The organism is Streptomyces sp. NPDC101152, assembly GCF_044768275.1.
GTDB lineage: Bacteria > Actinomycetota > Actinomycetes > Streptomycetales > Streptomycetaceae > Streptomyces.
The window spans coordinates 1-56,485 of record NZ_JBIWPO010000027.1 but is presented as its reverse complement, the minus strand read 5'-3'; the positions used below and the strand labels follow the sequence as shown (position 1 = coordinate 56,485).

The 56,485-nt window shown below is 71.3% G+C and carries 47 protein-coding genes and 1 pseudogene (1 of these 48 cut by a window edge); 21 read left to right on the top strand and 27 right to left on the bottom strand.

The window, feature by feature from the left end:
- Both ACIRVK_RS29130 and ACIRVK_RS29125 read left to right on the top strand, forming a co-directional pair.
- A protein-coding gene (locus ACIRVK_RS29130; RefSeq protein WP_404252180.1) for a trans-aconitate methyltransferase crosses the window boundary here: on the top strand, window positions 1-948 show its 3' portion. It extends 90 nt beyond the left edge of the window; only the last 948 of its 1,038 coding nucleotides appear in the window; the start codon falls outside the window, past its left edge; it ends in the stop codon at window positions 946-948.
- A pseudogene (locus ACIRVK_RS29125) lies at window positions 945-2,054 on the top strand (lysylphosphatidylglycerol synthase transmembrane domain-containing protein); the annotation flags it as partial. The gene ACIRVK_RS29130 and the pseudogene ACIRVK_RS29125, both read left to right, overlap by 4 nt.
- Window positions 2,055-2,176: 122 nt before the next feature.
- Here the strand turns inward: ACIRVK_RS29125 and ACIRVK_RS29120 are convergent.
- Window positions 2,177-2,941 (bottom strand): creatininase family protein, encoded by a 765-nt coding sequence (locus ACIRVK_RS29120; protein ID WP_404252178.1) that lies wholly within the window; start codon window positions 2,939-2,941, stop codon window positions 2,177-2,179.
- Between the two features lie 38 nt (window positions 2,942-2,979).
- On the opposite strand from ACIRVK_RS29120, the gene ribA reads away from it, so the two are divergent.
- The 4 genes from ribA to ACIRVK_RS29100 are packed head-to-tail and all read left to right on the top strand — an operon-like array spanning window position 2,980 to window position 6,992.
- Window positions 2,980-3,639 (top strand): GTP cyclohydrolase II, encoded by a 660-nt coding sequence (ribA, locus tag ACIRVK_RS29115; RefSeq protein WP_404252176.1) that lies wholly within the window; start codon window positions 2,980-2,982, stop codon window positions 3,637-3,639.
- Window positions 3,640-3,650: 11 nt separating this feature from the next.
- The gene (locus tag ACIRVK_RS29110) at window positions 3,651-4,790 is read left to right on the top strand and encodes an NAD(P)/FAD-dependent oxidoreductase (protein WP_404252174.1); all 1,140 of its coding nucleotides are present in this window, start codon (window positions 3,651-3,653) and stop codon (window positions 4,788-4,790) included.
- Window positions 4,787-5,845 carry a saccharopine dehydrogenase gene (locus ACIRVK_RS29105; protein WP_404252172.1) on the top strand — a complete coding sequence of 353 codons (1,059 nt, stop codon included), beginning with the start codon at window positions 4,787-4,789 and terminating at the stop codon, window positions 5,843-5,845. The genes ACIRVK_RS29110 and ACIRVK_RS29105 overlap by 4 nt, the downstream gene beginning before the upstream one ends.
- Window positions 5,838-6,992: a saccharopine dehydrogenase family protein gene (locus ACIRVK_RS29100; protein WP_404252170.1), complete on the top strand. Its 1,155-nt coding sequence runs from the start codon at window positions 5,838-5,840 to the stop codon at window positions 6,990-6,992. The genes ACIRVK_RS29105 and ACIRVK_RS29100 overlap by 8 nt, the downstream gene beginning before the upstream one ends.
- Window positions 6,993-6,998: 6 nt before the next feature.
- On the opposite strand, the gene ACIRVK_RS29095 is transcribed toward ACIRVK_RS29100, so the two are convergent.
- A complete protein-coding gene (locus ACIRVK_RS29095; protein ID WP_404252168.1) occupies window positions 6,999-8,228 on the bottom strand; it encodes a serine hydrolase domain-containing protein in 1,230 nt (409 codons plus the stop codon).
- 156 nt (window positions 8,229-8,384) lie between these two features.
- Here ACIRVK_RS29095 and ACIRVK_RS29090 point away from each other — a divergent pair, with 156 nt between their 5' ends.
- Complete coding sequence (locus ACIRVK_RS29090; protein WP_404252166.1) at window positions 8,385-8,819, top strand: PPOX class F420-dependent oxidoreductase; 435 nt, start codon at window positions 8,385-8,387, stop codon at window positions 8,817-8,819.
- A gap of 109 nt (window positions 8,820-8,928) precedes the next feature.
- On the top strand, window positions 8,929-9,339 hold the full coding sequence (locus ACIRVK_RS29085) for a VOC family protein (RefSeq protein ID WP_404252164.1): 411 nt from the start codon (window positions 8,929-8,931) through the stop codon (window positions 9,337-9,339).
- Window positions 9,340-9,410: 71 nt separating this feature from the next.
- On the opposite strand, the gene ACIRVK_RS29080 is transcribed toward ACIRVK_RS29085, so the two are convergent.
- Window positions 9,411-10,751 (bottom strand): MFS transporter, encoded by a 1,341-nt coding sequence (locus tag ACIRVK_RS29080; protein ID WP_404252162.1) that lies wholly within the window; start codon window positions 10,749-10,751, stop codon window positions 9,411-9,413.
- Window positions 10,752-10,965: 214 nt separating this feature from the next.
- On the bottom strand, window positions 10,966-11,631 hold the full coding sequence (locus tag ACIRVK_RS29075; RefSeq protein WP_404252160.1) for a TetR family transcriptional regulator: 666 nt from the start codon (window positions 11,629-11,631) through the stop codon (window positions 10,966-10,968).
- Between the two features lie 148 nt (window positions 11,632-11,779).
- Between ACIRVK_RS29075 and ACIRVK_RS29070 the strand changes: the two genes are divergently transcribed.
- Window positions 11,780-12,655: a shikimate dehydrogenase gene (locus tag ACIRVK_RS29070; protein WP_404252158.1), complete on the top strand. Its 876-nt coding sequence runs from the start codon at window positions 11,780-11,782 to the stop codon at window positions 12,653-12,655.
- 16 nt (window positions 12,656-12,671) lie between these two features.
- Window positions 12,672-14,468 carry a bifunctional sugar phosphate isomerase/epimerase/4-hydroxyphenylpyruvate dioxygenase family protein gene (locus ACIRVK_RS29065; RefSeq protein ID WP_404252156.1) on the top strand — a complete coding sequence of 599 codons (1,797 nt, stop codon included), beginning with the start codon at window positions 12,672-12,674 and terminating at the stop codon, window positions 14,466-14,468.
- Window positions 14,469-14,514: 46 nt separating this feature from the next.
- On the opposite strand, the gene ACIRVK_RS29060 is transcribed toward ACIRVK_RS29065, so the two are convergent.
- From ACIRVK_RS29060 to tkt, 7 genes are read right to left on the bottom strand one after another with little or no spacing between them, the layout of a single operon-like run.
- Entirely contained in the window at window positions 14,515-15,108 is a 594-nt protein-coding gene (locus ACIRVK_RS29060; RefSeq protein ID WP_404252154.1) for a histidine phosphatase family protein, read from the bottom strand.
- A 7-nt stretch (window positions 15,109-15,115) separates the two neighbouring features.
- Complete coding sequence (gene gnd, locus ACIRVK_RS29055) at window positions 15,116-15,991, bottom strand: phosphogluconate dehydrogenase (NAD(+)-dependent, decarboxylating) (protein WP_404252152.1); 876 nt, start codon at window positions 15,989-15,991, stop codon at window positions 15,116-15,118.
- Window position 15,992: 1 nt separating this feature from the next.
- Window positions 15,993-17,645, bottom strand: a complete 1,653-nt coding sequence (gene pgi / locus ACIRVK_RS29050) for a glucose-6-phosphate isomerase (RefSeq protein ID WP_404252150.1) — start codon at window positions 17,643-17,645, stop codon at window positions 15,993-15,995.
- Window positions 17,645-18,571, bottom strand: a complete 927-nt coding sequence (gene opcA, locus ACIRVK_RS29045; RefSeq protein WP_404252148.1) for a glucose-6-phosphate dehydrogenase assembly protein OpcA — start codon at window positions 18,569-18,571, stop codon at window positions 17,645-17,647. Before opcA ends, pgi begins: the two co-directional genes overlap by 1 nt.
- On the bottom strand, window positions 18,568-20,112 hold the full coding sequence (gene zwf / locus ACIRVK_RS29040; protein ID WP_404252146.1) for a glucose-6-phosphate dehydrogenase: 1,545 nt from the start codon (window positions 20,110-20,112) through the stop codon (window positions 18,568-18,570). Before zwf ends, opcA begins: the two co-directional genes overlap by 4 nt.
- Window positions 20,109-21,254, bottom strand: coding sequence for a transaldolase (tal, locus tag ACIRVK_RS29035; RefSeq protein ID WP_404252144.1), 1,146 nt, complete (start codon window positions 21,252-21,254; stop codon window positions 20,109-20,111). Before tal ends, zwf begins: the two co-directional genes overlap by 4 nt.
- Before the next feature lie 19 nt (window positions 21,255-21,273).
- Entirely contained in the window at window positions 21,274-23,367 is a 2,094-nt protein-coding gene (gene tkt / locus ACIRVK_RS29030; protein WP_404252142.1) for a transketolase, read from the bottom strand.
- Window positions 23,368-23,513: 146 nt separating this feature from the next.
- Between tkt and ACIRVK_RS29025 the strand changes: the two genes are divergently transcribed.
- Window positions 23,514-24,419 carry a helix-turn-helix domain-containing protein gene (locus ACIRVK_RS29025; protein WP_404252140.1) on the top strand — a complete coding sequence of 302 codons (906 nt, stop codon included), beginning with the start codon at window positions 23,514-23,516 and terminating at the stop codon, window positions 24,417-24,419.
- Between the two features lie 51 nt (window positions 24,420-24,470).
- On the opposite strand, the gene ACIRVK_RS29020 is transcribed toward ACIRVK_RS29025, so the two are convergent.
- From ACIRVK_RS29020 to ACIRVK_RS29010, 3 genes are all read right to left on the bottom strand, one after another.
- On the bottom strand, window positions 24,471-25,856 hold the full coding sequence (locus ACIRVK_RS29020) for a glycoside hydrolase family 16 protein (protein ID WP_404252138.1): 1,386 nt from the start codon (window positions 25,854-25,856) through the stop codon (window positions 24,471-24,473).
- 172 nt (window positions 25,857-26,028) lie between these two features.
- Window positions 26,029-26,784: an IclR family transcriptional regulator gene (locus tag ACIRVK_RS29015; RefSeq protein ID WP_404252136.1), complete on the bottom strand. Its 756-nt coding sequence runs from the start codon at window positions 26,782-26,784 to the stop codon at window positions 26,029-26,031.
- Window positions 26,785-26,828: 44 nt separating this feature from the next.
- The gene (locus ACIRVK_RS29010; RefSeq protein ID WP_404252282.1) at window positions 26,829-27,254 is read right to left on the bottom strand and encodes a MarR family winged helix-turn-helix transcriptional regulator; all 426 of its coding nucleotides are present in this window, start codon (window positions 27,252-27,254) and stop codon (window positions 26,829-26,831) included.
- A 209-nt stretch (window positions 27,255-27,463) separates the two neighbouring features.
- On the opposite strand from ACIRVK_RS29010, the gene ACIRVK_RS29005 reads away from it, so the two are divergent.
- The 4 genes from ACIRVK_RS29005 to ACIRVK_RS28990 are packed head-to-tail and all read left to right on the top strand — an operon-like array spanning window position 27,464 to window position 31,245.
- Entirely contained in the window at window positions 27,464-28,381 is a 918-nt protein-coding gene (locus ACIRVK_RS29005; protein ID WP_404252134.1) for an SDR family oxidoreductase, read from the top strand.
- A gap of 11 nt (window positions 28,382-28,392) precedes the next feature.
- The gene (locus ACIRVK_RS29000; protein WP_404252280.1) at window positions 28,393-29,268 is read left to right on the top strand and encodes an amidohydrolase family protein; all 876 of its coding nucleotides are present in this window, start codon (window positions 28,393-28,395) and stop codon (window positions 29,266-29,268) included.
- A 10-nt stretch (window positions 29,269-29,278) separates the two neighbouring features.
- Window positions 29,279-30,781: an o-succinylbenzoate--CoA ligase gene (gene menE, locus ACIRVK_RS28995; protein ID WP_404252132.1), complete on the top strand. Its 1,503-nt coding sequence runs from the start codon at window positions 29,279-29,281 to the stop codon at window positions 30,779-30,781.
- An 8-nt stretch (window positions 30,782-30,789) separates the two neighbouring features.
- Window positions 30,790-31,245, top strand: coding sequence for a MaoC family dehydratase (locus ACIRVK_RS28990; protein WP_404252130.1), 456 nt, complete (start codon window positions 30,790-30,792; stop codon window positions 31,243-31,245).
- Here ACIRVK_RS28990 and ACIRVK_RS28985 read toward each other — a convergent pair.
- From ACIRVK_RS28985 to ACIRVK_RS28945, 9 genes are all read right to left on the bottom strand, one after another.
- Complete coding sequence (locus ACIRVK_RS28985; protein ID WP_404252128.1) at window positions 31,236-32,069, bottom strand: PaaX family transcriptional regulator C-terminal domain-containing protein; 834 nt, start codon at window positions 32,067-32,069, stop codon at window positions 31,236-31,238. The genes ACIRVK_RS28990 and ACIRVK_RS28985 overlap by 10 nt on opposite strands.
- A 35-nt stretch (window positions 32,070-32,104) precedes the next feature.
- Window positions 32,105-33,775: a histidinol-phosphatase gene (locus tag ACIRVK_RS28980; protein WP_404252126.1), complete on the bottom strand. Its 1,671-nt coding sequence runs from the start codon at window positions 33,773-33,775 to the stop codon at window positions 32,105-32,107.
- Window positions 33,776-33,802: 27 nt separating this feature from the next.
- Window positions 33,803-35,644, bottom strand: coding sequence for a LamG-like jellyroll fold domain-containing protein (locus tag ACIRVK_RS28975; protein ID WP_404252124.1), 1,842 nt, complete (start codon window positions 35,642-35,644; stop codon window positions 33,803-33,805).
- 56 nt (window positions 35,645-35,700) lie between these two features.
- Window positions 35,701-38,649: a glycoside hydrolase family 2 TIM barrel-domain containing protein gene (locus ACIRVK_RS28970; RefSeq protein ID WP_404252122.1), complete on the bottom strand. Its 2,949-nt coding sequence runs from the start codon at window positions 38,647-38,649 to the stop codon at window positions 35,701-35,703.
- Window positions 38,646-39,587 carry an alkaline phosphatase family protein gene (locus tag ACIRVK_RS28965; RefSeq protein WP_404252120.1) on the bottom strand — a complete coding sequence of 314 codons (942 nt, stop codon included), beginning with the start codon at window positions 39,585-39,587 and terminating at the stop codon, window positions 38,646-38,648. Before ACIRVK_RS28965 ends, ACIRVK_RS28970 begins: the two co-directional genes overlap by 4 nt.
- Window positions 39,588-39,613: 26 nt before the next feature.
- Window positions 39,614-40,483, bottom strand: a complete 870-nt coding sequence (locus tag ACIRVK_RS28960; RefSeq protein WP_404252118.1) for a carbohydrate ABC transporter permease — start codon at window positions 40,481-40,483, stop codon at window positions 39,614-39,616.
- Window positions 40,480-41,364: a carbohydrate ABC transporter permease gene (locus ACIRVK_RS28955; RefSeq protein ID WP_404252278.1), complete on the bottom strand. Its 885-nt coding sequence runs from the start codon at window positions 41,362-41,364 to the stop codon at window positions 40,480-40,482. Before ACIRVK_RS28955 ends, ACIRVK_RS28960 begins: the two co-directional genes overlap by 4 nt.
- 124 nt (window positions 41,365-41,488) lie before the next feature.
- Complete coding sequence (locus ACIRVK_RS28950) at window positions 41,489-42,766, bottom strand: extracellular solute-binding protein (RefSeq protein ID WP_404252116.1); 1,278 nt, start codon at window positions 42,764-42,766, stop codon at window positions 41,489-41,491.
- A 65-nt stretch (window positions 42,767-42,831) separates the two neighbouring features.
- Window positions 42,832-43,851, bottom strand: coding sequence for a carbohydrate kinase family protein (locus ACIRVK_RS28945; protein ID WP_404252114.1), 1,020 nt, complete (start codon window positions 43,849-43,851; stop codon window positions 42,832-42,834).
- A gap of 128 nt (window positions 43,852-43,979) precedes the next feature.
- Between ACIRVK_RS28945 and ACIRVK_RS28940 the strand changes: the two genes are divergently transcribed.
- The 4 genes from ACIRVK_RS28940 to ACIRVK_RS28925 are packed head-to-tail and all read left to right on the top strand — an operon-like array spanning window position 43,980 to window position 50,424.
- On the top strand, window positions 43,980-44,744 hold the full coding sequence (locus ACIRVK_RS28940) for a DeoR/GlpR family DNA-binding transcription regulator (RefSeq protein WP_404252276.1): 765 nt from the start codon (window positions 43,980-43,982) through the stop codon (window positions 44,742-44,744).
- Window positions 44,741-46,078 (top strand): 6-phospho-beta-glucosidase, encoded by a 1,338-nt coding sequence (locus ACIRVK_RS28935; RefSeq protein WP_404252112.1) that lies wholly within the window; start codon window positions 44,741-44,743, stop codon window positions 46,076-46,078. Before ACIRVK_RS28940 ends, ACIRVK_RS28935 begins: the two co-directional genes overlap by 4 nt.
- A gap of 49 nt (window positions 46,079-46,127) precedes the next feature.
- Window positions 46,128-49,169, top strand: coding sequence for an alpha-mannosidase (locus ACIRVK_RS28930; RefSeq protein ID WP_404252110.1), 3,042 nt, complete (start codon window positions 46,128-46,130; stop codon window positions 49,167-49,169).
- Window positions 49,170-49,173: 4 nt separating this feature from the next.
- Window positions 49,174-50,424 carry an alpha-L-fucosidase gene (locus ACIRVK_RS28925; protein ID WP_404252108.1) on the top strand — a complete coding sequence of 417 codons (1,251 nt, stop codon included), beginning with the start codon at window positions 49,174-49,176 and terminating at the stop codon, window positions 50,422-50,424.
- A 7-nt stretch (window positions 50,425-50,431) separates the two neighbouring features.
- Here ACIRVK_RS28925 and ACIRVK_RS28920 read toward each other — a convergent pair whose 3' ends face one another.
- From ACIRVK_RS28920 to ACIRVK_RS28910, 3 genes are all read right to left on the bottom strand, one after another.
- A complete protein-coding gene (locus ACIRVK_RS28920) occupies window positions 50,432-51,130 on the bottom strand; it encodes a hypothetical protein (RefSeq protein WP_404252106.1) in 699 nt (232 codons plus the stop codon).
- A 111-nt stretch (window positions 51,131-51,241) separates the two neighbouring features.
- Window positions 51,242-52,930 (bottom strand): carbohydrate binding domain-containing protein, encoded by a 1,689-nt coding sequence (locus ACIRVK_RS28915; protein ID WP_404252104.1) that lies wholly within the window; start codon window positions 52,928-52,930, stop codon window positions 51,242-51,244.
- Between the two features lie 137 nt (window positions 52,931-53,067).
- The gene (locus ACIRVK_RS28910; protein WP_404252102.1) at window positions 53,068-54,192 is read right to left on the bottom strand and encodes an ATP-grasp domain-containing protein; all 1,125 of its coding nucleotides are present in this window, start codon (window positions 54,190-54,192) and stop codon (window positions 53,068-53,070) included.
- A gap of 286 nt (window positions 54,193-54,478) precedes the next feature.
- Between ACIRVK_RS28910 and ACIRVK_RS28905 the strand changes: the two genes are divergently transcribed.
- The gene (locus ACIRVK_RS28905; RefSeq protein ID WP_404252100.1) at window positions 54,479-55,339 is read left to right on the top strand and encodes a metallophosphoesterase family protein; all 861 of its coding nucleotides are present in this window, start codon (window positions 54,479-54,481) and stop codon (window positions 55,337-55,339) included.
- Window positions 55,336-56,022: a 4'-phosphopantetheinyl transferase gene (locus tag ACIRVK_RS28900; RefSeq protein WP_404252098.1), complete on the top strand. Its 687-nt coding sequence runs from the start codon at window positions 55,336-55,338 to the stop codon at window positions 56,020-56,022. Before ACIRVK_RS28905 ends, ACIRVK_RS28900 begins: the two co-directional genes overlap by 4 nt.
- Before the next feature lie 27 nt (window positions 56,023-56,049).
- Here the strand turns inward: ACIRVK_RS28900 and ACIRVK_RS28895 are convergent, their stop codons facing one another.
- Window positions 56,050-56,277 (bottom strand): hypothetical protein, encoded by a 228-nt coding sequence (locus ACIRVK_RS28895; RefSeq protein ID WP_404252096.1) that lies wholly within the window; start codon window positions 56,275-56,277, stop codon window positions 56,050-56,052.
- Window positions 56,278-56,485 lie beyond the last annotated feature (208 nt).

The following is a 56,485-nucleotide window of genomic DNA, read 5'->3' as shown; positions in this document are numbered from 1 at the left end:
CCGGAGGCGAGCGTGGGTGTCCAGGCCGATGCCACGGATTCCGTCATCCCCGGCGCCGGTCCCGTCGGCCGCCCCGGCGAGCGGGCCACCCTGCGGCTGCGGGAGGACGGCCCGGACGAGCCGCCGCGGTACGCGCCGGAGTGGCTGGAGCTGCGGGAGCCCGCCGACGCGGCCGCCCGCGCGCACGACCTGCTCGACCCGCTCCGGATCCGGCTCGCGAACCTGCCGGGCAAGGCGGGGCTGGTCATCCACGACCTCGGCTGCGGCACCGGCTCGATGGGCCGCTGGCTCGCCCCGCGCCTCGACGGCGCCCAGCACTGGGTCCTGCACGACCGCGACCCCTACCTGCTGCACTTCGCGGCCGTCGCCTCGCCGCGCTCGGGTGCCGACGGCAGCCGGGTCACCGTCGAGACACGCCGCGGCGACGTCGCCCGGCTCACCCCCGACGCCCTCGCCGGCGCCTCCCTGGTGACCGCCTCCGCACTTCTCGACGTCCTCAGCCGCGCGGAGATCGACACGCTGGCCGCCGCCTGCACGGGCGCCGGCTGCCCGGCGCTGCTGACCCTCTCGGTCGCCGGACGCGTCGAACTCACCGCGCCCGACCCGCTGGACGAGGAGATCATGGAGGCGTTCAACGCCCACCAGCGCCGCGACGGCATGCTCGGTCCGGACGCGATCACGGCGGCCTGCGAGGCCTTCTCGGAGCGGGGCGCCACGGTCCGGGTCAACCCGAGCCCCTGGCGGCTCGGCCCCGGCGAGGCCGCGCTGACGGCCCAGTGGCTGCGCGGCTGGGTCGGCGCCGCCGTCGAGGAGCGCCCCGCGCTGGCAGCGCGTGCGGACCGGTATCTGCGCGAGCGCCTGGCCGCCTGCGAGGCCGGCGAACTCCGCGTCACCGTGCACCACAGCGACCTGCTGGCGCTGTCCCGGCCGGTGGGCGGGGCGTCATGAGCGTGGAGACGGTACGAGCGCTCGTGGTGCGGGACGACCGGCGCGGTGACACGAAGACCGCGCGGGTGGACGTCGTCTCGGGCGCGCCGGTACCGGTGGTCGCCGTCGAGGTGTGGGAGGACGGCACGGACTGCCTCGCGGCGCGGGACACGGCGCTGTGGGCGCGGGCCGACGCGCTCGCCACCGCCCCGCCCGTCGGGCCCGCCGTCGCAAAGGAACGTATCGGCGTGATCGTCTCCTCGCCCCGGCGGGAGGCGACGCCCTGGTGGCGCGCCGCTCTGGCGCGGCTCAACTCGCCCGCGGTCCGCACCCACTTCGGGACCGTGGCCGGTGCCGTCATCCTCGGCGCGTTGCTGTGGCACCTCGGCACCGGCGTGCTGCTGCAGGGACTGCGGCGGATCGACGCGCCGACGCTGGCGCTCGCGCTGCTGATCGGCGTCGCCACCACCGTGCTCAGTGCCTGGCGTTGGGCGCTGGTCGCCCGCAGCCTCAGGATCGAGCTGCCGCTCGGCGCGGCCGTCGCCGACTACTACCGGGCGCTGTTCCTGAACGCAGCCCTGCCCGGCGGTGTCCTCGGGGACGTGCACCGCGCGGTGCGGCACGGCAAGAACGCCGGTGACCTCGGCCGCGGTGTGCGGTCCGTGGTGCTCGAACGGGTCGCCGGACAGGTCGCGTTGGCCGTCGTGGGCGGCGCGGTGCTGCTGACGATGCCGTCGCCGGTGCTGGCCCAGGCCCGCAGCTTCGCGCCGCTGGTCGCGCTCGCCGCGGTCGGCGCCTTCGCCGTCGTCGTCGCGCTGCGGATGAACCGGGCGCCCTCCCGGCGCGGCCGCGCCCTGCGCGCCACACTCGCGGAGGCGCGCGAGGGACTGCTCTCCCGCCGCAACGGCCCCGGCGTCGCGCTCTCCTCGCTCCTGATCCTCGCCGGTCACCTCGGCATGTTCGTGCTCGCCGCCCGCGTCGCCGGCTCCGGCGCCTCCGTCGCCGTCCTGCTGCCGCTCGCGGTGCTGGCCCTGCTCGCCATGGGACTGCCGCTCAACGTCGGCGGTTTCGGGCCCCGCGAGGGCGTCACCGCCTGGGCGTTCGGCGCGGCCGGCCTCGGCGCGAGCAACGGCGTGGCCGTCGCCGTGGTCTACGGCGTGCTCAGCTTCGTGGCCGCCCTGCCCGGCGCCGCCGTCCTCGTCGCCCGCTGGTACGAGGGCCTGCGCGCCGGGACCGGTGCCGGCGCCGACTACGCGCCGTCGTCCGCCGACGTGAGCAGCGAGAAATACGCGCCGAAGGAATCCGCGAGGCTCGCCAGCAGTTCCTTCCCCTTTTCCGCGGAACCGAGCGAAGGGCGTCCGATGACCCCCGATTCGGTATAGCCGGACATACCGAGGGTGAGCAGATGACGGCGATCGTCCGCGACGAAATCGGAGGTCTCGAAACCGGGCCGGAGGAATTCCGGGTGAGCGTGCAGAAGGATGGAGGTCTCGATTTCTCCCGCGTGCATGTCGGTCAGCAGCGAGGTGGTCACCCCCGCCCGCTGCCGCGCCGCCTCCCAGTCCTCGGCGGCCGGGAACAGCGCCATCCGCTCGCCGCGCGCGGAGGATTCCTGGACGACGTTGCCCAGCACGTAGTTACCCCCGTGGCCGTTGACGACCACCAGGACGTCGACGCCGGAGCGGCGCAGCGAGTCCGCAATGTCCCGTACCACCGCGTGAAGGGTCACCGAGGAGATGCTGACGGTCCCGGGCCAGGCCGCGTGCTCGTGCGAGCAGGAGATCGTCACCGGCGGGAGGAGGTGCACCGGGTACGCCGCGGCGATCTCCCGGGCCACGGCACAGGCGACCAGCGTGTCGGTCGCCAGCGGAAGGAACGGACCGTGCTGTTCGAAGCTGCCCACCGGAAGGACGGCGACCTGCGTTGAGACACCCGCCGCCCTGGTCCGTACCTCTTCCGTAGTGTCCGCCGGCACCAGCCCGTCCGCCGCCGTACGCGCGCCCGAACCACTCATTCCCTCACGGCCTTTCGTCTCTGTTTAGGAATCAGATCATGACAGATAAAATCGGCGTCCTCGGCAAGAAGTCCCCGCAGCGCACGGGTGTGGAACGGATCGTGAATGCACCGCTGCCCACGGTGTACGGGCAATTCCGGGCGGTGGGCTACATGGACCATGACCGCGGTGACGAACAAGTCGCCCTGGTCCACGGCGAGATCGGCACGGAAGACGTCCTCACGCGCCTGCATTCCGAGTGCCTGACCGGTGACGCGTTCGGCTCCCAGCACTGCGAGTGCGGCGACCAGCTGGCCTCCGCGCTGAAGGCCGTGGTCGCCGAAGGCAGCGGCATCGTCGTGTACTTGAGGGGGCACGAGGGCCGTGGCATCGGTCTGCTGGCCAAGCTGCGGGCGATGGCGCTGCAGGCGGAGGGCCTGGACACGGTCGAGGCCAACCTGGCGCTCGGCCTGCCGGTGGACGCCCGTGACTACGGCGTCGCCGCTGAGATGCTGCACGACCTGGGCGTGAACTCGGTCCGCCTGATGTCCAACAACCCGCGCAAGCGCGAGGCGTTGCTGCAGCACGGCATCAAGGTCGCCGAAACGGTCCCGCTGTTGATCCCGCCGTGCGAGTCCAACATCACCTACCTGCGCACCAAGCGGGAACGGCTCGACCATGTGCTGCCGCACCTGGACGCCGTGGCCCACCTGTCCTGATCGCGACCGGGATGCGGGCCAGTGCCGTGATCATCGGCGGTGGGGTGATGGGCACCAGCATCGCCTACCACCTCGCCGCCGCCGGTGTCCGTGACGTCGTCCTCGTCGAACGGGACGAACTCGCCTCCGGCTCCACCTCGAAGGCCGCGGGCGGGGTGCGGGCGCAGTTCTCCGACGAGCTCAACATCCAGCTCGGCGCGCGCAGCCTGGAGGCCTTCGGCCGCTTCCAGGAGGAGATCGGGTACGACATCGGGCTGCACCGGGTCGGCTACCTGTTCCTGCTGTCGACGCCGGACGAGGTCGCCTCCTTCGAGGCGGGCGTGCGGCTGCAGAACTCCCTGGGCGTGCCCAGCCGCCTGATCACCCCGGAGGAGGCACGCCAGCTGTCCCCGCTGATCAGCACCGACGGCCTGCTCGCCGCCGCCTTCTCGCCAACGGACGGGCACTGCACCCCCGAGGCCGTCGTCCACGGCTACGCCGCCGCCGCCCGTGACCTCGGCGCCCGGGTCCTGCGGCACACCGAGGTCACGGGCATCGATCTGCAGGGCACGAGCATCACCGCCGTCTCCACCACCCTCGGCCGCATCGCCACCGACACGGTGATCTGCGCGGCCGGCCCCTGGTCCCGGGCGGTCGGCGCGATGGCCGGGGTGCAGCTGCCGGTGGTGCCGCTGCGCCGCCAGATCGCCGTCACGGAACCCGTCGCGGGCCTACGGCCCGACCTGCCCATGACGATCGACTTCACCACCAGCCTCTACTTCCACGCCGAGGGGCCCGGTCTCCTCCTCGGCATGTCCGACCCCGACGAGCAGCCCGGGTTCGCCACCGACCCCCACGACCGCTGGATCCCCCGCCTCGCCGCCGCCATGCAGCAGCGCGCCCCGGCCCTGCTCGACCTGCGCCGCACCGGCACCTGGGCGGGCCTGTACGAGATCACCCCGGACCACAACGCCCTGATCGGCGAGGCGACTTCCGTCTCCCGCCTCCTCTACGCCACCGGCTTCTCCGGACATGGCTTCCTGCAGGGACCCGCGGTCGGCGAGGTGATCCGCGACCTGTACCTGGGCCGCGTACCCTTCGTGGACGTCAGCCCCTTGAGCGCCGACCGTTTCGCGGCCGACGCCCCCCGCCCGGAGGCCAACCTCGTATGACCGAGCTCCACCTGTGGCTGCGCCACGAGGACCGCACGACCGAACGCCGCACCCCGATCGTGCCGTCCGACGCCCGACGGCTTGTGGAGGCCGGAGTGACGCTGACGGTGGAGGGGTCCCCGCAGCGGATCTTCCCGATCGAGGAGTACGAGGCGGCGGGCTGCGCGGTCGCGGCCGCGGGGTCGTGGGTGTCGGCGCCCCAGGACGCGGTGATCCTGGGCCTCAAGGAACTCCCTGACGAGCCGGGCCAACTGACGCACCGCCACATCTTCTTCGGCCACGCCTACAAGCGGCAGCCCGGATCCGAGGCGTTGCTGCGCCGCTTCGCCACCGGCGGAGGCCGGCTGCTCGACCTCGAGTACCTGGTGGACGACAACGGCCGTCGCCTGGCCGCGTTCGGCTTCTGGGCCGGCTACCTCGGCGCCGCCCTCGCCGTCCTCCAGCACCGGGGCCGGCTCGTCGCGCCCCTCACCCCCACCTCCAAGGAGGAGCTGGACGACACGCTCCGACCCGCCGACCGGGACGAGGAGTTCACCGCCCTGGTGATCGGCGCGCTCGGCCGCAGCGGGCGGGGAGCGCGCGTCGCCCTCCACACGGCCGGGATCGAGCCGACCTGCTGGGACCTCGCCGAGACCGGCGACCTGGACCGCCCGGCGCTGCTCGCCCACGACGTCCTGGTGAACTGTGTCCTCGCCACCACCCCCGTCCCGCCCTTCGTGCGCGAACAGGACCTCGACGACCCGGCCCGGCGCCTGCGCACCCTCTGCGACGTCACCTGCGACGTCGGCTCGCCCCTGAACGTCCTGCCGGTCTACGACCGCACCACCGACTGGACGGACCCCGCCCGCCGCCTGCGCAAGGAACCCCCGCTCGACCTGATCGCCATCGACAACCTGCCCTCCCTGCTCCCGCGCGAGTCCAGCACCGACTTCTCCGCCGCGCTCGTCCTCCAGCTGCTGGAGTTCGGGGTCGGCGGGCCGTGGGGCCGCTGCCTGGACCGGTTCCATCAGGCCTGCCGCGAACTCGGCATCACCGAAGGGGAGTTCCATGGCTGAACGGGTTCCGGTGAGCGGTGCCGTCCACTGGATCGGCGCCGGGCTGTCCACGGGCAGCGGTCTGGCCCGGCTGTGCGAGAGCGCGGGCCGGGTACGGCTGTGGCACCGCACGGAACAACGCGCCGCCCAGGCCCTCGGCCGGCTGGGCCTCACCGGACGAGCCGAACCCCGCGCCTACACGCTCCCCGCGCTCACCGCCGAACTGGCGCCCGGCGACGTCGTCGTGTCGATGCTGCCCGCGCCGGAGCACGCCGGTCTCCTCGCCGCCTGTGTCGCGGGCGGCGCGCATTTCGCCTGCTCCAGCTACGTCTCCGGCGCCGTCCTGGAGCAGGTGCCCGAGGCCGCGAAGGCCGGCCTGGTCGTCCTCAGCGAGGCCGGGCTCGACCCCGGCATCGACCACCTCTTCGCGCACAGCCTCGTCGCCCGCGCCCGGGAGGCGATAGGCGACGGCACGGCGGCCTCGTACGCCTTCGCCTCGTACTGCGGCGGCGTCCCCGCCGTCCCGAACGACTTCCGGTACCGCTTCAGCTGGGCACCGGCCGGCGTGCTGAACGCCCTGCGCTCGCCCTCGCGGTACATCGAGGACGGGGCGGCGGTGACCGCCGGCCGGCCGTGGGAGGTCACCCGCCCGCACGTCCTGGAGGGCGAGGCCTTCGAGGTCTACCCGAACCGGGACAGCGTCCCCTTCGTCGAGCAGTACGAGCTGCCGGCCGCCTGGCGGGCGCGGTCCTTCGTGCGCGGCACGCTGCGGCTGGAGGGCTGGCTGCGGGCCTGGGAGGCGGTGTTCGAGGAGCTCAAGGGCGGGGACGACGCGCGGATCGCCGCGCTCGCACGGGAGTTGGCCGCCCGCTACCCGACCACGGACGCCGACCGGGACCGTGTCCTGCTCGCCGTGTCGCTGGACGTGCGGGACGAGGGCGGGCGCAACTGGTCGGGGAGGTATCTCCTGGATCTGGTCGGCGACGCGGAGGAGAGCGCGATGGCCCGCTGTGTGTCCCGCCCGCTGGCCCTGGGCGTCCGCCACATCCTCGACGGCACCCTGCCCGCGGGGCTGAACCGGGCGGCGGAGACGGCCGCCCGGTCGGAGCGGTGGCTGGCCGAGCTCGCCGAGGAAGGGCTGGAGTTCGGCCTGCGCGTCGGCGAGTAGGGCGGCTCAGTCCGCGACGGCCTCGTGCGCCAGGCGCCTGAGGTCCGGGATGACCCCGAGCGCCGTCTTCGGCCGTACCTGGGTCATGAACTGCACGGTCAGCTCACGGGCCGGATCGACCCAGAAGGTCGTCGTCGCCGCGCCGCTCCAGCCGTAGGTGCCGATGCTGGAGGGGGTCGCGGTGCGGTCGGGGTCGATGACGACGGAGACGCCGAGACCGAAGCCGAGACCCTCGTTGTTCGGTTCGTCGTGGACCGGCCGGCTGCCGAAGGAGCGCAGGTCGGCGCCGCCGGGGAGGTGGTTCCCGGCCATCAGGTCCACCGTCTCGGCGGCGAGCAGACGGACGCCGTCGAGTTCGCCGCGGCGGCGCAGGAACTCCATGAAGCGGTGCATATCGTGCGACGAGGCCACCATGCCCCCGCTGCCGGACAGCAGACGCGGCCGCCCCCGCAGCGGCAGCCCGGGGACCGGCTCGATGCCGCCGTCCTCGCTCTCGCCGTACAACTCGGCCAGCCGGGGCGCCTGTTCGTCGGTGACGTGGAAACCGGCGTCGGTCATGCCGAGCGGGCCGAGGACACGCTCGGCGAAGAACGCGTCCAGCGGCCGGCCGGTGACGACCTCGATGACCCTGCCGAGCACGTTCGTGGCGACCGAGTAGTTCCACTCCGTGCCCGGCTCGAACTGCAGCGGCAGGCCGGCGTACACGTCGACCGTCTCGGCGAGGGTGGTGCCCGGCACCACCGACGACTCCAGACCCGCCGCCCGGTACAGGGCGTCGACGGGGTGGGAGTGGTAGAAGCCGAAGGTCAGCCCCGCGGTGTGGGTCAGCAGGTGCCGGATCAGGATCGGCCCGGACGCCGGGCGGGTGCGGACATCGGCGCCGGAGCCGCTCTCGTACACCTGCGGCTCGGCGAAGGCGGGCAGGTACCGGGCGAGCGGGTCGTCCAGCGAGAGCCGGCCCTCCTCGACGAGGATCAGCGCGGCGACCGAGGTGACCGGCTTGGTCATGGAGTAGATGCGCCACAGAGTGTCCGCCTCGACGGGCAGTCCCGCCGCGACGTCGCGCAGGCCGTGCGTGGTCAGGTGGGCGACACGTCCGGCACGGGCCACGGCCACCAGAAAGCCGGGCAGGCGTCCCTCGTCGACGAAGTGGGCGAGATGCTGATCGAGGCGGTCCAGTGCCTTCACGTCCAGCCCGGCCTCGTCCGGGTCCACCTCTTGTCGCAGCTGTGCCATCGCTCTCCTCCGAATGCGCTCGTCAGGGGCCCGGCGCGGCGCGCTCCGTCACACCGGCCCCGGAAGTCATCGTGGCGCAGGAACACGGACCGGGACCCCCGCTTGACCGGGATCTTCGCGGGAATGCCGAGATCCGCCCGATGAGTTGACGGGTGTATGACTCAGGACACACTGCTCCAGCTGCTCTCCGAACACCGCGGCGGGGTGCTGGTCACCCTCAAGAGCGACGGCCGCCCCCAGCTGTCGAACGTCACCCACCACTACTACCCGGACGAGCAGATCATCCGGATCTCGGTCACGGACGACCGCGCCAAGACCCGCAACCTGCGCCGCGACCCGCGCGCCTCCTACCACGTCACCAGCACCGACCGCTGGGCCTACACGGTCGTCGAGGGCACCGCGGACCTCTCGCCGGTCGCCAAGGACCCCGGGGACGACACCGTCGAGGAACTCGTCCGGCTCTACCGGGACGTCCAGGGTGAGCACCCCGACTGGGACGACTACCGTGCCGCGATGGTCCGTGACGGGCGGCTGGTGGTGCGCCTGAAGGTCGACCGGGCGTACGGCATCCCGAAGCGGGACCAGGGCTGAGCCGCTCACCTGGTCCTAGGACCCCGGGCGCAGGGCGGACGGCCGATGGTCCGGGGAGCGCCGGCTGCCTAGGCTTCGGGGAGACGTCGCAGCTCAGGAAGAGGTCACCATGCCCGTCGACGGACGCAGCCATATCCGTTTCGCCCGGCCGTCGCGGGACCTCGCGGCCGCGGAGCGGTTCTGGGCCGGGGGGCTCGGGCTGAGCGTGGTGTGGCGGACCGAGGGCGGCTCGGAACCCGGTGAGCACGATCTGCTGATGGTCGGGTGGCCGGACGCGGGCTGGCATCTGGAGCTCGTCCACGAGCCCGCCCGGCCGGTGGAGCCCCGGCCCACCGAGGAGGACCTGCTGGTCGTGTACGTCGACGGGCCGGTGCCGGAGGACTTGGTCGAGCGCCTGGAGGCGCACGGCGGCAAGCGGGTGCCGTCCCCCAATCCCTACTGGAACCGGTGGGGAGTGACCGTCGAGGACCCGGACGGGTACCGGCTGGTGCTGTGCGAGCGGGGCTGGTCCAACGGGTGAGGGTGCCTGCGCAAAGGAGTGCGCCGCACACGCCGGGAGCGGTTCCCGGCGCGTGCGGCACTACGGCGACGTCAGGCCGTGACCGTCTCCGGCTGTGACGCCGGCTGCGCGGTCCGCTCGCCCAGCCGCTCCGTCGGGACCTTGTGGGTCTCGCGGGCCGAGAGGGCGGCCACGACCGGCGGGACGCACAGCGCGGCGGTGAAGAGGGCGACCGCGGACCAGTCCGTGCCCTTCGGGCCCGCGATCTCGGCCGCGAAGGTGACCGCGAAGCCCGCCACGGCGAAGCCGATCTGGGTGCCGACGGCCATGCCGGACAGCCGGACCCGGGTGGAGAACATCTCGCCGTAGAAGGACGGCCAGACACCGTTCGCGGCGCTGTAGACCACACCGAAGGCGACGATGCCGAGGACCAGGATCAGCGGGTAGTCGCCCGTGGAGATCGCCCACAGGTACAGGAACATCGTGACCGCGCTGCCCACCGCGCCGATCAGGTACACCGGACGCCGGCCGATACGGTCCGACAGGGAGGCCCACAGCGGGATCGCGGCGAGCGCGACGGCGTTGGCGAGCGCGCCCACCCACAGCATGGAGGAGCGGGACATGCCGACCGAGGCGCTGGTGGCGTAGGCGAGCGCCCACACCGTGAAGATCGTGGAGACCGAGGCGATCAGTGCGCCCCCGATCACCCGCAGCACATCCGCCCAGTGCTCGCGCAGCAGCACCAGCAGCGGCATTCTCACGACGCCCTCGGTGGCCGCCTGCTGGGCGAACACCGGCGTCTCCTCGAGCCGGCGGCGGATGACGTACCCGACGACGGCGACCGCGACGCTCGCCCAGAACGGGACGCGCCACCCCCAGGACAGCAACTGCTGCTCGGGCAGGGCGGCGACCGGGATGAAGACGAGGGTGGCGATGAGCTGGCCGCCCTGGGTGCCGCTCAGGGTGAAGCTGGTGAAGAAGCCGCGCCGGTGCGGCGGGGCGTGTTCGAGGGTCATGGAGTTCGCGCTCGCCTGCTCGCCGGCCGCCGAGACGCCCTGCAGGACGCGGCACAGCACCAGCAGCACCGGTGCGAGCGTGCCCACCTGGGCCCGGGTCGGCAGACAGCCGATCAGGAACGTCGACAGGCCCATCAGGAGCAGCGTGAAGACCATGACCTTCTTGCGGCCCGCCTTGTCACCGAAGTGACCGAGGAACAGCGCGCCGACCGGCCGCGCCGCGTACGCGACACCGAAGGTGGCCAGCGACAGCAGGGTCGCGGTGGCCGGGTCGGACGCGTCGAAGAAGACCTTCGGGAAGATCAGCGCGGCGGCGCTGCCGTAGATGAAGAAGTCGTAGTACTCCAGGGCGCTGCCGATCCAGGCGGCGGCTGCGGCCTTTCTCGGTTGCCCGACGGCTTCGGCGGGGACGGACACGGCGTTGCTCCTTCGGGGGACTCCACCGTAGGCGGAGTGAGCGGAGAGAGGGAGAGAGGGAGAAAGCGAGAAAGCGAGAAAAGGAGAAGGGGAGAAGGGGAGGGCGAGCGGGAGCCGGATCTTGGCGGCTAATTAACCCACTGGGTAGTTAGTAGCGGTGGGTGGGATGTTGCGCTCAGGTTTCCCGTGTGTCAAGGGGTCCCGCCGATGACGGTCAGTCCGCGGTCCGCTCCGCCGTGAGGTAGGCGATCACCATGTCGCCGAGCATGGTGCGGTAGTGCTCACGCTGGGCCGGGGCCACCAGGTCGCGGCCGAACAGGGCGCCGAAGGTGTGCCGGTTGGAGACCCGGAAGAAGCAGAACGCGCTGATCATCGCGTGCAGGTCCACCGCGTCGACCTCGGCCGTGAACAGGCCGGACTCCTGCCCGGCGGCCAGGATGCGGCCGATCACGTCGAGCGCGGGGGAGCCGATCCGGCCGAGCTTCTCGGAGGCGGCGATGTGCTCGGCGCCGTGGATGTTCTCGATGCTGACCAGCCGGATGAAGTCCGGGTGCTGCTCGTGGTGGTCGAAGGTCAGCTCGGCCAGGCGCCGGATGGCGGCGACGGGGTCCAGGTGTTCGACGTCGAGGGTCTGCTCGGCCTCGCGGATCACGCCGTACGCCCGCTCCAGGACGGCGGTGAACAGCTGCTCCTTGCCGCCGAAGTAGTAGTAGATCATCCGCTTCGTGGTGCGGGTGCGGGCGGCGATCTCGTCCACGCGGGCGCCGTCGTAGCCGGCCCGGGCGAACTCCTGGGTGGCCACGTCGAGGATCTCGGCCTGGGTGCGGACGGCGTCACGGATCCGTCCGCCGGGTCGTGCCGGTTCGTCGACGCTGGTCATCGGGTTCCTTCGGGCGATGGGGGCCGGTCCGCAGATTCTAGAAGGCGGGTCGGCCGCGGTGGTCCACGCCTTCCCTCGGGGCCCTCCGGCTGATATAGCTAACGTACTGGTTCGTACATTAGCTTGGCGATCTGCTCAGGAGGTCCGTGTGGCCAAGGACTCGTTTCTCGTCGGACTGATCGGCTCGGGTATCGGGCCGTCGCTCAGTCCGGCGCTGCACGAGCGGGAGGCGGACCGGCAGGGCCTGCGCTACCTGTACCGGCTCATCGACATCGACCGGCTCGGCCTGCCGCCGCACGCGGTGGGCGACCTCGTACGGGCCGCCCGTGACCTCGGCTTCGACGGGCTGAACATCACCCACCCGTGCAAGCAGCTCGTCATGGAGCACCTGGACGCGCTGGCCCCGCAGGCCGAGGCGCTGGGCGCGGTCAACACCGTCGTCTTCGAGGACGGCCGGGCCACCGGCCACAACACCGACGTCACCGGGTTCGCCGCGTCCTTCGCGCGCGGCCTGCCCGACGTGTTCCTGGAGCGGGTCGTGCAGCTGGGCGCGGGCGGCGCGGGCGCGGCCGTCGCCCACGCGACGCTCACCCTCGGCGCCGGGAAGGTCACCGTCGTCGACGCGCTGGCGGACCGGGCGGAGGATCTCGCGGCGGGGCTGAACCGGCACTTCGGCGCGGGCCGGGCCGCCGCGGTGACACCCGACCGGCTGGCCGGGCTGCTGGCCGGCGCGGACGGCGTCGTGCACGCCACACCGACCGGGATGGCCGCGCACCCGGGGCTGCCCTTCGCCGCCGAGCTGCTGCACCCGGGGCTGTGGGTGGCCGAGGTCGTCTACCGGCCGCTGGAGACCGAGTTGCTGCGGACCGCCCGCGCGACGGGCTGCGCCACCCTTGACGGGGGCGGGATGGCGGTCTTCCAGGCGGCGGACGCCTTCCGCCTGTTCACCGGCCGGGAACCCGACGCGCCGCGGATGCTCGCGGACATCGGGGAACTGGCGGGCGCCGTGACGGCGCCGAAGTAGAGCGAGGTATTCGAGGATGCGCACGTCCATCGCCACCGTCTCCCTCAGCGGCTCCCTCACCGAGAAGCTGACCGCCGCGTCCCGGGCCGGGTTCGACGGGGTCGAGATCTTCGAGAACGACCTGCTCGCCAGCCCCCTCGCCCCCGAGGAGATCCGGGCCCGGTGCGCCGATCTGGGCCTCGGTGTCGACCTCTACCAGCCCCTGCGGGACATCGAGGCGGTGCCCGAGGAGCAGTTCGCGCACAACCTGCGGCGGGCCCGGCACAAGTTCGAGCTGATGCGGCGGCTCGGCGCCGACACGGTGCTCGTCTGCTCCAGCGTTTCCCCGCAGGCGATCGACGACGACGCCCTGGCCGCCGAACACCTGACCCGACTGGCGGACCTGGCCGCCGAGTCCGGCATCCGCGTCGCCTACGAGGCGCTCGCCTGGGGACGGCACATCAGCACCTACGACCACGCCTGGCGGGTCGTCGAGGCGGCCGGGCATCCGGCGCTCGGCACCTGTCTTGACAGCTTCCACATCCTCTCCCGTGGCTGTGACCCCAAGGGCATCGAGGACATCCCCGGCGAGAAGATCTTCTTCCTCCAGCTCGCGGACGCCCCGCTGCTCGCGATGGACGTCCTGCAGTGGAGCCGCCACTACCGCTGCTTCCCCGGCCAGGGCGGTTTCGACGTGGCAGGCCTGGTCCGGCATGTGCTGCGCACCGGATACGCCGGACCACTGTCCCTGGAGGTGTTCAACGACGTCTTCCGCCAGGCGGAGGCGGGCCCCACCGCCGTGGACGCGCGCCGCTCGCTCCTCGTCCTCGAGGAGAAGGTGGGCCTGACCGAACCGCCCGCCCCGGTCGTTCCCACCGGCGTCGCCTTCGCCGAGCTGGTCACCCCCGACGCGGAGCCGGTCGCCGAGGTGCTGGGCGCCCTCGGCTTCGCCCGTACCGCACGGCACCGCAGCAAGCCGGTCGACCTGTGGCAGCAGGGCGAGGCCCGTATCCTGGTCAACACCGGACCCACGGCCCGCCGCGACGGCACCACGCTCGCCGCGATCGGCCTGGAGTCACCGGACCCGGCTGCCGCCGCCCGACGCGCCGAGGCGCTGCTCGCGCCGGTGCTGCCACGCCGGCGGGCGGCCGAGGACGCCTCGCTGGAGGCGGTGGCGGCCCCCGACGGCACGGAACTGTTCTTCTGCGCGACGGACCGCCCCGAACTCCCCAGCTGGCGCGCCGACTTCGCGGACGTCCCAGGCGCCGAACCGGCCACGGCCGTGACCCGCGTGGACCATCTCGCCCTCGTCCAGCCCTGGCACCACTTCGACGAGGCCACCCTCTTCCACCGCAGCGTGCTGGGCCTGTCCGCCCAGGAGAGCGTGGACGTCGCCGACCCGTACGGCCTGCTGCGCAGCCGCGCCGTGACCAACGCCGACGGCACCGTCCGGATCGCCCTGTCCGTCGGCGCGGCGCCCTCCGACGACACCGTCCACGCCCAGCACATCGCCCTCGCCACCGACGACGTGGTGGCGGCCGCCCGCCGGTTCCGCGCGGCCGGCGGTCTTCCGCTGCCCGTGCCGTCGAACTACTACGACGACCTGGCCGCCCGGTTCGACCTCGCCGAGGGCGAACTGGAGGCGTACCGCGAGCTCGGCATCCTCTACGACCGTGACGCGCAGGGCGAGTTCCGGCACTGCTACACCCGCACCGTCGGCCGCGTCTTCTTCGAACTCGTCCAGCGGGACGGGGGCTATCGCGGGTACGGCGCCTCGAACGCGCCCGTCCGCCTCGCCGCCCAGCACACGGCCCGGCGCCTCACCGGCGGCTGACGGCAGCCGGTGAGACGCCGGGCGTGCGGAGGCCGGTCCGCGGGGTCTACGGCCGGGTGTTCCACTCCGCGATGACCGGCCGGCCGTGTTCGGTCGACAGGCGGCTGACGGTGCCCGTGGAGAGCTGGAACAGCCGTCCCTCGGCGGGCGGGAGGCCCAGCCGGCGGGCGGTCAGCACGCGCAGGAAGTGGGCGTGGGCGACGAGGACGACATCCCCGGTGCCGCCCGCGAGGGTCCCGTCCACGCGGGCCAGCAGGCGATCGGCCCGCGCGCCCACCTCGGCCGGGGACTCGCCCGGGTGGCCTTCGGGCCCCGGCGGGACGCCGTCCCGCCACAGGTCCCAGTCCGGGCGGCTGCGATGGATGTCGACGGTGGTGACGCCCTCGTAGCCGCCGTAGTCCCACTCGTGCAGGTCGGGGTCGACCACGGGCGAGGCGATGCCCGCGAGTTCGGCGGTGCGTATCGCGCGGCCGAGCGGGCTGGTCAGGGCGAGTGCGTAGGTCCGCTGCGAGAGGAGGGGAGCGAGCGACTTGGCCTGCTCCTCACCGTGCTGGGTCAGGGGCAGGTCGGTCCAGCTGGTGTGCTGGCCCGACACGCTCCACTCCGTCTCGCCGTGGCGGACCAGGAGAAGGTCCCCCACGGTGGACCTACTTGGACTCGACGGCGTGGCCGCCGAACTGGTTGCGCAGCGCCGCGACCATCTTCATCTGCGGGGAGTCGTCCTGGCGGGACGCGAACCGCGCGAAGAGGGAGGCCGTGATCGCGGGCAGCGGCACGGCGTTGTCGATGGCCGCCTCGACGGTCCAGCGGCCCTCGCCGGAGTCCTGCGCGAAGCCCTTGAGCTTGTCGAGGTGCTCGTCGCTGTCCAGGGCGTTGACCGCGAGGTCCAGCAGCCAGGAGCGGATGACGGTGCCCTCCTGCCAGGAGCGGAAGACCTCGCGCACGTTGTCCACGGAGTCGACCTTCTCCAGCAGCTCCCAGCCCTCGGCGTAGGCCTGCATCATGGCGTACTCGATGCCGTTGTGGACCATCTTGGAGAAGTGCCCGGCACCGACCTTGCCCGCGTGGACATAGCCGTAGGGGCCCTCCGGCTTGAGCGCCTCGAAGATCGGGTGGAGCCGCTCGACGTGCTCCTTGTCGCCGCCGACCATCAGCGCGTAGCCGTTCTGCAGACCCCACACGCCACCGGAGACACCGGCGTCGACGAAGCCGATGCCCTTGGTGCCCAGCTCCTCGGCGTGCTTCTCGTCGTCCGTCCAGCGGGAGTTGCCGCCGTCGACGACGGTGTCGCCGGGGGAGAGGAGGGTGCCGAGCTCGTCGACGACGGACTGGGTGGGGGCGCCGGCCGGCACCATCACCCAGACCACGCGCGGGGCTTCCAGCTTGTCGACCAGTTCGGCGAGGCTCGCGGCGTCGGAGAGGTCGGGGTTGCGGTCGTAGCCGATGACGGTGTGGCCGGCGCGGCGGATCCGCTCGCGCATGTTGCCGCCCATCTTGCCGAGACCGATCAGTCCGAGCTGCATGTCAGTTGCCTTCCTTCAGGTCGCGGTAGGCGGCCACGAGAGCGGTGGTGGAGGGGTCGAGGCCGGGGACGTTCGCGCCCTCGGTGAGGGCGGGCTCGACGCGCTTGGCGAGCACCTTGCCGAGCTCGACGCCCCACTGGTCGAAGGAGTCGATGTTCCAGATCGCGCCCTGCACGAACACCTTGTGCTCGTAGAGGGCGATCAGCTGACCGAGGACCGACGGGGTCAGCTCGCGGGCCAGGATCGTGGTCGTGGGGTGGTTGCCCCGGAAGGTGCGGTGTGCGACCTGCTCCTCGGGCACACCCTCCGCGCGTACCTCGTCGGCGGTCTTGCCGAAGGCGAGCGCCTGGCCCTGCGCGAACAGGTTGGCCATCAACAGGTCATGCTGCGCCTTGAGTTCGTCGCTCAACTCGTCGACCGGGCGGGCGAAGCCGATCAGGTCCGCCGGGATCAGCTTGGTGCCCTGGTGGATCAACTGGTAGTAGGCGTGCTGCCCGTTGGTGCCGGGCGTGCCCCACACCACCGGTCCTGTCTGCCACTCCACGGGACGCCCGTCGCGCTGCACGGACTTGCCGTTGGACTCCATGTCCAGCTGCTGCAGGTACGCGGTGAACTTGGACAGGTAGTGCGAGTACGGCAGCACGGCGTGCGACTGGGCGTCGTGGAAGTTGCCGTACCAGACGCCCAACAGACCCAGGATCAGCGGGGCGTTGGCCTGAGCCGGGGCGCTCTTGAAGTGCTCGTCGACGATCCGGAAGCCGTCCAGCATCTCGCGGAAGCGGTCCGGGCCGATGGCGATCATCAGGGAGAGACCGATCGCCGAGTCGTAGGAGTAGCGGCCGCCGACCCAGTCCCAGAACTCGAACATGTTGTCCGGGTCGATGCCGAAGTCCGTCACCTTCTCCGCGTTCGTCGACAGCGCGACGAAGTGCTTCGCCACCGCCTTGTCGTCACGGAGCCCGCCCGGCCCGTCCAGCAGCCAGGAACGCGCCGAGGTGGCGTTGGTGATCGTCTCGATCGTGGTGAACGTCTTGGACGCGACGATGAACAGCGTCTCCGCCGGGTCCAGGTCGCGCACCGCCTCGTGCAGGTCGGCGCCGTCCACGTTGGAGACGAAACGGAAGGTCAACTCGCGTGCGGTGAACGCCCGCAGCGCCTCGTAGGCCATCGCGGGTCCCAGGTCGGAGCCGCCGATGCCGATGTTGACGACGTTCCTGATGCGCTTGCCGGTGTGCCCGGTCCACTCCCCGGAGCGGACGCGCCCCGCGAAGTCGCTCATCTTGTCCAGCACGGCGTGCACCTTGGGCACGACGTTCTCGCCGTCGACCTCGACCACCGCGTCCCGCGGAGCCCTGAGCGCGGTGTGCAGGACGGCCCGGTCCTCGGTGAGGTTGATCCGCTCACCGCGGAACATCGCGTCGCGCAGCCCGAACACGTCGGTGGCGGTGGCCAGTTCCTGCAGCAGGGCCAGCGTCTCGTCGGTGATCAGGTGCTTGGAGTAGTCGATGCGCAGGTCGCCCACGCGCACGACGTACCGCTCCGCGCGGCCGGGATCCTTGTCGAACAGCTCCCTCAGGTGCGGCTCGCCCTCGGCGCGGTGGTCCTGCAGGGCCGTCCACTCGGGACGCCGGGTGAGCTGGGGTGTGTCGGACATCAGACGGTCTCCTTCGCGGCTTCGCCGCGCAGGGCGACGGCGTACATCTCGTCTGCGTCGAGGCGGCGCAGCTCCTCGGCGATGAGTTCGGAGGTGGTGCGGACCTTCAGCGCGAGCGTGCGCGAGGGCTGGCCCGGCAGGGACAGCGTGGCGAGCGGGCCCTCGGGGCGGTCGATGACGATGTCGCCGTCGACGGTGCCGAGGCGCACGGCGGTGACGACCGGCCCCGCGGTCACCACGCGGTCGATGCGCACCTTCAGCCGCGCCTCCAGCCAGCGCGCCAGCAGCTCGGCGGCCGGGTTCTCCGCCTCCGCCTCCACCGCGCCGGAGATGATCTGCGCCCGCGCCTGGTCCAGCGCTGCGGCCAGCATCGAGCGCCACGGGGTCAGCCGGGTCCAGGCGAGGTCGGTGTCGCCGGGCGCGTAGGAGCGGACCCGGTTCTCCAGGGCCTCCAGCGGGTTCTCCACGGCGTACAGGTCGGTGATCCTGCGCTGCGCGAGCGCGCCCAGCGGATCCTTGGACGGCACCTGGGGCGCGTCCACCGGCCACCACACCACGACCGGCGCGTCCGGCAGCAGCAGCGGCAGCACGACCGAGTCGGCGTGGTCGGAGACCTCGCCGTAGGTGCGCAGCACGACCGTCTCGCCGGTGCCGGCGTCGGCGCCCACCCGGACCTCGGCGTCCAGCTTGGAGGCCATGCGGTCGCGCGGGGTGCGGGCGTGCCGCTTGATGACGACCAGGGTGCGCGAGGGATGCTCGTGCGAGGCCTCCTCGGCCGCCTTGATCGCGTCGTAGGCGTTCTCCTCGTCCGTGACGATCACCATCGTCAGGACCATGCCCACGGCAGGCGTACCGATGGCGCGGCGACCCTGCACCAGCGCCTTGTTGATCTTGCTTGCCGTGGTGTCGGTCAGGTCGATCTTCATGGCCTGCGCCAGCTCCGTCCGTCTCGTGCGAGCATCTCGTCGGCTTCCTCGGGTCCCCAGGTACCCGAGGCGTACTGCGCGGGCTTGCCGTTCTTCGCCCAGTACTCCTCGATCGGGTCGAGGATCTTCCAGGACTCTTCCACTTCCTGGTGCCGCGGGAAAAGGTTGGCGTCGCCGAGCAGTACGTCCAGGATGAGCCGCTCGTACGCCTCGGGGCTGGACTCCGTGAAGGACTCGCCGTAGGCGAAGTCCATCGACACGTCCCGGATCTCCATCGAGGTGCCCGGAACCTTGGAACCGAAGCGGACCGTCATGCCCTCGTCGGGCTGGACGCGGATGACGATCGCGTTCTCGCCGAGCTCCTCCGTCGCCGTCGAGTCGAAGGGCGAGTGCGGGGCGCGCTGGAAGACGACCGCGATCTCGGTGACCCGGCGGCCCAGGCGCTTGCCGGTGCGCAGGTAGAAGGGCACGCCCGCCCAGCGGCGGTTGTCGACGTTCAGCCTGACGGCCGCGAAGGTGTCGGTCGTGGAGGCCGGGTCGATACCGTCCTCCTCCAGGTAGCCGCGCACCTTCTCGCCGCCCTGCCAGGCCGCCGCGTACTGTCCGCGCACCGTGTGGGCGCCGAGGTTGTCCGGCAGCTTGACGGCCCTGAGCACCTTCAGCTTCTCGGTGAGCAGCGACTCCGCGTCGAAGGCGGCCGGCTCCTCCATGGCGGTCAGCGCCATCAGCTGCAGCAGGTGGTTCTGGATGACGTCACGGGCCGAGCCGATGCCGTCGTAGTAGCCGGCCCGGCCGCCGATGCCGATGTCCTCGGCCATCGTGATCTGAATGTGGTCGACGTAGGACCGGTTCCAGATCGGCTCGTACATCTGGTTGGCGAAGCGGAGCGCCAGGATGTTCTGGACGGTCTCCTTGCCGAGGTAGTGGTCGATGCGGAACACCTGGTCCGGGTCGAACACGTCGTGCACGACCGCGTTCAGCTCACGGGCGCTCGCCAGGTCGCGGCCGAACGGCTTCTCGATGACCGCGCGCCGCCAGGAACCCTCGGGCGCGTTGGCCAGGCCGTGCTTCTTCAGCTGCTGGACGACCTTCGGGAAGAACTTCGGCGGCACGGACAGGTAGAAGGCGAAGTTGCCCCCGGTGCCGCGGGAGGCGTCCAGCTCGTCGACGGCCGCCTTCAGCTGCTTGAACGCGGTGTCGTCGTCGAAGTCGCCGGGGATGAACCGCATGCCCTCGGCGAGCTGCTGCCAGACCTCCTCGCGGAACTCGGTGCGCGCGTGCTCGCGGACCGCGTCGTGCACGACCTGCGCGAAGTCCTGGTCCTCCCAGTCCCGGCGGGCGAACCCGACGAGCGAGAAGCCCGGCGGCAGCAGACCACGGTTGGCGAGGTCGTAGACGGCCGGCATCAGCTTCTTGCGGGAGAGGTCGCCGGTGACGCCGAAGATGACGAGACCGGACGGACCGGCGATGCGCGGGAGGCGCCGGTCGCGCGGGTCGCGCAGCGGGTTCTCCCAGGCCGTTGCGGCGGGAATCCCGGTCATTCGCCCGCCACCCCCTTGCTGTCCAGGGACTTGGCGACGGCGTCCAGCAGGTCCTGCCAGGCCGTCTCGAACTTGGCGACGCCCTCGTCCTCGAGCTGCTGGACGACCTCGTCGTAGGAGATCCCGAGCGCCTCGACGGCGGCCAGGTCGGCGCGGGCCTGCGCGTAGCCGCCGGTCACCGTGTCGCCGGTGATCTCGCCGTGGTCGGCGGTGGCGTTCAGGGTGGCCTCCGGCATCGTGTTGACGGTGCCCGGGGCGACCAGCTCGTCCACGTACAGGGTGTCCTTGTACGCGGGGTCCTTCACGCCGGTCGAGGCCCACAGGGGGCGCTGCTTGTTGGCGCCGCCGCCGGTGAGGGCGGTCCAGCGCGGAGAAGAGAAGACTTCTTCGTAAGCCTCGTACGCGAGGCGCGCGTTCGCCAGCGCGGCCTTCCCCTTGAGGACGGACGCCTCCGGGGAGCTGAGGCCCGTCAGCCGCTTGTCGATCTCGGAGTCGACGCGGGAGACGAAGAAGGAGGCGACGGAGTGGACGGCGGCGAGGTCGAGCCCCTTGGCCTGCGCCTTCTCCAGACCGGCGAGGTAGGCGTCCATGACCTCGCGGTAGCGCTCCAGCGAGAAGATCAGCGTGACGTTGACGCTGATGCCGAGGCCGATGACCTCGGTGATCGCCGGGAGGCCGGCCTTGGTCGCCGGGATCTTGATCATGACGTTGGGGCGGTCCACCAGCCAGGCGAGCTGCTTGGCCTCGGCGACCGTGGCCTTGGTGTCGTGGGCCAGGCGCGGGTCGACCTCGATCGAGACCCGACCGTCCCGGCCGCCGGTCGCCTCGTACACGGGCCGCAGGATGTCGGCGGCGGCGCGGACGTCGGCGGTCGTCATCATCCGCACGGCCTCCTCGACCGTGACGCCCCGCACGGCGAGGTCGGCGAGCTGCTCCTCGTAGCCCTCGCCGGAGCCGATGGCGGCCTGGAAGATGGAGGGGTTGGTGGTGACGCCCACCACGTGCTTGTCCGCGACGAGTTCGGCGAGGTTGCCGGACTCGATCCGCCGGCGGGACAGGTCGTCCAGCCAGATGGACACGCCTTCATCGCTGAGGCGCTTGAGTGCTCCCGCGGTGGCGGTTGCTTCGGTCACTGTGATCATCTTCTTTCGTGCGATCGGATCAACCGCGCGCGGCGGCCAGGCCCTTGACTGAATCAATTGCGGCCTTGGCGGCTGCGGCGACGTTCTCGGGCGTGAAGCCGAACTCGGCGAACAGGGTCTTGGCGTCGGCGGAGGCGCCGAAGTGCTCGAGGGAGACGATGCGTCCTGCGTCACCCGTGAAGCGGTACCACGTCAGGCCGATACCCGCCTCGACCGCAACGCGGGCCTTCACCGACGGCGGAAGGACGCTGTCGCGGTACTCGCGCGGCTGCTCCTCGAACCACTCCACGGACGGCATCGACACGACCCGCGCGCCGATCCCCTCGGCCTCCAACTGCTCGCGTGCCGCGACGGCGAGCTGCACCTCCGAGCCGGTGGCGATGAGGATGACGTCCGGGGTCTGCTTCGCGGACTCCTTGAGGACGTAACCGCCCTTCGCCGCGTCGGGGTTGGGCGCGTAGGTCGGTACACCCTGACGGGTGAGCGCCAGTCCGTGCGGGGCCGGGTCGGTGGCGTGCCGCTTGAGGATCTCGGCCCAGGCGATCGCGGTCTCGTTGGCGTCGGCCGGGCGGACCACGTTCAGGCCCGGAATGGCGCGCAGGGAGGCCAGGTGCTCGACCGGCTGGTGCGTGGGGCCGTCCTCGCCGAGGCCGATGGAGTCGTGCGTCCACACGTACGTCACCGGCAGCTGCATCAGGGCCGCCATCCGCACCGCGTTGCGCATGTAGTCGGAGAACACCAGGAAGGTGCCGCCGTAGATGCGGGTGTTGCCGTGCAGCGCGATCCCGTTCATCTCCGCGGCCATCGAGAACTCGCGGATGCCGAAGTGGACGGTGCGGCCGTACGGGTCGGCCTCCGGCAGCGGGTTGCCCTTCGGCAGGAAGGAGCTGGTCTTGTCGATGGTGGTGTTGTTGGAGCCGGCCAGGTCGGCGGAGCCGCCCCACAGCTCGGGGAGCACGGCGCCCAGCGACTGCAGCACCTTGCCGGAGGCGGCACGGGTGGCGACCGACTTGCCCTCCTCGAAGACCGGCAGCGTGTCCTCCCAGCCCTCGGGCAGCTGGCCGGCCACGACCCGGTCGAACAGCTCGGCGCGCTCCGGATTGGCGCCGCGCCACTTGTCGAGCTGCTTGTCCCAGGCCGCGTGCGCCTCGGCACCCCGGTCCAGGGCCTCGCGGGTGTGGGCGAGGACGTCGGCGTCGACCTGGAAGGACTGCTCGGGGTCGAAGCCGAGGACGCGCTTGGTGGCGGCGACCTCGTCGGCGCCGAGCGCGGAGCCGTGGGCGGCCTCGGTGTTCTGCGCGTTCGGGGCGGGCCAGGCGATGATCGTGCGCATCGCGATGATGGAGGGCCGCTCCGTCTCGGCCTGGGCGGCCTTCAGGGCCGCGTACAGGGCGGGTACGTCGATGTCGCCGCCCGGCGCCGGCTCGATCCGCTGGACGTGCCAGCCGTAGGCCTCGTAGCGTCCCAGGACGTCCTCGGAGAACGCGGTCGCGGTGTCGCCCTCGATGGAGATGTGGTTGTCGTCGTAGAGGAAGACCAGGTTGCCGAGCTTCTGGTGCCCGGCGAGCGAGGAGGCCTCGGCGGAGACGCCCTCCTCCAGGTCCCCGTCGGAGACGATCGCCCAGATGGTGTGGTCGAACGGTGAGGTGCCCTCGGGCGCTTCCGGGTCGAACAGACCGCGCTCGTAACGGGCGGCCATCGCCATGCCCACGGCGTTGGCCACGCCCTGCCCGAGGGGGCCGGTGGTGGTCTCCACGCCGGCCGTGTGCCCGTACTCCGGGTGGCCGGGCGTCTTGGAGCCGTGCGTCCGGAAGGCCTTGAGGTCGTCCAGCTCGAGCTCGTACCCCGACAGGAACAGCTGCGTGTAGAGGGTCAGCGAGGTGTGGCCGGGGGAGAGGACGAAGCGGTCCCGGCCGGTCCACTCAGGGTCGGCGGGATCGTGGCGCATCACCTTCTGAAAGATCGTGTACGCGGCCGGGGCGAGGCTCATCGCGGTGCCCGGATGGCCGTTGCCGACCTTCTGCACGGCGTCGGCGGCCAGCACCCGTGCGGTGTCCACGGCGCGCCGGTCGAGTTCGGTCCATTCGAAGCTGTCCGGTGTCTGCGTGCTCATCTTCAAGAAGTCCTCGATCGCAGCGGTGGTTCTGGCCTGACGCGTTCAAACTTAAAAGTCTGACTTTTACGGTGCCAGGTCCTCGTGTGCCAGCCTGTGGTGAAAGTGGGACACCGGAAGCGGCAGCTGGGCGGCGTGAGAAGGACATGGCGGACAGAACCATCCAAGGCGGAGACGGTGAAGCGGGCATGGACGGGATCAGAACGTTCCCCTTCCCGGTCGAGCTGAGTGTGTGCGGGGTCGGTATGCAGGTGGGCCCGATGGGCGCAGGCCGCACCTGGCACGCGGACGCCCCCCTGCACCGCGTCCACCGCATCGACTTCCACGTCGTGATGCTCTTCGACGACGGCCCCGTCCGCCACATGATCGACTTCGCCGAGTACGAGGCGACGGCGGGCGACCTGCTGTGGATCCGCCCCGGTCAGGTCCACCGGTTCTCGAAGACGAGCGAGTACCGCGGAACCGTGCTGACCATGCAACCCGGCTTCCTGCCCCGCGCCACCGTGGAGGCGACCGGCCTCTACCGCTACGACCTCCCGCCCCTGCTCAGCCCCGACGGCCCGCAGCTGACGGCCCTCCGCTCGGCCCTGACCCAGTTGCGGAACGAGTACGAGGACGCCACGACACTCCCGCTGAGCCTTCACACGGCGGTCCTGCGCCACTGTCTGACGGCGTTCCTGCTCCGTCTCGCCCATCTGGCGGCGAGTTCGGCGGAGGCGACCCGCCGTCAGTCGGACACGACCTTCACCCTCTTCCGGGACGCCGTGGAGCAGGGCTTCGCGACCAACCACAGCGTCAGCGCCTACGCCGACGCCCTGGGCTACTCCCGCCGCACCCTGGTGCGCGCCGTGCGGGCCGCCACCGGGGAGACCCCCAAGGGCTTCATCGACAAACGGGTCGTCCTGGAGGCCAAGCGCCTGCTCGCCCACACGGACCTGCCGATCGCCCGCGTCGGCGCGGCCGTCGGCTTCCCGGACGCCGCGAACTTCTCCAAGTTCTTCCAGCAGCACACCGACATGACACCGGCGGCGTTCCGGGCGGAACTGCGCTGAAAAGGGGCCCCACGCGCACGCGTGGGGCCCCTGGTCCGGTGAACCGTGCCGTCAGTGCCCGAAGTCGAACCAGTTCACGTTCACGAAGTCGGCCGGCTGGCCGCTGGTGAAGGTGAGATACACGTCGTGCGTGCCGGTCACCGAGTTGATGTTGGCCGGGACCGTCCGCCAGGACTGCCAGCCGCCCGTGTTGGCGATGGCGAAGCTGCCGATCGGGGTGCTGGTGCGGCTGTCCAGCCGGACCTCGACCAGGCCGCTGACGCCCGACGCGGCGCCGCTGGCCACCCGCGCGTAGAACTGGGTGGCCGCCGTGGAGCCGAAGTCGACGCCCTTGTAGAGGGCCCAGTCGCCGTTTGCGAGGGAGCCGAGGTCCTGGCCGCCGCCGGTGTCGGTGGTGTTCTCCGTGCTGGTGCCGGACTGGCTGTCGTACGACTCGGCCTGGATGGCGCTGTAGGCGTCACGGTTGCCGGACGGCGGAGGGGTGGTACCGCTCCCACCGGACGACAGCACCTGGACGTAGTCCACGAGCATCGGGTGGCCGGACTCGGTGGCGCTGGTCGGTCCGCCGCCGAACGCGGCCGGGAAGGCGCCGCCCATCGCCACGTTCAGGATGACGAAGAAGCCGTGGTTGGTGGCGTTGGCCCAGGTCGTGGCGTCGACCTGGTTCGCCGTCACCGTCTGGTAGTTGACGCCGTCGACAGAGAAGCGGATCGCCTCGGGGCTGACGGAGCGGTCCCACTCCATGGTGTAGGTGTGGAAGCCGGACTGGCAGGTGGTGTTCGGGCACGCCGTCGAATTGCCCAGCCCCGTCGTCTCGTTGCAGGGGCCGCCCGAGCCGGTGCCGCAGTGCATGGTCGCCCAGGTCTTGTTGATGCCGTTGACGTTCTCCATGATGTCCAGCTCGCCGACGCTCGGCCAGTTCTGGTAGTTGCCCCGGTAGGGCGCGCCGAGCATCCAGAACGCCGGCCAGTAGCCCGCGGCCGCGTTCCCGGTGACGTTCGGCATCTGGATGCGGGCCTCGACGCGCAGCTTGCCGCCCGCGGGGGGCTGGAAGTCGGTGCGGGTGGTCTCGATACGGCCCGAGGTCCAGTTGCCGGCCGCGTCGCGGACCGGAGTGATCTTCAGGTTGCCGTTGCCGTCGAGGGCGACGTTGTTGGTGCTGTTGGTCATCGTCTCGACCTCGCCGGTGCCCCAGTTCGCGGGGCCGCCCGGATACGAGATCCCGGTGTCGTACTGCCAGTCGGCGGTGTTCACGCCGGTGCCCGCAGGCCCGTTGAAGTCGTCGGCGAAGACCTGGGTCCAGCCCGACGGGGGCGTGGGGGCGGAGGCGTCGGCGGACTGGGTGGCGGCCGTGGCGAGCGCCGCCGCGAGTCCGAGTGTGCTGAGGACGGCGACGAGCGCGCGTCGCCGTCTGGGTATGCCGGAGCTTGCACTCATGGGGGGCCTCTCGGGTACGGGGTGATGGCTGCGGGTGCCGTTTGAGAGCGCTCTCAAAGTGGGCCCAATGTGCTCCCGCTCACTCGGGTCGTCAAGACTTAAAACAAGGAAAGTCCTTCCGGGGCGGGTGAGTTCACCCCATGAATGCCTTATGTGCGCACGCGCCGGCGCCTCAGGGCTCCCTCGTCGGCTGCCAGCCCAGTGCTCGGGAGATCCCGCGTGCGGCGAGCCGCACCGCCGGTATCAGCGCGGGGACCTCGACGTCGGCCTGCGGCACCACCACCGACACGGCGGCGACGACCGCCCCGCCCGGTCCGCGCACCGGCGCGGCCACCGACAGGGCGTCGTCGGTGACCTGACGGCTGCTCACCGCTACGCCCGTGCGCCGTACTTCGGCCAGCACCCGGCGCAGGCGGGCCGGGTCGGTGATGGTGTGCGGCGTGAAGGGCGCGAGCGGGCCCGCGCAGTACTCGTCCTGGGACTCGGCGTCGGCGTGCGCCAGCAGCGCGAGCCCGACGCCGGTGGCGTGCAGCGGCCAGCGGGCGCCGACGCGGATGTGCACACCGACGGCCGACCGCCCGGACAGCCACTCGATGTAGACGACCTCGCTTCCGTCCCGCACGGCCATCTGCACGTTCTCGTGGGTCGCCTCGTACAGGTCCTCCAGGTACGGCAGGGCGATCTGGCGCAGCGCCAGCCCGCGCGGGGCGAGTGCCGCGACCTCCCAGAGCCTGAGCCCGACGTGGTAGACGCCGGACGCGTCCCGCTCCAGGGCGCCCCAGTCGGTGAGCGCGCCGACCAGGCGGTGCGCGGTGGTCAGGGTCAGCCCGGCCCGCCGGCTGATGTCCGTCAGGGACAGCGCCGGGTGCTCGTGGTCGAACGCGGCGAGCACGGCGAGCAGCCGGTCGGGCGCGGAGCGGACGCTCATGGCGGGGCCCCTCCCGCTCGTCCGCCGGCGGTCGAGAGCATGCGTCACCCCAGTCCGTCCTCCGCGATGCGCAGGAGCAGCCGGTGCAGCGTCTCCCGGTCGGCGGGGTCCAGTGGTTCCAGGAGGTCGTTGGTCACGCGCAGGCCCGCCTCGTCCGTGCCGCGCAGGAAGGCGCGGCCGTCCCCGGTCAGGGCCACGATGCGGCTGCGCCGGTCGTCGGGGGAGGGGCGGCGCTCGGCGAAGCCCAGCTTCTCCAGGTCGTCCACCAGGCCGACGATCGCGCTCGGGTCGTAGCCGAGCCGGACGCTCAGCTCGCGCTGCAGGGCGCCCTCGGAGGTGGCGAGGAAACGCAGGACCGCGTAGTGACGCAGGCGCAGGCCCGACTCCTGCAGGAACGTGTTGAACAACTGACCCGAGCGCAGGCCCAGCCGGTAGAGCAGATAGCCGGTGTCCGCGTGCAGGCCGCGCATCCAGGGCTCGTCCGCGTCGATCGAGGGTGCGTTCTCGGCGTGCTGGCGGCTGATGGCGGGCTCCCCTGGTCTCAGGCCCCGCAGGGGGCGTTCCGTGGTGCGGATCCCAGCATGTCGCACCGGGAGGTTTCGAACAACTATTGACGTCGACAATTATTGCTCTTAGCTTCGATCTCGAAGCCGCAGCCCATGTTGAAGGGACTCCACCCGTGCCCAGCATCGATCTCACCGGCAAGGTCGCCGTCGTCACCGGCAGCGGCCGGGGCCTCGGCCTGGCCTACGCGCACGCCCTGGCCGCCCACGGCGCCTCCGTCGTCGTCAACGACGTGGACGAGGCCGTGGCCGAGGCGGCCGCGAAGTCCATCCAGGAGGCGGGCGGGACCGCCGTCGCCGAGGTCGTCCCGGTGGGGACGAGCGAGGCCGCGGACCGGCTCGTCAACCGTGCCGTCGAGGAGTTCGGCCGGCTGGACATCCTGGTCACCAACGCCGGCATCCTGCGCGACAAGGTGCTGTGGAAGATGACCGACGAGGACTTCGACGCGGTGATCACCACCCACCTCAAGGGCACCTTCACCTGCGCCCGCGCCGCCGCCGTGCGCATGCGCGAGCAGGGCGAGGGCGGCACCCTGATCCTGGTCGGCTCCCCGGCCGGCCAGCGCGGCAACTTCGGCCAGACGAACTACGCGGCGGCCAAGGCCGGCATCGCCGCCATGGCCCGCACCTGGTCGATGGAGCTGGGCCGGGCGAACATCACCGTCAACGCGATCGTGCCGGTCGCCGCGACCGCGATGACCGAGACCATCCCCGCCTTCGCGCCGTACGTCGAGGCCCTGAAGAACGGCGAGCCGTTCCCGGACTTCCTGCGCAAGGGCGAGGGCTTCGGCACCCCCGAGGACTGCGCGGCCCTCGTGCCGTTCCTCGCCTCCGAGGCGGCCCGCGGGATCACCGGCCAGGCCATCGGCATCGGCGGCGACAAGGTGGCACTCTGGTCCCACCCGCAGGAGATCAGGACGGCGTACGCCGACGGCGGCTGGACCCCCGAGACCCTGGCCGACGTCTTCCCGACGTCCGTGGGTGCCGAGCTCGAGTCGGTCGGCATCCCGGCGCCCAAGTTCCCGGAGGCGTGATGTCCCCCTCGATGAACGTCGACGATCTGGTCGCGATCGACGTCCACACCCACGCGGAGGTCTCCTCCAAGGGGCACTCCTCGCTGGACGACGACCTGCACGACGCCTCCTCCGCCTACTTCAAGGTGGAGGGCAAGCGGAAGCCGACCTTGGAGGAGACGGCCGCGTACTACCGGGAGCGGAGGATGGCCGCCGTGATCTTCACGGTGGACGCCGAGTCCGCGACCGGCACCGCGCCCGTCCCGAACGAGGAGGTCGCCGAGGCCGCCGCCGCCAACTCCGACGTGCTGATCCCCTTCGCCTCCATCGACCCCTTCCGCGGCAAGGCGGGTGTCAAGCAGGCCCGCCGCCTGGTCGAGGAGTACGGGGTCAAGGGCTTCAAGTTCCACCCGAGCATCCAGGGCTTCTTCCCCAACGACCGCTCGGTGGCGTACGACCTGTACGAGGTGATCGAGGAGACGGGCACCATCGCCCTCTTCCACACCGGCCAGACGGGCATCGGCGCCGGCGTCCCCGGCGGGGGCGGGATCAGGCTCAAGTACTCCAACCCCCTCCACGTGGACGACGTGGCCGCCGACTTCCCGCACCTGAAGATCATCCTGGCGCACCCGTCCTTCCCCTGGCAGGACGAGGCCCTCGCCGTCGCCACGCACAAGCCGGGCGTGCACATCGACCTGTCCGGCTGGTCGCCGAAGTACTTCCCGCCGCAGCTCGTGCAGTACGCGAACACGCTGCTCAAGGACAAGGTCCTCTTCGGCTCCGACTTCCCCGTCCTGACCCCCGACCGCTGGCTCGACGACTTCGAGAAGCTGTCGATCAAGGACGAGGTCAAGCCGAGGATCCTCAAGGAGAACGCCGCCCGTCTGCTCGGGCTCACCAAGCCGTAAGGGGCCGTAGATGCGCAACGAGGGACTGGGGTCGTGGCCCGCACGCCGGGCCCGCAAGACCCCGCACCGCACCGCCCTGATCCACGGCGGCACCTCGCTGACGTACGCGCAGCTGTACGACCGCACCACCCGCCTCGCGCACGCCCTGCGCGCCCGCGGCATCCGGCGCGGCGACCGCATCGCCTACCTCGGCCCGAACCACCCCTCCTACCTGGAGACGCTGTTCGCGGCGGGCACGCTCGGCGCGGTCTTCGTGCCGCTCAACACCCGCCTCGCGGGCCCGGAGATCGCCTTCCAGCTCGCCGACTCGGGAGCCAAGGCACTCGTCTACGGCCCCTCGCACGCGGGGCTGGTCGCCGGGCTGCCGGGGGACACGGACGTACGGGCGTACGTCGAGGTGGGCGCTGAGTACGAGCGGGCGGTGACGGCCGCTCCGGGCGAACCGATCGACGAGCCGGTCACCCCCGACGACACCTGCATCATCATGTACACCTCGGGGACGACCGGCCGCCCCAAGGGCGCCATGCTCACCCACGGCAACCTGACCTGGAACGCGGTCAACGTCCTCGTCGACCACGACCTGATCGCCGACGAACGCGCCCTGGTCTCCGCGCCCTTGTTCCACACGGCCGGCCTGAACATGCTGACCCTGCCGGTGCTGCTGAAGGGCGGCACCTGCGTCCTGGTGGAGGCCTTCGACCCGAACGCCACCTTCGACCTGATCGAGGAACACCGGATCACCTTCATGTTCGGGGTGCCGACGATGTTCGAGCAGGTCGCCCGGCACCCACGCTGGCCGGACGCGGACCTGTCCTCCCTGCGCATCCTCACCTGCGGCGGCTCCCCGGTCTCGACACCGCTGATCGCCGCGTACCAGGAGCGGGGCCTGACCTTCCTCCAGGGCTACGGCATGACCGAGGCGTCCCCCGGCACGCTGTTCCTGGACGCGGAGCACGCGGTCGGCAAGGCGGGCTCGGCGGGCGTGCCGCACTTCTTCAGCGACGTGCGGGTCGTCCGGCCGGACCTCACGCCCGTCGACGTCGGCGAGACCGGCGAGATCATCGTCCGCGGGCCGCACGTCATGCCCGGCTACTGGGGGCTGCCCGAGGAGACGGCCGCCTCCTTCGCGGACGGCTGGTTCCGCAGCGGGGACGCCGCCCGCGTCGACGAGGACGGGTACGTCCACATCGTCGACCGCATCAAGGACATGATCATCTCCGGGGGCGAGAACATCTACCCCGCCGAGATCGAGGACCAGCTCCTCGCCCACCCCGACATCGTCGAGTGCGCGGTCATCGGCGTGCCGGACGAGAAGTGGGGCGAGGTGCCGCGTGCGGTCGTCGTGCCGCGCGAGGGCGCCTCGCTCGATCCCGACGAGGTGCTGGCCTCGCTGGCCGGGCGCCTCGCCAAGTACAAGATCCCGAAGTCGGTGGTGCTGGCGGACGAACTGCCGCGCACCGCCTCCGGGAAACTCCTCAAGTCCCGTGTCCGCAACCGGTACGGCAACAGTTAGGGAACTCCATGAGCATCACCGTCAACGGCATCGACGAACTGAAGAAGCTCGCCGGCAGCGACCTCGGCACCAGTGAGTGGATCGAGGTCACCCAGGAGCGGATCAACACCTTCGCCGACGCCACCGGCGACCACCAGTGGATCCACGTGGACCCCGAGCGCGCCGCCGAGGGCCCCTTCGGTGCCCCGATCGCCCACGGCTACCTCACCCTCTCCCTCTTCATCCCCCTGTTCACCGAACTCCTCGACGTCCAGGGCGTCACCACCAAGGTCAACTACGGCCTGAACAAGGTGCGTTTCCCCTCGCCGGTGAAGGTCGGCTCGCGCATCCGCCTGGTCGGGAAGCTGGCCGAGGTCGAGGAGGTGCCGGGCGGGGTGCAGATCACCGTCGACGGCACCATCGAGATCGAGGGCGGCGCCAAGCCGGCCGCCGTCCTGCAGAGCCTGTCCCGCTTCTACGCCTGATCGGGGCGGACCGGCACCAGGTCGAGAAGGCGTTCGGCGGCGTCCCGGGCGGGCGGTGTGAGCTGGTCGTACACCGCCCGGAACGTCTTCTCCGCCTGCTCGGCCGGCCAGTCGTCGGGCAGGTGCTTGACCGGGAGGCGGGGGTCGCGGCGGATGATCCGCAGCCACTCCGCCTGGAGCACCAGCCGCCGCGCGAGGGCGTCCTCGGGGGCCGCCGTAGCGGTCTCCCAGGGCTGCCAGCGCCGAATGAACTCCTGGTAGCCGGCTGCCAGTTCGGCCAGTTCCCAGGTCTCCTCGATCATCGCGCCGATGTCCATGCCGGCGTCGGCGTGCGCGCGGAAGACCTTCACATGGGCGGACAGGCCCAGCTCGGCGACCAGCTCCGAGACGTCGACCTCGCCCGGCGCGATCCACAGGCCGCTGAACAGCGGGCCGAAGCCGCTCCAGGTGAGCTTGGAGCGCAGGTCGTGCCGCTGACGCTGCCAGGACTCCGGCAGCGAGAAACCGAGCAGGGTCCAGGTGCCGTCCCAGTCCCGGTTCACGGCCCCGGTCTGCCAGATGCGCCGCTCACCGTCGCGCAGGACCGCCGTGGAGTGCTCGGTCAGCCCGAAGTACATACGGCGGCCCTGGCGCTGCCGCCGCAGCAGGTCCCGCTTGACCATCCGGGTCAGCGTCGACCGCGTCGCCTGCTCGCCCACGCCCGCCCGCTCGAACACGTCGATCACGCTGCCCGAGTACACACAGACGTCCCGTCCCAGCACCTGGTCGCCCAGGAAGGTGAGCAGCAGGGACTGGGGCCGCAAGGACGATTCCTCACCGTTCATGCGGCCCACGGTACGACGTCATCGATCAGTGCCGCTCAGGCACCCGCCACGTCCACGAAGACCGGGTTCGAGTAGAACCAGGTGTCCGCCCACGGGTCACCGTCGCCGGGCTCGTGCGGGATCGGCCCGTGCGGGTCGATGGACGCGCCCAGGTAGCCCGCGCCGTGCCGGTTGCCGTCGCTGCCGCGCAGCCGGACGTAGAAGGACTCGTCCCCGGCGGTCAGCGGGATCCGCAGGGTGTACGTCCCCTTGCGGCCCGAGACGTCCCTCGTCTCGACGACCTTCGTGTCCGGCGCCTGCCAGGTGTCCGGGTCGCTCACCGGGCCGCGCACCGCACCCCGGATCACGTCGACGTGCGCCAACCGGGGCAGGATCCCCTGCGGGTTGGCCCGGGAGGCGGTCGCCACGGTCACGTACAGGGTGAGCCGCTCGCCCTTGCGGACGCGCAGCCGACCGCCCAGCGTGGCGCCCCGGCCCGCGTCGCAGTCCCGCTTCAGCCGGACGTCCAGCCCGTCGAGCAGATGCCCGTGGTCGAGCCAGACCCGGCCCGCGCGCAGGCCCGCCATCACGGCACGGTAGCCGTAGCGGGTCACGCCGACGTGGGTGCGGCTGAACTCGCCGGGCCAGAAGTCGCTGCCGGGCTGCGGGGTGTCGGTGTTCACCGGGTCGGGCAGCTTGCCGGTGTTGTCGAAGTTCTGCCCGGCCGGCCACTCGCCGTTCTTCCAGGTGTCGAAGACCGTGCGGTGGTTGTCGGAGTTGGTGGTGATGGTGAACAGGCGGCCCTCGGCCAGCATCGAGTCCCACAGACCGCCGACCGTCGCCGTCGCCCAGTCGAAACCGCCGTACGTGAGGTACGCGTCCGCCGGGTAGCCCGCCCAGGACTGCGCCGACGGCTTGTTCTCGTACTCGCCGCGGATGGAGGTGGCACTCCGCCAGCCGGGGAGCGCGGCACCCTGGGCCCCGGGCGCGCCCTCCATGCCGATCACGATCTCGGGGGCCGCGTCCCGCCAGTTGCGCATCTCGTGCGGGGAGTCGATGCCCAGGCGCAGGGGGTGGTTGGCGAGCACCAGGACGTCGTCGACGTAACCCGAACGGCGCTGCTCCGCCAGCCACTTGATGCCCTTGACGGCGTGCGCCTCGTTGCGGGCGGTGTCCGCGCCCGTGGCGGAGCCGTCGGTGTAGCCGAGCAGCTTGCCGTCGTAGGCGAGCTCGAACCGGGTGAGCAGGTCCGTCTCGTGCGGTCCGGGCGCCGCGAACACCGTGCAGTGCTCGGCGGCCGGGATGTACCACTCCAGGCCCTGGAAGATGAGCTGACGCGGGTTCTGCGCACGGGCCTTGAGGATCTCGGCGTGCTCCAGCTTCGCGCCGTAGTCGGCGTGCCCGAAGTTGGAGTGCTCGTTGAACACCATCCAGTCCAGGCCGTACGTGGCGGCGGCCTGCGCCTGCTGGCTGAACGTGTACTTGGCGTCGTGGCTGTAGACGGAGTGCACGTGGTGGTCGCCGACGAGGTACGCCAGGCGCGGGTCCTCGCCGCCGAAACCGTGGTGCGGGGAGGCGAACGCCGGCGCCGCGGCCGACCCGAGGGCGAAAGCGGCGCCGAACAGACCTGCGCGGCACAGGAGTTGGCGCCTGGACACGCCCTGGGCGTCGAGGTCGGCGGGGGAGACGGCGGGATCGGCCCAGGAGGGCAGCTGCTGCTCGGTCATGGTCTCTCGCAGTCCTCTTCGCGGGCGTCAGTGGGTCATGAAGGAGGTGACGGGCAGCGCCCGCGCGACGATCCGGACGTCGCCGAGGCGGCCGTGCAGGATCTGGTCGATCTTGCCGGCGTACTCGTAGCCGCCGAGCAGCCAGGGCAGTCCGACGGAGGTGATGCCGATCGCGGCGGCCCTGGGGTTGCGGACCACCGGGCAGCCCTCGACGTACAGCGTGGTGTGCCGGCCGTCGTTGACGACCGCGAGGTGCCACCAGGTCTCCAGCGGCGTCTCCTGGCCCCAGTTGGTGGCGATGCCCTCCTGGTTGAGCGGCCGCATGGCCCACTGGGGCTCGCGGTCGTTGGAGAGGGAGAGGGTGGCCAGCGGCTCGTCGGGGTCGTCGCCGGTCTTGCCGGCCGCGCCGCCCGTACCGGTCCGGCTGACGATGCCCGACCAGGCGTTGTGGTCCGGGTCCCAGTCGGCGGGCAGGCGGTAGAACGCCTCGATGGTGTAACCGTCCTTGAACGTGGCCGAGTTGAGCGGGGCGCCGTCGACCGTCCTCAGGTACGAGCCCTTCAGAGGCGACTTGTAGCCCTGGAACTCCAGGCTGCCGTGGCCGGGCTGGTCGGGGTGGTGGTCGGCGGACCAGCCGAGCGAGCCGCCGCCCACCGTGACCAGGCCGAGGTCGTTGCCGCGCCCGGACAGGTCCCGGACGGTGCCGGAGACGGGCCCGTCGAAGCGCCAGTAGGCGACCGTGCCCGGTATCAGCAGCTTCGACGCGGGCCGTGCCGGCCGGGCCGGGACCGGGTCGAAGCCGGAGAAGCGGTCCGCGAAGTCGATGTCGACGGAGAACCGGTCGGCGTCGCCGCTGAGTTCGATCTCCTGCCGCTCCAGCTCGTTGAGCCCCTTTGCGGCCCGGCCGAGGATCCACGGCGAGACCGTCTCCACGTCGATGACGTTCCGGTCCAGGTCGAAGCGGTAGAGGCGGATCATCGCCGCGCCGCCGAAGTAGCGGTTCTGGTAGTTCGTCAGGTGCAGGTGCACCTCGTGGCCGGCCGCGTTCTTGCGGATCGCGCGCCCGGCGGGCCAGTAGTGGCCGTTCAGGGTGAGGAAGATCTGGTCGTGGTCGGCGATCAGCTGGTCCCAGAGCTGCTGGCCGTAGTCCGACAACTGGTCGTCCTGGACGACGAGTTCGTGCGTGGTCAGGACGACCGGCGTCTTCGGGTGCCTGGCCAGGACGTCCTTCGCCCAGGCGTACCCCTTCGCCGACAGCCGCCAGTCCAGCGCGAGCACCAGCCACTCCCGCCCGGCCGCCCGGAACAGGTGGTAGGTGTTGTAGCCGCCGTCGGACGCCCCGCCGAACGTCCTGTGGCCCTTGAACCGCTGCGGGCCGAATGCGTCCAGGTACGGCGTGGAGCCGCGCTGGTCGTCCGTGGAGGACCGCACGTCGTGGTTGCCGGCCAGGACGCTGTAACCGACGCCCTTGCGGTCCAGCAGCCCGAACGCCTCGCTGATCGCGGCGAACTCGGGCTGGGCGCCGTTCTGGGTGAGGTCGCCGAGGTGGGACAGGAAGACGATGTTCTCGCCGGACTCGTCGCCCTGCTCCATCAGATAGCGCAGGGAGGCCTCGACCGGCGCCTTGTCGATGCTGGGCCCGTCGAAGAGGTACTGCGTGTCGGGCATCACCGCGAGCGTGAACCGGCGGCTCTCGGTGTCCGGCCGCCACCTGCCCCGCGCGGAGGTCTCGGCGGCCTCGGCCACGGCGGGCAGTCCGACGGCGGCCGTGGCGGCGGCGCCGAGCAGGGCGGTGGCCCGCAGGAAGCTGCGTCTTCCGGCTCCGGCCTGCGCGGCCTCACCCTGGTTGTGGTCATGCGAAGTACACACGTGTGCTCCGTAAGAGGTGGCAGAAGTCCGTAAGGGGGGCGGAGGAACGGGGAGTTCTACAGAACGCGCAGGGTCCAGCTCCAGCGGTGGACGCCTGCGGGGACGCGGTACTCGGGGAAGGTGTCGGGGCCGCACGAGGCCGTGCCAAGACCCCGGTGCGCCGCGTCGATGTGCACCACGCAGCCGGGGCGCGGGACCAGCTCGTCGTGGTGACGGGCCGCCGTCAGATCCGCGGCGCGGTAGCGGGTGACGGTGACCTGGCGCGGCTCGTCCAGTACGACGGCGAGGCCGGTCGCGTCCGGCGCCGACAGCGTGAAGCGCCGTACACCGTGCCGGCCGCCGCTCTCCTGCGGACGCAGGTAAGGGGTGAACAGGTCGTCCACGCGGACGGAGTGGTGGCCGACCGGCGCCCCGAAGCTCCGGTCGGGATAGGACTCCCAGGGCCCCTGCCCGAACCACTCCAGCAGCTCCAGGCCCGGTCTCGTCTCGAAGACCGACCCGACCCGGGCCACGTCGTCGAACTCCGCCGGAAGCTTGGCCTCCTCGTCGACCCGGACCCCGCCCTCGACCGGGGTGAACACCTGCCGGTGCCGCACCACCCCGACGGTGCCGGCGTACTCGGCGTCCACGGTCACCCGGCCGCCGCCGTCCTGCCGTACCGACAGGACCTTGCGGACCAGGGCGTCGAGCCCCCAGGTCCGCCAGCGCTGCGCCATGCCGCCCAGCTCGTCGTTGTCGGTGGGCGCCCGCCACAGCGAGAGGACCGGGGCGCTGCCGAGCAGGGGGTGGACCAGCAGGCCCTCGCCGTCGAGAGGGACGTCACGCTCCACGACGGTGTCCTCGGCCGCCTCGGGCCCGTGCAGCCGGATCTGCGGCACGCACAGCTCGGTGCCGGCCGGCGCCCACGGCTGGTCCTCGGCCACGCTCACCCGCAGCGTCAGCCAGGCCTCACCTCTGTCGCGCGGCACCTCGAAGGGCAGCGGCACGGCCGCCGTCTCGCCGGGCCGCAGCTCCGGCAGGTCGGCGGGCGCGGTCAGCGTGCGGCCGTCGGCCAGGGACAGCTCCCAGGTGCCGGTCAGCCAGTCCAGGCCGCGGAAGTGCTGGTGGTTGCCGAGGATGACGCCCTCGTGCCGGCGGCACTCGATGCGCACCGGCGCCGCGATCTCCCGGTGTTCGTACAGGGAGGGCTTCGGGGCGCGGTCCGGGAAGACCACGCCGTCGGCGATGAACGCGCCGTCGTGGATGGTCTCGCCGAAGTCGCCGCCGTACGCCCAGCGGTGGCCGGGCGCGGCGACACCGTTGTCATACAGCCCGGCGCCCCCACGCCCGGCAGGTCTGCCGTCGTTCACACACTGGAGGATGCCGTGGTCCCAGAACTCCCAGATGAACCCGCCCTGAAGTCCTGGCGTGGACTCGATGGCCGCCCAATGGTCCGCGAGCGTGCCGTTGCTGTTGCCCATCGCGTGGGAGTACTCGCACTGGATCAGCGGCCTGGTCTGCCGGCCCGACAGGGCGTGGGCGACGCAGTCCTCCAGCGGGGCGTACATGGGGCAGGCGATGTCGGAGCAGTCGTCGGTGGCCGCCCAGTCGAGCTTCGCGGCGCCCTCGTACTGGATCGGGCGGGTCGGGTCGTGCCGCCGGAGCCAGCCGGCCGCCGCGTCGTGGTTGGCGCCGTAGTCGGACTCGTTGCCCAGGGACCAGATGATGATCGACGGGTGGTTCTTGTCGCGCAGGACCATGCGCGAGACCCGGTCCACGAAGGCGTTCAGATAGCGCGGGTCGTCGGCGATCTCGTGGGCGTGGTCGTGGGACTCGATGTCCGCCTCGTCCACGACGTAGAAGCCGAGTTCGTCGGCGAGGTCGTAGAGCGCGGGGTCGTTCGGATAGTGGGAGGTGCGGATCGCGTTGAAGCCGAAGCGCTTCAGCAGGACGAGGTCCGCGCGCATGTCGTCGTACGAGAGGGTCCTGCCGGTCAGCGGGTGGAAGTCGTGCCGGTTCACGCCCCGGATGTACACGCGCTCGCCGTTGACGAGGAGGTCCCGGCCGGTGATCTCGACGTCACGGAAGCCGACGCGGTGGCGGGAGGTGTCGGCGACCGTGCCGTCCGGGCGGTGCAGGCGGACGGTCAGGTCGTACAGCTCGGGCGTCTCGGCGTTCCAGGTGCGGACGTCGGGGACGACGGTCTGGATGCGGGCCTCGCCGAGGAAGTCGGAGACCCGGTCGTCCTCGACGTTGACGCGGTCGAACTCGCGGTCCTGCGTGAGGAGCTGACCGTCGAGTTCGCCACTGACGTACCAGCCGTCGGACAGCGCGCCGCGCGCGTCGCGCACCCGGCAGTCGACGCGCAGTTCGCCGTCGCGGGCGGCCCGCACGGTCACGTCGGTCAGGTGCAGCGGGTCGGTCGCGTACAGCAGCACCGACCGGGTCACGCCCCCGTGCCACCACTGGTCCTGGTCCTCGATGTGCGAGGCGTCCGACCACTTGACCACGGTCAGCCGTACGACCGACCGTCCGCCGGGCCGCACCACCCCGCTCAGGTCGAACTCGGCGGCGAGGTGGGAGTCCTTGGAGACGCCGACGGGCCGCCCGTCCACATGCACGAGGAGCACGCTCTCGGCGGCGCCCACCTGGAGCACGATCCGGTGTCCGGCCCACTCGGCGGGCACGTCCACCTCCCGCTCGTACACGCCCGTCGGGTTGGCCTCGGGGGAGCCGGGCGGGAAGTCGGGGAACGGCATCCGGACGTTGGTGTACTGCGGCAGGTCGTCGGTGCCCTGCAGGGTCCAGGCGCCGGGGACCTGGGCCGCGGACCAGGGACCGCCGACCGGCGCGTCCGGAGCGGGCAGCAACTGGAAACGCCAGTCGCCGTCCAGGGAGAGGGCTCCGGGGCGCCGGTCGACGGCGTTCATCGGCAGACGCCCCCAGGAGGTCAGTTCGGGGGCCTCCCAGGGGCGCAGGGCGGTGAGGGGATCGGCGGGGCGGGGGCCGCGGTGTGCGTCGGTCATGACCGTTCCGAAGTCGGGGGTGAAGTGAGTGAGAGGGGACCGGCGAGAGGCCGGCCCTGCAGACCCCAGGCGGGGTCGACGGGGACGCCGAGCCGGTCCAGGACGGTGGGGGCGATGTCGATCAGGCGGGGTGAGTCGAGCCGGGTGCCGCCGGGCATGCCGGGTTCGGCGAGGACGACGAACACCTCGCGCTCGGCCCGCGTGACTCCGCCGTGGCCACCGGCGTCGAGGTGCCCGTGGTCCGTGGTGACCAGCACGGTCCAGCGCTCCTGCGAACGGGCGGGGTCCAGGTGCCGGGCCTCGATGGCCGCGAGCAGCCAGCCGAGATGGGTGTCCTGGGTGAGCAGCGCCTGGTCGTAGGCGGGACTGAAGGGGCCGGTGGCGTGGGCTGCCTCGTCGGTGGCGCCGAAGTAGACGAACAGGGCGTCCGGCTCGTCCTGGGTGAGCCAGCGCACGGCGGTACGGGCCACGAGGCGGTCCGCGGTGCCGTAGCCGTCGCTCTCGCCGTCGAAGCGCACCCGCCGGCCGATGGCCGGGCCGAGAGTGCCGCGGCGGACGAGTTCCGGCCAGGACACCGCGGCCGCGGTGCGCAGACCGGCCCGCCTGGTGGCGGCGAGCGTGAGGAAGTCGGGGTGCCGGGCGTAGTCGGCACCGGCGAAGTCGTTGCCGCTCACCCCGTGCCGGTCCGGCCACACCCCGGTCAGCACGCTCGACCAGCCGGGCCCGGAGTCGGTGTAGGCCATGCTGGACCAGGGCCCGCCCTCGGCCTGGCCGTCCGCCTCGCCGTAGGGCAGCAGGCTGGTGCCGTGGGCGCCCGCCGCCATCAGGCCGTGCAGCACCGGTGCCGCGGCGGGGGAGCGGATCAGCCGGTCGTAGCGCAGCCCGTCCATGCCGACGACGAGCACCTTGCCGCGCCCCGGCCGACCTCCGTACGTCACGGCCCGCCCCTCTCTCCTGACCCGGGTCAGGCGCCCTGTACGGCTCCCTCGGTGGCGCCCGCGATGAAGCCGCGGGCGAAGATGCTGAAGACGACGACCAGCGGGAGCGCCGCCATCAGCACACCGGCCATGACCATGCTGTAGTCGGTGGTGTGGCCGACGTTGAGCTGGGCGAGCTCCACCTGGAGGGTCACGTGCCCGGGGTTGGTGAGCACGACGAGCGGCCAGATGTAGTCGTTCCAGCAGTTGACGAAGGCGTAGATGGCGAGGAACGACAGCGCGGGCCTGATCATCGGCAGTGCGATGTTCCAGTACTGACGGAAGAACCCGGCGCCGTCGATGCGCGCGGCGTCGAGGAGTTCGTCGGGAACGCCGTTCTGGATGTACTGGTGCAACCAGAAGATGCCGAAGGCGTTGGCGAGGGAGGGCAGGGCCAGCGCCTTGAGCATCCCGACCCAGCCGATCTTCGACATGAGGATGAACTGCGGCAGGATCGCCAGCTGCAACGGCAGCATCATGAACAGCAGCAACGTACCGAAGAGCAGTTTGCGCCCGGGGAAGTCGAACTTGGCGAAGGTGAAGGCCGCCAGGGAGTCGATGAACAGCACCAGGACGGTGGTGACGGTCGCGACCATCACCGTGTTGAACATCGACCCGAAGAAATCGATGGTGTTCAGCACATGCCGGATGTTCTCCAGCAGATGGGAGCCGAAGGTGAACTTCGGCGGGCTCTTGTAGATGTCCTGCGTGGTGTTGGTCGCCATGATGATCGTCCACGCGAACGGGAAGACCGAGATCAGGACGGCCACGATGAGGATGATGTGCGCCGTCAGGCCCTTGGGGCGGCGCAGCCGCCTGCCGCCAGTGGCCGGCCGTGCGGTGTCCACAGCCGTCATGGTTTCCTCCCTCGCGTGGTGATGCGCCAGTTGACGGCGACGAGGACGATGATCAGTACGAAGAAGGCCCACACGATGGCCGCGCCGTAGCCGTAGTCGTTGTTGAGGAAGGCCGACTGGTAGAAGTACAGGAGCGTGGTCAGACCCGCCTGGCCCGGGCCGCCGAGGTTGGCGTTGGCGGCGTTGTTGGCGAACAGGACCTGCGGTTCGCTGAAGCTCTGCAGGCCGTTGATGGTCGAGATGATGACCGTGAACAGGATGATCGGCCGCATGATCGGGATCGTGATCTGGAAGAACGTGCGGATCGGGCCCGCACCGTCCATCTTCGCCGCCTCGTAGATCGAGTTCGGGATCGCCTGCAGGCCGGCCAGATAGATGATCATGTTGTAGCCGGTCCACTGCCAGGTCATCAGCAGCGAGATGACCACCTTGATCAGCCACGGGTTGCTCAGCCACGGAACCGGCGAGATGCCGACCACGCCCAGGATGGCGTTGACCAGACCGAAGTTGTTGCTGAACACCGCGCCGAAGAAGATCGCCACGGCGACGATCGAGGTCACGTTAGGCACGTACAGCGCGATGCGGTAGAAGCCCTTGAAGCGGCGCACCGAGTGCAGCAGCGTCGCCAGCATCAGGGCGCCGAACAGGGTCGGCACGGTGGACAGCACCCAGATCACCAGGGTGTTGCGGATCGACAGCCAGAAGACCGGGTCGTCCCACAGGAACTTGAACTGCTGCAGTCCGACGAACTGCATGGTGCCCATGCCGTCCCAGCGCTGGAAGGCAAGGTAGAGCGAGTAGAAGACCGGGAAGAAGGAGAACGCGGCGAAGATCAGGTAGAACGGCGAGATCGCCAGGTACTGCCGCCAGTACGACAGCAGCCCGCGCCGCTTGGGCCGAACGGTGCCCGCGGGCGTGGCGCGCCGTGGGCGGAACCGGGCCGGGCCCGGCCCGCCACGGTGCCGGGGCACCGTGGCGGGACCGGTGACCGGAGGGGACGTCACCTCAGTTCACCCCCTGCCGCCGGGCGATCTGCTTGGCCTGGCTGACCGCGTCCTTCCAGGCGTCGTCGGGCTTCTTGCCCTTGGCCTCGATGTTGGTCAGTTCCGTCTTGTAGGGGGCCATGACGGCGGCGTCGGCCGGGGCCTCGTACCCGACCGGCACGGCCTTGGCGGCCGGCCCGAAGACGTCGATGATCTTCTGTCCGCCGAAGAAGGCGTCGGGGCCCGTCATGGCCGGCATCGTGTAGGCGGCCGGGGCGGCGGGGAAGATGGCGGCGTCGGTGAAGCCGCGGGCGTCGTTGGCGGGGCTGAGGATCCAGCTGATGATCTTGAACGCCTCTTCCGGGTTGCGGCACTGCTTGGGCAGCGCCAGGTAGGAGCCGCCCTGGTTGGCCGGCCCGACGGGCATCGCGCACACCCGCCACTTGCCCTTGGTCTGCGGCGCGGCCTGCTCGATGTCCAGCGCGTGCCAGGCCGCGCCGAGCTCGGTGAGGAGGGTCTTGCCGATGGCGGCGTTCCAGGTGTTGTCGTTGATCTTGGCGTCGAGGCCGAGGGTGTAGGGGCGCACCGACGTGGTCCATGCGGCGCGGATGTGGTCCTGGTCGCCGATGAAGTGGTTGTTCTTGTCGATGAACCGCTGCGTGCCCTGGCCGACGGTCATGTCGAACATGGAGCCGATGTTGTTGACCAGGTAGGTGCCGGGGTTCTTCTTCTGCAGCTCGGTGCCGAGCTGGAAGTAGTCCTCCCAGGTCTTGACCAGCGCGGCGACCTTGGCGGGGTCGGTGGGCACCCCGGCCTTGGCGAAGAAGTCCTCGCGGTAGAAGAGGGCGGTGGGGCCGATGTCGATCGGGAAGCCGATCTGCTTGCCGTCCTTGGTCTGGGCGAGCTTGGTCTTCCAGTCCAGGTACTGGGACGAGATGCTCTTGAAGCCCAGGTCGTTCAGGTCCAGGAAGCGGTTGCCGTTGGGCAGGAAGGACGCGATGTCCTCGCCCTTGATGCCGGTGATGTCCGGCACGGAGGTGCCCGCGGCGAGCGTGGTGGTCAGCTTCTGCTTGAAGTCGCCGCCGATGGAGGCGGTGGTCAGCGTGACCGCGCTGCTGAAGTGGGTCTTCGCCTCCGCCACCACCTTGTCGCTGAGCGCTCCGCCCCAGTACCACAGGGTGAGGTTCTTGCCGTTCTTGGTGCCGCCCGACCCCGAGCTGCCGCCGCAGGCGACGGTCAGTCCGGACGCGGCCGCGGTCAGCGCGGCGGCCTGGAGGAAGCCTCTACGAGAAAGGTCCACGGGTCACTCCTGTTGTTCCTGTTCGTGGTGCTGAGGGGCGTTGGGCAGTGGGGGCGTGGTGCGGGTCAGTGCTGCCGTGCGGGCGGGGTGACCGGTGCGTGGCGCACCGGCGGGCCGACGTCCACCGGGAGGCGGTCGGCCAGGAAGCCGTACGCGCGCCGGAGTCCGGGGTCGGTCAGGGAGCGCCACCAGCGGTCGACGCCGTACCAGCCGGGTGCCGCGAGGGCGCCGCCGTGCTGCTGGACGGACAGGCCGGCCGCGAGGACGGCGAAGCGCAGGCGTTCCTCCAGCGGCCAGCCGCCGAGCGAGGCCGCGACGAAGCTCGCGCCGAAGACGTCACCGGCGCCCGTCGCGTCCAGGACGTCCACCGCGAGGGCCGGGACCTCCGCGTACTCGCCGGTGATCTGGTCGGCGGCCACCGCGCCGTCCCCGCCGCGGGTGACGACCGCCACCGGCACCAGCTCGGACAGGGTGCCGAGCGCGGCGACCGCGCTGTCGGTGCGGGTGTAGGCCATCGCCTCCACCTCGTTCGGGACGAAGGCGTGGCACAGGGCCAGCTGCTCCAGGAGGTCCTTCGACCACTCCTGGGTGGGGTCCCAGCCGACGTCGGCGAAGATCTGTGTGCCGTTCGCGGCGGCCTTGGCGAGCCACTCGCGGGGCTCGGCCTCGAGGTGCACGAGGGCGGTGCGCGCCTCGGGCGGGTCGCCCATCAGCACGTCCTGCGAGTACGGCGGCTCCTGGCCGTGGGTGACGAGGGCGCGGTCGTGGCCGGCCGCCAGTGAGACGGTGACCGGGGTGGCCCAGCCGTCCGCGGTGCGGGAGAGCGAGAGGTCGATGTCCTCCTGGTCGCACAGCACGTCCCGGCAGTACTCGCCGTAGAAGTCGTCGCCGAAGACCGTGGCGAGGGAGGTGCGCAGGCCGAAGCGGGACGCGGCCACCGCGAGGTTCGCGATGCCGCCGGGGCCGCAGCCCATGCCGGCCGTCCAGATCTCCTCGCCCGGCGTCGGCGGCTTGCCGAGCCCGGTGAGGACGAGGTCGTAGAAGAGCAGCCCGGTCAGCAGCACATCGGGCCTGTCGTCGTCCACGGGATGAGCCTCTCGTCAAAACTCGTCAATTTCGATGACGGGAATCGTGCGCTGATCCACGGGATTGGTCAATACCCGAGCAGAACTGAGCATGGATTTGATTGAAGATGACGAGTAGTGTGCACGCCGTGCTGGCAGAACGACGACACCAACTCATCCTGCGGGCCCTGCGCTCCGGTGGTCCCGCGTCCGTGACCGATCTCTCCGAGCAGCTGGGCGTGAGCCCCGCCACGATCAGGCGCGACCTGGTCAAGCTCGAGGAGGACGGGCTGCTCACCCGTGTGCACGGCGGCGCCGTCGTGGAGGAGGGCGACCAGCCCTTCGCCGAGGTCGCCGAGGTGCGCGTGGCCGAGAAGGACGCCATAGCCGAGCGGGCCGCGGCCATGATCGCCGACGGCCAGTCCGTGCTGCTCGACATCGGCACCACCGCCTTCCGGCTGGCCCGCCAGCTGCACGGCCGCCGGCTCACCGTGATCACCAGCAACCTGGTGGTCTACGAGGAGCTCGCCGACGACGAGGGCATCGAACTGGTGCTGCTCGGCGGCATGGTCCGGCGCGAGTACCGCTCCCTGGTCGGCTTCCTCACCGAGGACAACCTGCGCCAGCTGCATGCGGACTGGCTCTTCCTGGGCACCAGTGGAGTACGCCCCGGTGGGCAGGTGATGGACACGACGGTCGTCGAGGTGCCGGTGAAGCGGGCCATGATCAAGGCCAGTGACAAGGTCGTCCTGCTCGCCGACGCCGCCAAGTTCCCGGGTACGGGCATGGCGAAGGTCTGTGGTCCCGAGGACCTGGACGTGGTGGTCACGAACGCCACGGCCGACCCGGCGACCCGCTCCTTTCTCGAGGAGGCGGGCGTCGAAGTGGTCGTGGCAGGAAAGGTACAAGAGTGAAGCTGACGATTCTGGGCGGCGGCGGGTTCCGCGTACCGCTCGTGTACGGCGCCCTCCTGGGCGACCGCGGCGAGGGCAGGGTCACCGAGGTCGTGCTGCACGACCTGGACGCCGGCCGGCTCTCCGCGGTGACCCGGGTCCTCGCCGAGCAGGCCGTCCGTGCCGAGGACGCCCCCGCGGTGACCGCGACGACCGACCTCGACGAGGCCCTGCGCGGCGCCGACTTCGTGTTCTCCGCGATCCGCGTCGGCGGCCTGGAGGGGCGCGCGAACGACGAGCGGGTGGCCCTCGCGGAGGGCGTCCTCGGCCAGGAGACGGTCGGCGCGGGCGGCATCGCCTACGGCCTCAGGACCGTCCCGGTCGCCGTGGACATCGCCCGGCGCGTGGCCCGGCTCGCGCCCGAGGCCTGGGTCATCAACTTCACCAACCCGGCCGGTCTGGTCACCGAGGCCATGTCCCGCCACCTCGGCGACCGCGTCATCGGCATCTGCGACTCGCCGGTCGGCCTCGGCCGCCGCATCGCCCGCGTGCTCGGCGCCGACCCGAAGGAGGCCTGGATCGACTACGTCGGCCTCAACCACCTCGGCTGGGTCCGCGGCCTGCACATCGCCGGCCGCGACGAACTGCCCCGGCTGCTCGCCGACCCCGACCTGCTCGGCTCCTTCGAGGAGGGCAAGCTCTTCGGCACCGACTGGCTCCAGTCCCTCGGCGCGATCCCGAACGAGTACCTGCACTACTACTACTTCAACCGCGAGGCCGTCCGCGCCTACCAGCAGGCCGAGAAGACCCGCGGCGCCTTCCTGCGCGACCAGCAGGCCCGCTTCTACGAGGAGATGCGCGACCCCGGCGCCCAGGCCCTCGCCGCCTGGGACCGCACCCGGGCCGAGCGCGAGGCGACGTACATGGCCGAGAACCGGGAGACCGCGGGCGCCGGCGAGCGCGAGCTCGACGACCTCTCCGGCGGCTACGAGAAGGTCGCCCTCGCCCTGATGCGGGCCATCGCCCGCGACGAACGCACCACCCTGATCCTCAACGTCCGCAACCGCACCACGCTCTCGGTCCTCGACCGCGAGGCGGTCATCGAGGTGCCGTGCCTGGTCGACGCCAACGGTGCGCACCCGGTGTCGGTCGCCCCGCTGCCCGACCACGCCTCCGGCCTGGTCTGCGCGGTCAAGGCCGTCGAGCGCGAGGTGCTCGCCGCCGCCGAGTCCCGGTCGCGCGCGACGGCGGTGAAGGCCTTCGCGCTGCACCCGCTGGTCGACTCCGTGAATGTGGCCCGACGGCTGGTGGAGGGCTACACGGCCGTTCATCCTGGCCTCGACTACCTGAAGTAAGCTCCCGGCGGAAAGCGCTTTCCCCTCCGCCCTCTTCTTGGAGACTTTCATGCACGACGAACGCCGCCGGATCGAAGAGCGCGCCGAGCGCCTCCACACCCAGCGCATCAAGCCCGCGATCTACGCGGCCACCGTCCCCTTCAAGGTGGAGGCCTGGCAGGCCCCCGGCGAGCCGGTCTCCTTCGAGGAGGCCGCGGCAGCGCCGTACGCCCCCTTCGCCATGGGCACCCCCTGGGGCCCGCCGTGGGGTACCACCTGGTTCCGGATGCGCGGACAGGTGCCAGCGGAGTTCGCCGGGAAGCGCGTCGAGGCCGTCATCGACCTCGGCTTCGTCGGCGACTGGCCCGGCAACCAGGCCGAGGCCCTCGTCCACCTCACCGACGGCACCCCGCTCAAGGCCGTCAACCCGCTCAACCAGTACGTGGCGATCGCCAACCCCGCGACCGGCGGCGAGCAGATCGACTACCTGGTCGAGGCGGCCTCCAACCCGGACATCCTGGCCAACAACTTCTCCGAGCCCACCCCCCTCGGCGACGTCCTCACCGCCGGCGACAAGCCGCTGTACACCTTCAAGCGTGCCGACATCGCCGTCCTCGACGAGGAGGTCTGGCACCTCGACCTCGACCTGCAGGTGCTGCGCGAGCTGATGGCGGAGCTCGGCGAGCACGACCCGCGCCGGCACGAGATCCTGCACGCTCTCGACCGCGCCCTCGACCTGCTGGACCTGGACGACGTCTCCGGCTCGGCCACCGCCGTCCGCGAGGCCCTGAGGCCCGTGCTGGCCAAGCCCGCCAACGCCAGCGCCCACATCGTCTCCGGCGTCGGCCACGCGCACATCGACTCGGCGTGGCTGTGGCCCATCCGCGAGACCAAGCGCAAGACCTCCCGCACCTTCTCCAACGTCACCTCGCTGGCCGACGAGTACGAGGAGTTCGTCTTCGCCTGCTCGCAGGCCCAGCAGTACGAGTGGGTGCGTGACAACTACCCGAAGGTCTGGGCCCGCATCCAGGAGTCCGTGAAGAAGGGCCAGTGGGCGCCGGTCGGCGGCATGTGGGTCGAGTCCGACGGCAACCTGCCCGGCGGCGAGGCCATCGCCCGCCAGCTCGTCCACGGCAAGCGGTTCTTCATCGAGCACTTCGGCATCGAGACCAAGGGCGTCTGGCTGCCCGACTCCTTCGGCTACAACGCGGCCTACCCGCAGCTCGCCAAGCTCGCCGGCAACGAGTGGTTCCTCACCCAGAAGATCTCCTGGAACCAGACCAACACCTTCCCCCACCACACCTTCTGGTGGGAGGGCATCGACGGCACCCGCATCTTCACCCACTTCCCGCCCGTCGACACCTACAACGCCCGCTTCAGCGGCGAGGAGATGTCCCGCGCGGTCCGCAACTACGCCGAGAAGGGCAACGGCACCCGCTCCCTCGCGCCCTTCGGCTGGGGCGACGGCGGCGGCGGCCCCACCCGCGAGATCATGGAGCGGGCGCGCCGGCTCGCCGACCTGGAGGGCTCGCCCAAGGTCGTCGTCGAGCACCCGGACGAGTTCTTCGCCAAGGCCCGCGAGGAGTACCCGGACGCCCCCGTCTGGGTCGGCGAGCTCTACCTGGAGCTGCACCGCGCCACCTACACCTCCCAGGCCCGCACCAAGCAGGGCAACCGCCGCTCCGAACACCGGCTGCGCGAGGCCGAGCTCTGGGCGACGACGGCCGCGCTGCACGCGCCGGGCTACGCCTACCCGTACGAGAAGCTGGACCGCCTGTGGAAGACGGTGCTGCTGCACCAGTTCCACGACATCCTGCCGGGCTCGTCCATCGCCTGGGTGCACCGCGAGGCGGAGGCCGAGTACGCGCGGGTCGCCGAGGAGCTGGAGGCGCTGACCGCCGAGGCCGTGGCCGCGCTGGGCGCGGGCGGCACCCGGGTGTTCAACACCAGCCCGTTCGACCGCGCCGAGGTCATCCGCACGGCGACGGGCGTGCCGACGTACGTCGAGGTCCCGGCGAACGGCAGCGCGGAGGTCGCGGTGGTCGAACCCCCGGCTCCCGTCACGGTCGACGGCCGGGTGCTCGACAACGGCCTGGTGCGGGTCGAGGTCGCCGAGGACGGCACGCTCTCCTCCGTCCTCGACCTGCGGGCCAACCGTGAGGTCCTGGCCGAGGCGGGCAACCTGCTGCGGCTGCACACCGACCTGCCCAACTACTGGGACGCCTGGGACGTCGACAAGCACTACAAGAACCGCTACACGGACCTGCTGGACACCGACTCCGTGGAGATCGTCGACGAGGACCCGCTGCTCGGTTCGATCCGCGTCACGCGCTCCTTCGGCAAGGGCTCGAAGATCACCCAGACGATCACACTGCGCGCCGGCAGCCCCCGGATCGACTTCGAGACGGACATCGACTGGCACGAGGCGGAGAAGTTCCTCAAGGCCGGCTTCCCCATCGACATCCGCGCCTCGCACTCCTCCGCGGAGATCCAGTTCGGCCACATCCAGCGGCCCACGCACACCAACACCAGCTGGGAATCGGCCCGTTTCGAGGTCTCCGGCCACCGCTGGGTGCACCTCGCCGAGCCCGGCTACGGCGTCGCCGTCATCAACGACTCCACCTACGGCCACGACGTCTCCCGCACGGTCCGCGAGGACGGCGGTACGACCACCACGGTCCGCCTCAGCCTGGTCCGCGCCCCGCGCATCCCGGACCCGGGCGCCGACCAGGGCCGGCACCGCCTCACCTACTCGCTGCTGCCCGGCGCGAGCATCGACGACGCGGTGGCCGAGGGCTACGCCCTCAACCTCCCGCTGCGCGTGGCCGATTCGGCGGGCGCACCGCAGCCGGTCGTCTCCGTGGCCGGCGAGGGCGTCACCGTCGAGGCCGTGAAGTTCGCCGACGACGAGTCCGGTGACGTGGTCGTACGGCTCTACGAGTCCCGCGGCGGCCGCGCGACCGGCGTCCTGCGCACCGGCTTCCCGCTCACCGGCGCCCAGGTCACCGACCTGCTGGAGCGGCCCCTGGAGGACGCGGAAGTCGTTGACGGCGGCGTCCCGGTCACCCTGCGCCCCTTCCAGATCCTGACGCTCCGGCTGCGCAGGAGCTGAACCGATGGCCATGCAACCGTGGTTCACCGACGCCAAGTTGGGCATCTTCGTGCACTGGGGCATCTACGCCGTCGACGGCGTCCAGGAGTCCTGGTCGTTCTACGACGACATCGTGCCGCACGAGCAGTACATGTCCCAGCTGGACCGGTTCACCGGAGCCAAGTACGACCCGAGGGCGTGGGCGGACCTGTTCGCCCGCGCCGGGGCCAGGTACGCGGTGCTCACCAGCCGTCACCACGACGGGGTGGCCCTGTGGGACACCGCGTACGGCGACCTCAACCTCGGCAGGGACTACATCGGTCCCTACGCCGACGCCCTGCGCGAGAAGGGCCTCAAGGTCGGCCTCTACTACTCCCACTCCGACTGGAACCACCCCGACTACGCCTCCACGCGCAAGCCGGGCCGCCCGCCGGAGCAGGAGGACAACCGCTACTCCGAGGTGGCGGCCGAGGACGAGGACCCGGAGGCCTGGGAGAGGTTCATCGCCTACCGCGACGGCCAGATCACGGAGCTCGCCTCCCGCTTCCGCCCCGACCTGATGTGGTTCGACGGCGAGTGGGACCGCAGCGAGGAGCAGTGGCGCATCCCCGAACTCGCCGCGCTCATCCGGTCGTACGTGCCGCACGTCGTCTTCAACGCCCGCATGCTCAGCGAGGGCGACTACGCGACGCCGGAGCAGGGCGCCCCGATCGTGCCGCCGGACGGCCCCTGGGAGCTGTGCCTGACGATCAACGACTCGTGGGGGTACCAGCATCACGACCACAACCACAAGTCGCTCGCCCAGCTGATCCGCTACTTCACCGAGACCATCGGCGCAGGCGGCAACCTGCTGCTCGACGTCGGCCCCATGGAGGACGGCAGCATCCCGCAGCCGCAGGTCGAGCGGCTGGAGGGCCTGGGGAAGTGGATCCGCAAGCACGCGGAGGCGGTGTACGGGACGGTGCGGGGCCTGCCGGCCGGGCACCACTACGGCCCGAGCACCCTCTCCGCCGACCGGCGCACCCTCTACCTCACCCTGTTCGACGTCCCGCGCGCGGAGATCGGCGTCCGGGGCCTGTCGACGGCGGTCCGCAAGGTCACCGTTGTCGGCACCGGCACCGAACTGGGCCACCGGGTGGTCGGCGGTCTGCACGACGCGGTCGGCGTTCTGTGGATCGACCCGCCGGCGGAGACGGACCTCGACCCCTACGCCACCGTGCTGGCCGTCGAGTTGGAGGGGGAGCTGGAGCTGTACCGGGGGTCGGGGCGTTTCTGACGCCCCCTCACAAGTAGCCGTCGCGGCTCTCGTTGCGCTGCCTCCTGGCTTCCCGCCGTCCTCGTACGAGATCGGCCAGGGGAGTCCGGAGCGCGTAGAGGCCCACCAGGGCGCCCGCGATGCCCGCCGCCGTGAACAGCCAGTTCTGCATCGAGGCCAAGCGGTGCGACCAGGTGTCGCGCACGGTCAGACGGACGTCTATCGGCGGGTCGAGGGTCTCCAGGGCACGGTTCGTCCTGCCCTGGTACGTGATGACGGTGAGGTACAGGTCGTAGTCGCCCGGCTCGTCGGCCGCGACGCTCCACTTCCAGTACGCGGATTCCCCTGGCTCGGCGATGGCCTGCTGCTCGGTGGTCTCCATCGACACCTTCACCGCCGGGTTGTCCGAGGACAGGCCGGCGCCCTGCCATCCGCCGACGCGAAAGGCACGGGTCGCCAGGGCGGCCCGCAGGGCGCGGTGTGAGGACTTCTCACCGCGCGCGGTGAGGACGACGTCGTAGGTCAGGTGTCCGCCGACCGGCATCGAGACGTCCGGGGTGTAGGTCAGCGACCCGTCGAAGAGCTGTTTGCGGTCGTTGACGATCGAGGCGCGCAAGTCGGCCTGGCCCAGCCCCGGACCCGCGCTCATGGCGCCGCCTCCGCAGGCGGCGAGGCCGGGTGCGAGGAGGAGCAACAGGCACCAGACGGCCGCGGTCCTCTTCTTCACGCCTGTGCCGCCCCCGATTCGCGTCACCTCGAACCACGGGGTGGCCCCCGCGGCGGGACAAGATTCTTCCCGTCGCGGGGGCCCGCGCGCCAGCCCTTCTTCCGGCCGCCGTCAGCCCGTGAAGCCGGCCGTGGTCGAGGTGAACTGCCAGTTGTTCTGGCTGATCCCGGAGCAGTTGCTCACCACGCCGCCACCCGGGCACGGCCGGTCACGGTTGACCGACCAGAAGGCGAGCCGTGCGATGTGGTGGCTGTTGGCCCAGTCCTTGATCTGGGTCCAGATCGCCGGGGTCGTGTTCTCCTGCTGGTCGGACAGACCGTTCATGCCGGAGATGCCGATGTGGGCGTAGGCGGTCGCGTCGTCCCAGCCGAACGTCGACTTCAGCTTGGCCTTCAGTCCCTCCGCCGCGTTCACGGTGTTGCCGTACATGTCCGAGCCGCCGCCGAAGTCGAACGGCATGATCGTGAAGACGTCGATGTTCGCGCCGAGCGACTGGGCCTGCTCGATGAGCCGGTTGCCGTAGTACGTCGGCCCGGTGGTGGACGTCCCGAAGGTGACGATCGTCCGCAGGCCGGGGTTGTTGGCCTTGACGGTCTTCAGCGCGGTCAGGATCCGCGCCTGCACGGCCTCGTTCTCGGACTCGTCGGTGTTCTCGATGTCCATGTCGACCGCCTTGAGACCGTAGGCGTCGATCACCTTCTGGAGCGCGCCGGCGAGGGCGCTCGCGGAGGAGCAGTTCGCGCCGAGCTTGCTGCCCTGCCAGCCGCCGAACGACGGCACGATGTCACCGCCCGCCGAACGGATCGCGTTGATCGCGCTCTGGTCGGCGCCCCCGGTCAGCGGCCGGCTGCCGTCCCAGGCCGGCGTGCAGCCGCCGGAGTCCAGCACGAAGGCCATGGTGAACCACTTGATGCCGGTCGCGCTCATCACCGTGCTGGGGCTCGGCGGATCGCCCCAGCCCTCGTACAGGTAAGGGGCGGCCTGCTTGAACCCGCTGCCGCCGCCGGACCCGGCGTCCGTCGTGACACTCACGGCGTTGGAGGCCCCCGACACGTTCCCGGCCGCGTCCCGCGCCTTCACCGTGAAGGTGTACGAGGTGCTGGGCGAGAGGCCGCTGACGGTCGCGGACGTGCCGGAGACACTGAGCACGTTGTTCGAGCCGCTGTAGATGTCGTACGCCGTCACTCCGACGTTGTCCGTCGAGGCGTTCCACGACAGCGACACGCTGGACGAGGTCTTGCCGGTGGAGGTGAGACCGGTCGGCGCGGTGGGCGGCTGGGTGTCCGAGCCGCCCCCGCCGCCACCGGGCCCGTCGAGGCTGATGTCGTCGGCGTAGTAGGCACCCTGCGCGTACCAGCCGTGGACGTAGATCGTCGCGCTGGTCTGCGAGGCACCGGTGGTGAAGGAGACGGAGAGCTGGCTGTACGCCGAGGGGGAGGTGGTCCAGGTCGACGCGCCGCCGTCGACGCCGAGGTAGACGTACGAGCCCCGGACCCAACCGCTCAGCGAGTACGTCGTGTTGGGCTGGACGGACACGGTCTGGCTGCACTGCGCGTCGTCGCTGTCCGTCACCGCCCCCTGCAGGGCCTTGGAGCCGCCGTGCACGGGAGAGGACACGACCGAGCCGAGGTTGCCGGTGCAGGTCCAGGGGGACACACTCCCCGACTCGAAGCCGGGGTTGGTCAGGATGTTGGCCGCCTGTGCGGTGCCGGGAAGGGCGATGGCCCCGGCGAGCGCGAGGGCGGCGGAACCGACAAGCGCGAGGATGCGGCGTCTGTGACGCCCGAGTGTGTTGCGCACGCGATCTCCCTGAGGAATGGGGGTGTTCGGGAGTGCAGAGAGAACTGCAGAGGGGTGCGCAACCAAGTTGGTATGGACCAATCCCGCTGTCAAGGAGAACAACAGAATTGGTCCATACCGCTGACGGGTCCGGCGCGTTAGAGCGGCAGTGCCTCCGCCGTGGCCTCGACCGCCGCCACGGGTGCGGGCACCACCGGCAGCAGGGGCTCGGTCTCCTCCACGCGCTGCGCCGGCAGGGAGACTGCTCGCAAGGGGCGCGGCCCGGACACCACCGTGTAGTCCTGCCCGAGGAACGGAGGCGTCATCTCGCCGGGGTCCTCGCCGAGCGCCAACTGCACGGCCGCCCAAGGCGCGTTGACCCCGCACAGCGAGAGCTGGTGCAACCCGCCCGCGGGTCGCGTGTTGACGTCCATCAGCACGGGACGGTCACCGAACATCCGGAACTGGATGTTGGACAGATAGTGCAGACCGAACCCCTCCGCGATCCGCCGCGCCGGCTCCAGCCACTGCTCGTGCAGGGTGAAGCCGCGCCGTCGCCCGTTCTTGGTGCGGCCGATGGCCAGCCGCACCCGGTTGTCGGGCCCGGTGAGGCAGTCCACCGACACCTCCGGCTGCTCGAGCCTCGGCATCACGATCCAGTCGACCGGCTCGTCGGCCTGCATGAGGGCCGCCATCACCAGATCGAGCGAGACGTACGGGCTCGGGAACCCGGTGAGCTGCGCCATCGAGAACGGCTTCCGGGTCACGATCCGGAAGCCCACCCCGCCCGCACCGGACGCCGGCTTGAAGCACGCCTTGTGCCCGTCGGCCTCCAACTCCTCGACCGCGGCGAGCAGTTCGTCCGCCGTCCGGACCCGCCACCACGACGGCACCGGCACCCCGATCGCCTGCACGGCCTCGTAGGCGGTCACCTTGTCCTCGAACACCGCGACGCCCTCCGGCGGCGGCGCCAGCAGTGCCGTACCGACCGCCTCGAAGTCCGCGCGGTGCGCCACGATCGCCGACTGGTGCAACCGCGGCACGAACACGTCGATGTTCCGCCGGGCGCACTGGTCGAGGGCGTACTCCACGTACCCGGCCGGGGACAGGCCCTCCGGCTCCAGGTCGGCCGTGTCGGCGGCGGCCAGCACCGGAGAGTCCGCGTCCCCGTGCGTCGCATGGATCTCGACCGCGCGATCGCTGGGATTTCGCCGCAGCTGATCCATGAAGAACACGTTCTCCGCGTACGTGCGGTTGAGCCAGACGCGTACGCGAGAGACCATGCAGGGCCGTCCTTTCACGGTTCGCGGGCAGGGCTGAGCAGCCCGTGCCCGGGCAGGGGAGTTGGAGGGTCACCAAACCGCCCCTTGCGAAGGGAGTCCATGGCGGTGGTGGTGGGGCGATCATACGGCCTCCGCGGGGCCGCGCGTGCAACGTACGTGTTACGGATTCGCCCGCCGGCCGAGTCGCCCCCGGACGACCGCGGTCCCCGGTGCCGCCTTGTCCGGGCGCCGGGTATGTGTTGTCGTGGTCCTGTCCAGGAACGCGGGTGTACGGAGGGGGCGCGAGGTGACGTCGACGGCCGGTGGTGCCGGGCAGCTGCTGGCCATCAGTGACCTGCACATCGGATACCCCGAGAACCGCGCCCTGGTCGAGGAGATGCGCCCCGGGACCAACGAGGACTGGCTGCTCGTCGCCGGTGACGTCGCGGAGACCGTGGCCGACGTCCGCTGGGCCCTGAAGACCCTGGCGAGCCGCTTCGCCAAGGTGGTCTGGACGCCGGGCAACCACGAGCTGTGGACCCACCCCAAGGACCCCGTCACCCTGCGCGGCGTCGCCCGCTACGAGCACCTCGTCGAGATGTGCCGCGACCTGGGAGTGACGACACCCGAAGACCCGTACCCCGTCTGGGACGGCTTCGGAGGCCCCGTGGCCGTCGCCCCGCTCTTCCTCCTCTACGACTACTCGTTCCTGCCGGCCGGCTGCACCACCAAGGCGCAGGGGCTCGCGTACGCGCACGGCACCGAGATCGTCTGCAACGACGAGTTCCTGCTGCACCCCGACCCCTACCCGACCCGCGAGGCCTGGTGCCGGGCCAGGGTCGCCGAGACCGAACGCCGGCTCGACGCGCTCCCCTCCGACCTGCCCACCGTCCTCGTCAACCACTACCCCCTCGACCGGCACCCCTGCGACGTCCTGTGGCACCCCGAGTTCGCCATGTGGTGCGGTACGGAACTGACCGCCGACTGGCACCGCCGCCACCGCGTCGAGACCATGGTCTACGGCCATCTGCACATCCCGCGGACCACCTGGCACGAGGGCGTCCGCTTCGAGGAGGTGTCCGTCGGCTACCCCCGCGAGTGGCGCAAGCGGCCCGAGCCCCCGGGCCGCCTGCGCCGCATCCTGCCGAGAGAGGGCCGAACCGGGTGATCGAGGAACTGCTGCCGCACGAGGCGGTCGTCGTGGAGGTGCACGGCGACGACGGCACCGAGCCCGCGCCGCTGTACCCCGAGGAGGCGGCGGTCGTCGCCCAGGCCGTGGCCAAGCGGCGCCGCGAGTTCGCCCTCGTGCGCGCCTGTGCCCGCCGCGCCATGGAGAAGCTCGGCGTGCCCCCGAGGCCCCTGCTGCCCGGCGAACGCGGCGCCCCCGACTGGCCGCCCGGCCTGGCGGGCAGCATGACCCACTGCGACGGCTACTGCGCCGCCGCCCTGGTCCGCGCCACCGATCTGGCCTCCCTCGGCATCGACGCCGAACCCCACGCGCCCCTCCCCGACGGCGTCCTCGACGCCGTGGCCCTGCCCGCGGAGGCGGAGCGGCTGCGCCGGCTGGCCGGCGAGCGCCCCGAAGTCCACTGGGACCGGCTCCTGTTCAGCGCCAAGGAGTCCGTCTACAAGGCGTGGTTCCCGCTCACCCGGCGCTGGCTGGACTTCGCCGAGGCCGACATCGAGGTCTTCGTCGACCCCGGAGAGCGGCTGCGGGGCGGTCTCCGCGCCGAACTCCTCGTCCCCGGCCCCCTGGTGGGCGACCGGCGGCTCGGCCACTTCGAGGGCCGCTGGACCGTCGCGCAGGACCTGGTGGCGACGGCCGTGTCGGTGCCGCACAGCGCGGGCTGAGCGGGCCGGGGCGCGGCGGAGCGAGCGTCACGGCTCCGGGCACCAGTTCTGCAGCAACCGGAAGAACTGCTCCTCGTTCCCCGACAGTCCCGCGGCCGCCAGCGCCTGCTCCGCCTCGGCCAGCACCGAGGGCGGCACGAGGGGTGGTCGGGCCGCGCCGCCAGGACCGTCGAAGGCGGCTCGTACGGTGTGCAGCAGCCGCAGATAGGCCTGGACGGCGGTGCGCTCACGATCGGTCAGTACGGCGGTCGGCATCGTCGGCTCTCCCCGTGTCGGCGTCCTCGGTCACGGCCCCGCACGGGGCCCTGACTCCAGCTTGCCGTCCACCACTGACAATCGGTCCCGGCCACCGCTCCTTTCGCCCGCTTAGTGGTCTGCGTCGTAAGTCCTTCGGGGGTTGATCATGCGGCTGGGGCGGCGGAGGATTCTTCTGGGTGATCGGTGGTGTGCCGGTCGAGCCTGG

What these genes read in the sequence shown, in the direction of transcription:
- ACIRVK_RS29120 (WP_404252178.1), bottom strand. Translation starts at nt 2,941, where the DNA reads ATGAGTGGTTCGGGCGCGCGTACGGCGGCGGACGGGCTGGTGCCGGCG.
- ribA (WP_404252176.1), top strand. Translation starts at nt 2,980, where the DNA reads ATGACAGATAAAATCGGCGTCCTCGGCAAGAAGTCCCCGCAGCGCACG.
- ACIRVK_RS29110 (WP_404252174.1), top strand. Translation starts at nt 3,651, where the DNA reads ATGCGGGCCAGTGCCGTGATCATCGGCGGTGGGGTGATGGGCACCAGC.
- ACIRVK_RS29105 (WP_404252172.1), top strand. Translation starts at nt 4,787, where the DNA reads ATGACCGAGCTCCACCTGTGGCTGCGCCACGAGGACCGCACGACCGAA.
- ACIRVK_RS29100 (WP_404252170.1), top strand. Translation starts at nt 5,838, where the DNA reads ATGGCTGAACGGGTTCCGGTGAGCGGTGCCGTCCACTGGATCGGCGCC.
- ACIRVK_RS29095 (WP_404252168.1), bottom strand. Translation starts at nt 8,228, where the DNA reads ATGGCACAGCTGCGACAAGAGGTGGACCCGGACGAGGCCGGGCTGGAC.
- ACIRVK_RS29090 (WP_404252166.1), top strand. Translation starts at nt 8,385, where the DNA reads ATGACTCAGGACACACTGCTCCAGCTGCTCTCCGAACACCGCGGCGGG.
- ACIRVK_RS29085 (WP_404252164.1), top strand. Translation starts at nt 8,929, where the DNA reads ATGCCCGTCGACGGACGCAGCCATATCCGTTTCGCCCGGCCGTCGCGG.
- ACIRVK_RS29075 (WP_404252160.1), bottom strand. Translation starts at nt 11,631, where the DNA reads ATGACCAGCGTCGACGAACCGGCACGACCCGGCGGACGGATCCGTGAC.
- ACIRVK_RS29065 (WP_404252156.1), top strand. Translation starts at nt 12,672, where the DNA reads ATGCGCACGTCCATCGCCACCGTCTCCCTCAGCGGCTCCCTCACCGAG.
- gnd (WP_404252152.1), bottom strand. Translation starts at nt 15,991, where the DNA reads ATGCAGCTCGGACTGATCGGTCTCGGCAAGATGGGCGGCAACATGCGC.
- pgi (WP_404252150.1), bottom strand. Translation starts at nt 17,645, where the DNA reads ATGTCCGACACACCCCAGCTCACCCGGCGTCCCGAGTGGACGGCCCTG.
- opcA (WP_404252148.1), bottom strand. Translation starts at nt 18,571, where the DNA reads ATGAAGATCGACCTGACCGACACCACGGCAAGCAAGATCAACAAGGCG.
- zwf (WP_404252146.1), bottom strand. Translation starts at nt 20,112, where the DNA reads ATGACCGGGATTCCCGCCGCAACGGCCTGGGAGAACCCGCTGCGCGAC.
- tal (WP_404252144.1), bottom strand. Translation starts at nt 21,254, where the DNA reads ATGATCACAGTGACCGAAGCAACCGCCACCGCGGGAGCACTCAAGCGC.
- tkt (WP_404252142.1), bottom strand. Translation starts at nt 23,367, where the DNA reads ATGAGCACGCAGACACCGGACAGCTTCGAATGGACCGAACTCGACCGG.
- ACIRVK_RS29025 (WP_404252140.1), top strand. Translation starts at nt 23,514, where the DNA reads ATGGCGGACAGAACCATCCAAGGCGGAGACGGTGAAGCGGGCATGGAC.
- ACIRVK_RS29020 (WP_404252138.1), bottom strand. Translation starts at nt 25,856, where the DNA reads ATGAGTGCAAGCTCCGGCATACCCAGACGGCGACGCGCGCTCGTCGCC.
- ACIRVK_RS29015 (WP_404252136.1), bottom strand. Translation starts at nt 26,784, where the DNA reads ATGAGCGTCCGCTCCGCGCCCGACCGGCTGCTCGCCGTGCTCGCCGCG.
- ACIRVK_RS29010 (WP_404252282.1), bottom strand. Translation starts at nt 27,254, where the DNA reads ATGCGCGGCCTGCACGCGGACACCGGCTATCTGCTCTACCGGCTGGGC.
- ACIRVK_RS29000 (WP_404252280.1), top strand. Translation starts at nt 28,393, where the DNA reads ATGAACGTCGACGATCTGGTCGCGATCGACGTCCACACCCACGCGGAG.
- menE (WP_404252132.1), top strand. Translation starts at nt 29,279, where the DNA reads ATGCGCAACGAGGGACTGGGGTCGTGGCCCGCACGCCGGGCCCGCAAG.
- ACIRVK_RS28990 (WP_404252130.1), top strand. Translation starts at nt 30,790, where the DNA reads ATGAGCATCACCGTCAACGGCATCGACGAACTGAAGAAGCTCGCCGGC.
- ACIRVK_RS28985 (WP_404252128.1), bottom strand. Translation starts at nt 32,069, where the DNA reads ATGAACGGTGAGGAATCGTCCTTGCGGCCCCAGTCCCTGCTGCTCACC.
- ACIRVK_RS28980 (WP_404252126.1), bottom strand. Translation starts at nt 33,775, where the DNA reads ATGACCGAGCAGCAGCTGCCCTCCTGGGCCGATCCCGCCGTCTCCCCC.
- ACIRVK_RS28970 (WP_404252122.1), bottom strand. Translation starts at nt 38,649, where the DNA reads ATGACCGACGCACACCGCGGCCCCCGCCCCGCCGATCCCCTCACCGCC.
- ACIRVK_RS28960 (WP_404252118.1), bottom strand. Translation starts at nt 40,483, where the DNA reads ATGACGGCTGTGGACACCGCACGGCCGGCCACTGGCGGCAGGCGGCTG.
- ACIRVK_RS28930 (WP_404252110.1), top strand. Translation starts at nt 46,128, where the DNA reads ATGCACGACGAACGCCGCCGGATCGAAGAGCGCGCCGAGCGCCTCCAC.
- ACIRVK_RS28925 (WP_404252108.1), top strand. Translation starts at nt 49,174, where the DNA reads ATGGCCATGCAACCGTGGTTCACCGACGCCAAGTTGGGCATCTTCGTG.
- ACIRVK_RS28910 (WP_404252102.1), bottom strand. Translation starts at nt 54,192, where the DNA reads ATGGTCTCTCGCGTACGCGTCTGGCTCAACCGCACGTACGCGGAGAAC.
- ACIRVK_RS28895 (WP_404252096.1), bottom strand. Translation starts at nt 56,277, where the DNA reads ATGCCGACCGCCGTACTGACCGATCGTGAGCGCACCGCCGTCCAGGCC.